The organism is Halomonas sp. TP35 (genome assembly GCF_052375975.1).
GTDB classification, from domain to species: Bacteria; Pseudomonadota; Gammaproteobacteria; order Pseudomonadales; family Halomonadaceae; genus Vreelandella; species Vreelandella citrativorans.
In genome coordinates this window covers 1-56,003 of the sequence record NZ_JBQSUZ010000012.1, presented here as the reverse complement: position 1 = coordinate 56,003, position 56,003 = coordinate 1, and the positions used below count along the sequence as shown (strand labels likewise).

Below are 56,003 nucleotides of genomic sequence, written 5' to 3'. Positions count from 1 at the left end.
AACTCATTAGAGCCCGCCAACTGAAAACGTCTCCCTACGGAGCCGGGGCTAAAATACAACGTTTATATGCCATCCGGCCTTCGAAACCCATTCAAGAAACGTCTGACGTGCACAGGGAACGCGTTCTTTAACCATTTACGAATAGATCACTATTATCTTTTAAGTGAACGTCCAGCCGCTGTCTATTGGAAAAAGCCTGGAACCACTCATTATGATGCTGGCGTTTGTGCGTCCAGAAGCCAGCGATTAAATGCCTCTTCGTTACCCATGCCATGGTTAGCGGCGTCGTTTTTAGTGGCGCCGTTTTTAATAACGTAATAGACCAGCCGCAGGTGGCGGTCTTCGTCAACCAACAACGAGGTATGCTCAAAATCGAGCGACCCTAACGGCGCGAAGTGAAAGTGTCGAACGCCATGGCAAGGTCCGTGGATATCCTGCCCTGCCCACCACGTTTTAAAATCCTTATCCACGTGGACCAGCATTTTGATCAACGCATTGATCGCCGGGTCTTCTGGCGCGCGGGCCGCATCGCGTTTAAAACTGGCGAGCATTTGGCGGGCCTGCACTTCCCAAGGGTCGAAAAGCCCGCGAGTGGCTGCATCGGTAAACAGTAGCCACAGAAGATTGCGCTGCTCCGGTGGATGTTTAGAGAAGCCAAACAGACGATCACCCGCGTGGTTCCAGGCCAGCACATCCCAGCGCAAATTCAACACGTAGGCAGGCCGAGTGGGTAAATCGTTCATCAGACGAAGTATCAAAGGCGGCACTATGCACCATGTTTTTCCCGGCTCAGCGGGGAGCCGTTGGTGCGCCAGCAAAAACAGATGGCGCCGCTCGGTGGCATCAAGCTTAAGCGTACGCGCAAGGCGGTCGAGGAAATCTGCCGAGGCGCGAATATCGCGCCCTTGCTCGAGCCACGTGTACCAGGTCAATCCAACCCCGGCGAGTGCCGCGACTTCCTCACGGCGTAAGCCAGGCGTGCGCCGCCGCTTACCCACGGGTAAACCAACCTCTTCAGGTGTTACCTGCTCGCGTCGGCTACGCAGGAATTCCCCAAGCTCGGTGCGGGTGCGGTTTAAAGAACGTACTGCCGCCATCTTGTTGCCTTTAGTAATAGTATAAACAGTTAAATTGTACCCCCTTTAAAGCCTCTCCAGAATAGCGCACTCACCGCTTGGCAGCCGTCAGCAATAGATGCCTACCAAGTAACGTATGAGCCTGACTGGAGAACCTAATGGCATTTTCTTCTCGACTATCGATTTATTTAATTGCCTTGGGCGCCTTTTCTTTGGGGATGGCGTCTTATGTCACCGCAGGCCTTATTCCCCTGATTACTCCCGCTTTTTTAGTATCAGATGCAATGGCGGCACAACTGGTAACGGCATTTACACTGGCGTATGGCCTGGTTTCTCCCATCGTGGTCGCGCTCCTGCCAGGTCATCAGCAGCGCACAGGGTTAATCCTCGCACTGGCGATCTTCGTTGTTGCAAATGTTGCAAGCGCGCTGGCTACAAGCTTTGTCACGCTAATGGCTTGGCGAGCACTGGCTGGCGTGGGAGCTGGGGTTTATCTGGCGCTAGGAATTGCAGCCTCGGCGGCACTCGCACCTGAAGCGCAGCGCGGCAACGCCATTGCGATGATTATGGGCGGAATGGCGAGTGGCACCGTGCTTGGCGTACCGCTTAGCCTATTACTCGCAGAGCAACTGGGCTGGGCCTCGGCCATGTGGCTGATTGCACTGCTTGGCGCGATTTCCCTGGCAGGCCTGTACTACAAGCTCCCCGATATTCCCGAAGCGCCTTATATATCGTTGCGGCGCAAATTGGTCATCTTGAAGCACCCCACAACCATGACCATTTTAGCTGTCTCGCTGTTAGCTGCCGTAGCAAGTCTTGGGATGTATACCTTTATTTCACCGCTTATAGCAGCATCAACTTCTGGCAGCCCTCCCACTATTGCACTTTATTTATGGGTTTGGGGCGTTGGCGGGATTTTGGGCAGCTTTTTAATTGGACCAGTTGTGGATAAAAGCCAAGGCTCCAGCGTTGTACTGACTATTATGCTGATCTTGGCCGTTTCACTGATAAGCCTGCCAATTGCTGCAGCTCTGCATCCATGGCTTGCGCTTGTGCCTATCGCCCTATGGGGAGCCGTCGGCTGGGCGTTACAGGTGCCGCAAAATAACGCGCTAATGCACGTTCGCAAACCGCATGGCGATGGCAATCTCGCCGTGGCCCTGAACGAATCAGCGCTTTACTTGGGTAGCGCGATTGGGGCGGCGGTAGGCGGGCTTATGCTTGCCAGTGCCTTTCCGCTTTGGACGCTTGCGTTAAGTGCCGGTGCGCTTGCTGCAAGCGGTGCGTTATTACAGCTCACCATGCACAAGCGCAGCCACTAAGTAATTAGTATTAAGTACTTAGCACTCGCGACATGGCCAGTGGTGCGCAAGAGTGAAATATTGCCTTGGGCTTAGAAAACAAATGCACAAACCCGTTGACGCGCGCCGCGAATCATGGCACTGTATCGTCAGTTGGTTAGCAAGCAGCATGGTTTCAGAAGCGTACGATTCTTTCGGCAGCCTGATATTGTATTCCTTGTTTCACCCGCTACTTCAATCTGGGTAATACCAGGAACTTTATTACGGCGCTTATGCGCGAAAGGATTTAATCATGGCAACTGGCACAGTTAAATGGTTCAACGACACTAAAGGCTTCGGTTTCATCGCTCCTTCTGACGGCAGCGACGACCTGTTTGCACACTTCTCCGAAATTCAGTCTGACGGCTTCAAAACCCTTCAAGAAGGCGCTAGCGTTTCTTTTGACGTTACCCAGGGTAAAAAAGGCCTTCAGGCTTCTAACATCAAGCAAACTTCTTAATATTTCTTATTAAGTGTTTGCTCAGACTTTAGGGTCTGACTGACAAGGCCCGCTTCGACGGGCCTTGTTGCGTTTGGGGCTGGTAAAGTTCTGACCAAACCAAACAAGCCGCCAATCACGGCTTGCCTACCCTTCTTCTATGCGTTTTTAATCCATTTAATCACTCGCACATCAACACTCACGATGAGTGTCTTCAGTGCTGCCGCTCTTTCTCGGCCCTCAGCACTTGCCCGGTAAAGATGCGGGGTCATGGCCAGCAAATCCGCAATAGCCTCTTTGCCATTCAGCGTGAGCGAATAACTGACCGTTTCCGCTGCTTGCGCAGCAAACCCTTCCGGCACTGCCTGCTCACCACTGCGTTCAGGCTTAAGCGCTGGATAGATGATTTCGCGCAACTCGCGCAAATGATTTGCGCCTGCTTCCACCTGTAATAGCGCTCCACCTGGCTTAAGCACTCGGGAAAACTCGCTCATCACGGGAAAGCCGAACATGCATAACAGCCTATCCAGCGAGGCAGCTTGCACGGGCAAGTTGGCGTTACTGCCGACCACCCAGGTGACTGACTGTTCCTGCTGACGGTTCGGCTCTTGCTGACGGCTTTGCTTGGCCGCTGCCATGACCGCCCACTTGGAAATATCCAAGCCGATTAACTCAAGCAGAGCCGTATCAGGCGCCGCTTGGGCCAGCTTGCGCAGGTAATAGCCTTCACCACAACCGGCATCCAGGCAGCTTAGCGGCATATTTTCCGGCACGCCGTTCAAGGCAGCGTGATTAAGAGCTTCAGCAATAGGCTGGTAATATCCTGCATTCAGAAAACGCTGCCGGGCAGCCACCATGATTTTACTATCGCCGGGATCGTTTGAACGTTTTTTCTGAACCGGTAAAAGGTTCACATAGCCTTGTTTGGCAATATCAAAACTATGCCCTGCCGGGCAGCGCCATGCGCCTTCTGCCTGAGTCAGCGGTTCGCCATCGAGTGGGCAGGCAAGCGCTTGAAACGCGTTCGATAACATAAAATGAGTTTTTTTCAGCGAAGGATGAGTCAGTAGTTAGCGCACTACCACCACGATACCGAGCATGATAGCCACACCACCGATTAAAAAGTTAAAGCTCAAAGGCTCGTTGAGCAGTAGGGTACCAAAAAGCAGACCAAAAAGCGGTGCTAAAAAAGAGAACACTCCTAACTGCGAGGCACGATAGCTCCGCAATAACGAAAACCACAGTAGTAAAGCGCCAAAGGAAACGATAATTGATTGAAAACCAAGGCTTAAAATGACCGTTGAGGTAAACTGAGCGCTCATTAGCTGCCCCGATATTAACGCAGCTGGCAATAGCAGCAGTGCCGTTACACTTAGTTGATAGCTCAATGTGAGTTCAGCGGGCTGCTCGGAAAGCGAGCTTCTGCGTATCACCACCGTCGTCGCTGCCCAAGATAACCCCGCCACTATTCCCATCATGTCACCGATCAGTATTTCCGTATCCATACTGCCCGCTTGACCGGGCGCTATCGCAATGGCCATTCCTGTAAAAGCCAAGCCAATACCCCACCACTGACGTTGAGCCAACTGCTCCCCCGGAACCATTAAATGCAGTCCTAACGCCGCAAAAATAGGCGCCGTATAGAGAAAAATAGACATGTGAGAAGCCAGCGTGTAATGAAGCCCCCAAGCCAAAAAGACAAACTCACTCGTGAAACCTAAGCCAACGAGTAACCCCGGCCGCCAATGCGCGCGCACATCTCGCCAACCAATGCCTTGCCAGAGCGCGCAAGGTATTACCAGCATAGCGGCAAGCAAAGAGCGTAAAGCAATTTGAGACAGTGGCGATATTTCCTCAGCCACCCCTTTTATAGCAACCTGCTGAAACCCTAATATCAGACAGAAGAGAAGCATTAACGATGCCGCTCTTCGCCCTAGAGGTTTTCGCTCAAAAACGACGTCCTTGTGGTAAACCTTTGTTGCTATATCTGGCTCAAGATTGCGCATGAAGACCTCGCTATGCAATAAGACGGCTATTGCATCAGCAGAGGAAACTCTCTACAAACGATTACTTATCCGACCTAGGCTTAGTAAAACTCACGCTATGAAAATTGAAAGACTACCGCTTAATGCACTGCGTGCTTTCTCTGAGGCTGCTCGTGAAAACAGCTTCAAAAAAGCCGCCACTCGGCTCAGCGTTACTCCTGGTGCCGTTAGTCGCCAAGTCAAACAGCTAGAGGCAAGGTTGGGCGTCACTCTTTTCGAGCGACACGCCAATGGCGTGTTAATCACCGAGGCGGGTAAAATGCTGCTCGACGATGTGCAGGCGGGGTTATCACTTATTGCAAGTGGGGTGGAACATATCACACAGCGCTCTAGCGAAGCTTTTGAGCTGATTATTAGCGCGCCACCTTCTTTTTTACAGCTTTGGCTACTACCGCGACTTCATCGATTCGAAGCACGTGAACGCGGTATCAATATATCGCTTGATGCCGATGCGAATTTAACTCCACCACTGTGGTTGCCTAACCGTGCCAAGCTATCACTGCGTTATGGCCAAGGTCCGTGGCAAGGCGTCAATAGCATTAGATTATTCGAAGACGTGCTATTTCCTGTGTGCTCGCCTGCGCTGCTTTTCAAAAATAAAATTAGGGTGCCAGAAGACTTGCTGGCACAACCGCTGCTTTCGGTTGAATGGCAGCGGCATACTCCGGCCTTCAGTCCTGTACCGAGCTGGAGCGAATGGTTTAATAGCGTCGGTGTAAAAAACCACCACTTACCCACCCCCATGCAATACTCGCTTTATAGTTTGGCGCTAGACCAAGCCATTGCTGGCCAAGGCGTAGTACTGGCAAGCTATCCCTTAATTGCCGACCGGCTGGCTAGTGGTGTGTTAGTACGTCCCTTTAAAGAGAAGTACGCGCTCGTATCACGCTTTGCTTACGATCTTATTCTACCGGCGAGCGGAGGCGCACCCGAAGCGGTCACACACTTTAGCGAATGGATAACCCAAGAGGCGGAGACATTTCAAAATACATCCCCACATCATTAAGAATGATCCAACTGTCGCGTATAGTCTTGAAACAACGCATATTTCCATTGGCGCACCGCTAATACCGACGTAGTACCAAAGCGCTTATGCAGAGGAAAACTACTTTCTCTTTCGCACAGGGCGTGAAACTCCTTGGCCAGGCGCTGCATTATCTGCTGCCACTCGTCATTGCCTGCTCGGGACAGCAGACCATTGAGGACCAGCAGTTGCTCGCTTTCGCCATCAAAGCGTGAGCGAAAAAATTCATTCGCAATATACGTTTGGAAGAACTGCTGAATGGGGCCGCCAGAGCGCCAGCGGAAATTGGCAGCTACGCGGCGGCGAATACGATTACCAGGTAGCAACTCAATAAGCTTTAGCCGCTCAAGCTTAAGCAGTTGACGTGTACACTCCGTCTCGCTTAACTGATACTGATGATGAATTTCGTCAAAGCTATAGCCATTAACAACACAGACAGCGACCAGAAATAACTCACGATCATCAACGATGCTCTGCTCCTGAGCCTGGGTCAATTGCTGGGGCCGTAGCTCTTCTGCCTGCATGGCTTGTACCAGCTCGGCAAATTCGATATTGAGTTGATCACAGATGCACTCAAGCCGCGCCAGGGTAAAGTGCTTTTCAGCAAACAGACGCTTAACGGACGCCTCGCTTAGGCCCAGCCACTGAGCCACATCGGCATAGGTTTTACCCTGAGCACGAAGCTGGCGCTTCAACGTATCAATTAAACACCCCACTTGGGACATAAGCGCCTCCAGACACCTCAACGTAGCAAATAATGATACTTTAAAGCACGTATAACACAACCTGGTCTAACAAGGTTGCACCCAAGGCCTGGTTTGGACAGATTGCTACCATCTAAAGGGGTTTATAAGGCTTAGTGAACATGCAAAGAGTGCTACAGATGAAGGGCGCATGGCCCTACTTCATCGCTATCTTTCTTAATGCTTTTCTCGACTTGGGGCATAAGATCGTTATTCAGAATTCGATCTTCAAAAGCTACGATGGCACCACCCAAATAGTGCTTACTGCGCTGGTAAACGGGTTAATCCTGCTCCCGTTCATTGCACTATTTAGCCCATCAGGTCATGCGGCTGATACCTATCCCAAAGTACGTATCCTACGCGTTTCGGCGTGGGCAGCGGTCGTGGTATCACTAGGCATTACGGCGGCTTATTATCAAGGCTGGTTTTGGCTGGCTTTTGCGATGACGCTACTGCTGGCGATACAGTCAGCCTTTTACTCACCTGCCAAATACGGCATGGTCAAAACGCTGTTTGGAAAACCCCGCTTGGCCGAAGCGAACGGTATCGTCCAGGCCGTTACCATTGGTGCCATTTTAGCGGGCACGGTGGTGTTTACTGCCTTCTTTGAAGCATGGACCCCCTTGGCCAACCAGCCCCCTGAGCAGTTGCTGCGCCAAATTGCTCCGCTAGGCTGGCTATTAGTGCTCAATAGCATCATTCAGGTGGTGGCGCTTTATCGTCTACCACTGGATACCCCACAGCCGCCCAGCACACCGCTGACCTGGAAGCGCTATATAAAAGGCAGCGCGCTTAAAGATAATCTGCGCATCGTTGCACGCCAGCCCGTGTTAAGACTGTCGATTATCGGCCTTGCCACCTTCTGGTCTGTTGGCCAAGTGCTGTTAGCCGCCTTTCCTGCCTACGCCAAATCCGCGCTCAGCATTGATAACACGCTGGTGCTGCAAGGCATTCTCGCCGCTAGCGGCATCGGTATTGCGCTGGGTTCGGTGCTGGCCAGTCGTCTTTCGCGCAACCGTATTGAAACCGGCTTAATTCCGGTGGGCGCTCTGGGCGTTGCCGTTGGTTTATGGTGCTTACCGCTACTCACAACGCCACTCAGCCAAGCGCTGAACTTTGTGTTTATCGGTTTAATGGGCGGGCTGTTTATTGTGCCGCTCAACGCCCTGATCCAGTTCCACGCTGCGGATAACGAGCTGGGCACGGTGTTGGCAGCCAATAACTGGATTCAAAATATCGCCATGCTGGGCTTTTTGGCGCTCACGGCGCTGTTTGCTTTGGCGGGCGTGGATAGCCACTATTTATTACTTGTGATCGCTAGCGTAGCGATGATAGGGGGTGGCTACACCATTATAAAACTGCCCCAAAGTCTGGTGCGTTTTTTACTGGGCTTTCTGCTGACCCGCCGCTATCGCGTTGATGTTTACGGTTTGGAAAACTTGCCTGCCCAAGGCGGCGTGCTGTTACTGGGCAACCATATCAGCTGGATTGATTGGGCCATGGTGCAGATCGCAAGCCCTCGGCCGGTGCATTTTGTGATGCTGAAAAGCATTTATCAGCGCTGGTATTTGCGCTGGTTTTTTAAAGCACTGGGCTGTATCCCCATTGAGCGCGGCGCTGCCGCCGAGCGGGCACTTAATAGCGTTGCCGAATTGCTCAACGCAGGTGAAGTGGTCTGCCTGTTTCCGGAAGGTGCTATCAGCCGCACCGGGCAGCTGGGCGAATTTCGCCGAGGCTATGAGCGGGCCTGCAAAATGGCCAATCCCGACGTAAAAATCGTTCCGTTTTATCTACGTGGGCTATGGGGCAGCCAGTTCTCGCACTCTTCCAGCAAGCTTAAAGAGCTACGCCATGCACCGCTACACCGCTCTATCGTTGTGGTCTTTGGCCAAGCGCTGCCAAAAGAGACCCCAGCCGATGTACTCAAGCGACGCATCTTTGAGCAGGCTACCCGCTCTTGGCAGCTCTCGATGGAGAACCTGCACACCCTGCCGGATGCCTGGATACGCAGCGTAAAACGCCGCCCAGGAAAGCTGGCGCTCACGGACACGATCAGCCGCCCATTGAGTGCCGCTAAAGCCCTCACGGCGAGTATTCTGATGGCCAAGCGCATCCGTAAACAGAGCAAAGCGCAGAACATCGGCTTGTTACTGCCTACCAGTAGCGCGGGTGTACTCGCCAATATGGCAACACTGCTGGCGGGAAAAACGGTGGTCAACCTTAACTACACCGCCAGCGGCGATGCGTTGGCTTCGGCCCTTTCGCAAGCGGGGATAGATACCGTTCTCACGTCTACGCGTTTCGTGGAAAAACTTAACGCCCGTGGGCTTGATGTATCGGCGTTACTTGCCAACCAAAACGTTGTTTACCTGGAAACACTACAAGCCTCCATGGGCCGGGCTGAACGCTTAGGCACATGGCTTAGCGTCCGCTTGCTGCCGACCTGGCTGCTGCGCCTCTGCTACTGCCGAGCACATGATGCCGAGGCCACCGCCGCCATCCTGTTTTCCAGCGGTAGCGAAGGACAGCCAAAAGGCGTGATGTTAAGCCACCGCAACCTAATGGCGAACGTTAAGCAAACATCCGACGCGCTGAATACCGAGCATAACGACGTCATGATGGGCTCGCTTCCGCTGTTTCATGCGTTCGGCCTCACGGTTACTCAGTTCTTACCGTTAATTGAGGGCCTGCCCCTGGTGTGCCACCCCGACCCGACCGATGCGGCGGGTATTGCGAAAGCGGTTGCCAAGCACCGGGCAACCATTATGTGTGGCACGTCGACGTTTCTGCGCTTGTTCACTCGCAGCTCCAATGTTCATCCGCTCATGCTGGATAGCATCAGAGTGGTAGTAGCCGGGGCGGAAAAGGTCGACGACAGCGTACGCAGCGCGTTCCAGCTTAAATTTCATAAGCTGATTTATGAAGGATACGGCGCAACCGAAACCTCGCCGGTAGCGGCGGTTAATCTTCCCGATACGCTGGATGTAAACTACCTGCAAGTGCAGCGGGGGGCCAATATAGGCACGGTTGGCATGCCGCTACCCGGCACGAGTTTCAAAATTGTTGACCCGGAGAGTTTTGAAGAGCTTTCCACTGACGAAGCAGGCATGATTTTGATTAGCGGGCCGCAGGTCATGCAAGGGTACCTGAACGATGCTGAACGTACCGCCAAGGTAGTGTGCAATCTCAACGACCAGCGCTGGTATATCACCGGAGACAAGGGTTATCTGGATGAAGATGGTTTTCTGACCATTGTTGATCGCTACTCACGCTTCGCTAAAATTGGCGGTGAGATGATTGGCCTCGGCGCGGTGGAGCAGGCTGTTAAAGCCACGCTTGCCGACCCCGATACCGCCATCATGGCGGTCAACATACCGGATGCTAATAAAGGCGAGCGTATTGTCTTGCTCTCGGAAACCCCGCTGGATGCACAGGCTGTCAGAACGGCCCTACGCGGCCAGGGTGTCTCATCGCTAATGATTCCCAGCCATTGGTTCACCGTTGATCAATTACCGCAACTGGGTTCCGGGAAGCCTGATATCGCCGGTGCCAAACGCTTGGCGCAGGAACAACTAACCGAAAGCGAGCAGCCCTCGCTACAGTAGCCCAACCGTGAATAACGGGCTCCCATTAGCGCTGTAGAAACCAGGCAGTGTCTAAAAGAACTGCCTGGTTTCAAAGGCTTAATTACGGGTGTGAAGAAGCGCTTTTTTATCCGAGCCGATAATTTTTACTTATAGCATCCAGAACAAATGTGTATTAAGTTAAGCTAATAGTCCTATGGAATTACTGCTTCGTAAAGGCTCCTACCCACTAAAAGAGGAATGCTTTATGTCCAACCCAGCCATCAATATTTACAAGCAACGTCGTAGTCAATACGCTATTGGTAAAAACATTTCCATCGGTCAAACCGACGCCACTTCCCTGATCAAGGAAGCGGTGAAACAGGCCCCCACTGCCTTCAATTCCCAAAGCTCGCGCGCAGTCATTCTGTTCAACGAGCAGAACGACAAGTTCTGGCAACTGGTGCTGGATACGCTGCGTGCCATCGTGCCTGCTGAATCCTTTGCGCCGACCGAGCAAAAGATCAATAGCTTTTCCGCTGGCGCGGGTACCGTACTGTTTTTTGAAGATCAGGACGTTGTCAAAGGATTGCAGGAGAAGTTTCCACTTTACGCCGACAACTTCCCTGCCTGGTCAGAACACGCCACGGGCATCGCCCAGTTTGCCGTTTGGACCGCCCTTGCCGAGGCCGATATCGGTGCCAGCTTGCAGCACTATAATCCGATTATCGACGACGCCGTATTTGAAACCTGGGACCTGCCAGCTTCCTGGAAACTGCGTGCGCAAATGCCCTTCGGCTCTCATGAGGCGCCGTTAGGCGAGAAGACATTTATGGATGACGAAGAACGTTTCCGCATCTTCGCTTAAGTAGCGACACCTTAACGTCTCACTGCATAGAAATATGCTAACGCCCGCCCGCTGGTTTACCCAAAACCGCGGGTGGTGGCGTTTTAAAAGCGGGCTTTTTCCGGCAACAAAGACGGTCGGAAAAGGCCCATTTCCTGGAGATCCATATCTAGTGCCCCATTTTCACAAGGTTACTCTTCCTTACGCGGCTCAGAGTCTGTGGCCGGCTTTTCACTGCTTGTCCCCATAATTGTTTTGTGGGGCTTGGTGCCTTCCGCGCGAGCGATGTCCTGATGGCTAATAACCATAACGTCTCTTGGCCACCAATCGGGATGATCTTCACGTATAAAGGTCAGCAGCTTTTCCCGGATATTCATTTCAGCGGTCCAGCCCGACATGGGATCAGAAGCCACAAAGTAGCAGGTAATCACCAGCGTTGTCGCCGTTTGCCCGGTCGCGTAACACAGGAGTTTATGGTGCTCAATGACGCTATCTTCTTCTTGGGCATACTCTAGAAACGTTTTGCGCAATAACGCAATATCGGTGCTTAGATGCAGAATCAGCTCCATACTACGGTACATTTTCGCACTCTTGACCGACAGATTCTGGAAAGGCTTGGAAACGAAGTAGGTCACTGGAACAATAATCCGCCGTTCATCCCATACCCGCAGCCGGATGAAGGTATAGAAAATACCTTCCACATAGCACCACTCGTCCTCAAATATCACCAGATCGCCGATACGAATAGGCTTGGCAAGCGAGAGCTGCAGCGACGAAAGAATATTGCCCAGCACGGTCTGCCCGGCGATACCGACCAAGACCGCCAACACACTGGCCGAGGCCAACAATGAAAGGCCCAGCGTCTCAAAGAGCTGGATCTGGCTTAGCACGTAGATGGTCACTGCCGACACCATCACCAGTATAACGGCCCGGCGTACCGCATAGAGCGTGGTGAGAAGCCTACGTTCATCCTTTGGTTTGGTGTCGTCGATTTCCCCCACTAGCCGTCGGGCCATGCGCAGCATGATTGTGTCCACCAAACGCAGGGCAATCGTGCCGACTCCCCACGCCATAACAGTAATCAGCAGAACACGGAATGTGGTCATTGCCACTGCAGAGAAAGAGACGACATACTCAAGCAGCATCTGCGTGACAAGCGACATGACAATGAGCGACATCGGCCCCTTGATACGCGCGGCAAAAATACTGGGCGCGCCAGAAGGTAGCCATCGGGCCATCAGTCCCACAAAGGTGTAGATGCTCCAGCCCAGCAGCACAATTAATACAAGAAAGACGGGAACGGCAATCCACTCCCATACCATTAGAAAGCCGAACGTGGTTTTAAATCGGTCGGGTATATACTCCTCAACCATGGAGGGGCCATACTCATCATAAAGTAAAGGAATCGAGGCAACGCTTCCCGGCATGATTAGCCAGATGGGGTCTTCGTCTTCTACTCGGTATCGCCCCAGGCGAATGTCGTAAGCTTCACCATCGGCTTGTAGTGAGGCCAACTCAATATCCCGTCGCGGATCACCAGCGAGCGGGTTTTCGCCCGTGGTGTCTTCGATAACAGCATCCTGGCGGCCTGAAAGGTTCGACGCACTCAGCCACTCGCCGCGCCGAAATACCTCAGCTAACTGCATGGCCAGCACATGTCCACGCTCCTGCTGCTCTTCTGGCGACAGTTCGGCAAGATTCAGTACGTGGGCGGCACCCTGATAGTCCTCCTCCTCAGTCAGCTCAAGAAAACTCCGAATCGCTTCCCTCGGCGACATACGGTTAATCTCGTCGGGCGCTTCACCCAGCCCTACATTCAGTTCATCCGTGGTAAACCACTGTGTAGCTTCTTCGCCTTCTTCGCCCTGAGTTTGCGCGGCACAGAGGTTAGAAAACGCGAATACAATTACCAGTACCATCCATGTAGGCCACGAGCTGTGTGCTTTCATAAGCCCCATATTCACTTGGGAGTCAAAAGATCTGCACTAACATCCAGCGTTACTGGACTATCCATGTCAGTGAAGGTGAAAAAATAAATTACAGCCTACCTTTAGGTATGACGCAAGGCGAAGTCCTAAACAGCAATATATCAATACTGCCACCGCCTCACGCATAAAGAGTCGGTCTGTTATGCCTATTCGTAAGGCCTTGCAACAAAGCTGCATAGCGTCGCTTAGGTTGGGTAAAAAAACAGTGTGACTAGGGTCATATTAGCGACTTGCAAAGCATCTAACCTCACTATAGCTTACTCTAACGAGGCCGATAAAACGTCTCCCCAAAACGGCGTTGGGATAAGCAGCGTGTTAATCAAAAAAAGAGCGGAAACCGAATAAAACACAGCAGGGGAACCTTTAGATGCGTCGATTACGGTCATTTTCAGCCATTATAGGTATCATCGCAGCAGGCCTTGCCTTGCCCATCAACGCTGATGACATTAATGAGGAAGCTTGGCGGTTTCAGCTTACCCCCTATGTCTGGATGGCCGGATTGGCAGGCGATGTGCGCCCGCTTGAAAATGCCCCTACAGTTAGTACTTCACGCTCTTTCAGCAGCATTTTGGATGACTTGGATGGCGCCTTCTTCATGACCGGCACCGCACGCCAGGATCGCTTAGTACTTTTTGGCGATATTTCATGGGCCTCCCTTAGCCAGGCAAGCACGCTGCCCTTCGGCATTGTCGCGAATAGTAAGCTACGTCAGCGCTTTATAACGGCCGCTGCGGGTTATCAAGTGATGACGACCCCGACACAGCAGCTTGATCTACTGGCAGGTGCACGTGCTTGGCAAATTGATACCGACATCAACATTCCTGCGCTGGGCATTGATGTCGCCAAAACCAAACAGTGGGTAGATCCTATTGTGGCGGCACGCCTGCGATCACTCTGGGCGCCCAACTGGTCCACACTGCTTCATGCGGATATTGGCGGCCTGGATATGTCGAAAAAAAACACCTGGCAAGTTGTCGCTACACTCAACTACCAGTTCAGCGATACGCTTTACCTTTCAGGCGGCTATCGCCATTTATCGGTTAAACGCGATGAAACAGACTCACTCATTGATATCGAAATGGGCGGACCTATCGCCGGCATTACGTGGCGCTTTTAGTTAACGCGAGGGCACGATGCTTATGAGGTTACTGGATAGAAAAACCATCTTATCTCCTCATTGACTGCTCATCCTGGTCGTTTGATGGACGCTATCGGCCGTCATGAAGGAGTATTATGGGTCTTCAGGAAATTGCATTCGGCGGCATTTATCTCAGCCCGCTGCTGGCCTATGCCCTGCTTGGCTTTGTTGCCACGCTGGTCATCCGCACACTGCTGCACTGGGTGCTGGGAAACCATACGCTGTGGTACGCGGCATGGTTCGATTTATCGCTATTTGTCATCCTGACGGCTGGCATCACCTACGTGTTTACCATTTTGCTTGAAAGCCCTTAAGAGAGTTTCTGATGCGCAACTCGCTCCGTATTCTACTTACTCTGGTTATTGTAGCGATTGCCATTGAGGCCGGTATTTGGCTATGGCACTACTACCTTTATACGCCCTGGACCCGTGATGCCCGCGTTCATGCGCAGGTGGTCACCATCACCCCCGATGTTTCCGGATGGGTGACAACACTTAATGTGATGGACACCGATCACGTCGACCAGGGCGAGCTTCTGTTTACGATTGATGATGCGCGTTACCAAGCAGCGGTCGATAGAGCACAGGCAACGGTTGCACATCGTGACGCGACGTTAGAGCTTAACCGTGCCGAAGAAAGTCGCCGCAACCAGCTACGTAATAGCCAAGCGATTAGCGCCGAAGACCAACAGGTCGCCCAGATCAACTCACGAATTGCCGCCGCCGATTTACAGCAGGCCCAAGCCGACTTGGCAAGCGCTGAGCTTGATTTAGAACGCACTCAAATAACCGCACCGGTAAGCGGCCACGTACTAAACATGCAGTTTTCAGCCGGTAACTACGTTAACCGCGGCAGCTCGGTGATGGCCATCATCAACGATAACTCTTACTACGTGGTGGGCTACTTTGAAGAGACCAAAATGGCGTCGATCAGCGTGGGTGACCCTGTCGATGTGATATTGATGAATGGTGATATTCATCTCAATGGCCATGTTGCCGGTATTGGTCGCGGCATTGCCGACAGTAACACCAACCTGAATCAGCAACTGCTGCCGCAGGTACAACCCACGTTTAACTGGGTGCGGCTGGCGCAGCGTATTCCGGTACGTATAACGCTGGATGAGGTTCCCGATGAAATGCTACTCAGCGTAGGCATGACAGCCACCGTACGTGTTCATCCCGCCCAACAGGCTGACTAAACCATGTCGCCGTTCATTCAAACCTACTTGATGCCTGACGCCACGGCGGTCAAGTTTGCCATCAAGACCACCCTGGCGATGATGCTCGCACTTTACATCGCGCTTTTTTTCGATCTGGAGCGCCCCTACTGGGCATTGATGTCAGCGGCGTTTCTTCAGATCCGCCCGATGAGCGGCATGGTGATCGAGAAAGGCATCTGCCAGCTGGGTGGTACGTTTATCGGTGCCGTTGCGGGCATCGTCATCATGGCCCTGTTTGCCCAGGCACGGGTCCCGGCGCTCCTTTTTTTAACTATTTGGATCATGCTGTGCACCTACGTGGGATCACTTTGGCGTAACAACTACACCTACGGCTGCCTGATGGCGGCGGTTACCGCCATGCTGATTGTGGTGATTTCCAGCAACAGTACGCCCGCTGGCATTTTTGATATTGCCGTAGCGCGCCTTTCCGAGCTGGGGCTGGGTGCCATTTGCGCCATGCTGGTCAGCTCGCTGTTATGGCCCTCGCATGTAGGTACTCACTTGGCAACCCAAGCCGACACGGTGATTAACCAGGCGTTCGAGCATGCCGCTCTGCGCCTTGAGGCCAGCGATGATATCGCGGCCATGCAAACTGCACTGCGCGGTAGCCTGGGGCCACTCACCCTGCTGGAAACTGATAGTCAAGCCGCACGCTTTGAAGGCCCGGAAGGCGCTGGCCGGGTTCGCGCCACCCATGTGCTTACACGGCGTACGCTGCGCTTTTTCGCTAACGTGCAGGCGCTTCATCAGCTTATGCACGACCATGCTGATCGGCTTGATCCGCAAAGCCTCACACTTGCCTGTCAGGTCGCGAAGGGGTTGCGTGAGGCGGAGCACGTAAAAGGCGTTCCCCAGGCTAGAAAAGAGCTCCAGGCGTTACGCCACCTGGTTCATGAAAGCAATGAAAGTAGCGCATTAGCGCCGCTTGATCGCCGCTTACGCCTAGGGCTACGCGAATCGATTGGCCATGCGATGATCATGCTCGACGCTCGCGAAGCGATAGCCTCCCCCACCCGCCACACGCTTCGCTCATCACCGCTGGCTTGGCACCGCGACCATCTGACCGCCGGCATTAACGCCTTACGCGCAGGGCTGGTATTCGCGCTGCTTGCTTTGTTTTGGATCGTAACAGCATGGCAAAGTGCGATGATCGCCATGATGCTGGGCACACTGTTCTCGGCCTTTTTTGCGAGCCGCGATAACCCAGTCATGATCACCATGATGTTCTACAAAGGCATGCTGGCCGCTATCCCCAGCGCCTTTTTATTCGGCCACGTACTGCTTTCCCAAGCACACGGCTTTCCCATGCTGGCGATGATTTTCGGTGCCCCGCTGTTTTTAGGGCTACTGGGCGCGACCAACCCAGCCATCATGGGTTACTGCCTCTCCTTCACCATTTTCAATATCATGCTCACCATGCCCGGTAACGGCATGGACTTCTCATTTGACAGTTTTGCCAACCGAACAGTGGCCGTCGTCATTGGGCTGACGTGTGTCATGATGGGCTTTCGTTTACTGCCAGGTTTGGGCACAAGGCTAAGACGGCGGCGTTTGATCAAGGCGATATCCCAGGATATTCATGGGCTGCGGCGGCGCTCCATTCGCGATGCCGAAACCCGGTTCAGTGGCCACATGGCCGACCGCCTTCTGCAGCTGGCCCAGCACGACGACATGCTTCCCGAAGAGCAGCGCCACCTGTTTATACTCGGCCTGACCGGGCTTGACCTGGGTACGGCCACGCTGCGTCTGCGCGACCGGCTTGATGATGCTCCGCATCCGCTAATTCGTGAAGCACACCAAAACCTGCTGCATGCGCTGGCCAACGGTTTTGAAGAGAGCGCAAATGGACGAGAGCCGCAGGGCATTCACGCCGCAGGTCAACAGCTGGAAGAGGCCATTAAACGTTACGGTGATGTACCCGCTGATCGCCGTGTACTTCTGGAAGGTTTGATTGAGCGACTGGAGCTATCCCTTGAGCGCTTGGCACACATTATGGCAGAACGCCCTCAGCGCCCATCGAAACCGCCGACCAAGCACTTTACTCAAGAAGTACAAGATCGCTAATCCCGTAATAGCATCAATTCACTTAGCCGAACAGGCGCGTCAGGTGCTGAGCATAAGCGGCCATATCACGTGCAACGTCTGGCGCCTTGATCACATCGTTGGCGATAAACGTAGGCAGCGCTTCCAGGCCAACAAATTCCTGAGACTTATGGAACGGGAAGTAAACGCCATCGACACCGCGCCCTTCAAAGAAGTTACCTGCCTCATCAAAGGCGGCCAGCGGCGCATTCCAGGTGAGCGACAGCATATAACGACGCCCTTGTAACAAGCCGCCACTGCCGTACTGCCTGGTGGGGTCTTGGCGCGAGCGGCCGTCGCTGGCATACAGCGAGCCATGCCCGGCGGTGAAGACTTCATCAATGTAGCGTTTAACGCTCCAGGGCGCACCCATCCACCAACCTGGCATCTGATAGACGATGGTGTCCGCCCAAAGGAATCTTCCCACCTCGGCCTCGACTTCGTAACCCTGTTCAATTACCGTCTCGCGAACTTCATGGCCCAGCTCGGCGAGCGTACGCCATGCGACATCATGCAGGGTATTATTGAGCTCACCGCCAGAATGTGCGAACGGCTTGCCGCCATTGATTAACAGAATCTTCATCGTTAAAAACCTCTTACCCAATAGATAGCTTTGCCTGCCGATGGGTGATAGTCCTATCAGCATGGCTTGAATGCCGCCTATTATGGGATGCTTAAAAACATGGAAAAACCCGCCCACTGGCAAGAGACTTTTGATATAAAATCAACAACCGTGTTTAACCTGAACAGGCAAGAACAACGCTCATGAAAACCACGCTTGAAGAGCAGCAAGCATTTATTACCGTGGTGGACAGCGGTTCGATCACCGGCGCCGCCGAACGGCTGGGCATTACGGTATCGGGCGTCAGCCGAGCGCTTAACCGCCTGGAACGCAAGCTTGGCGCCACCCTGCTACGACGAACCACCCGCCGCCTGGAGCTAACTGAAGAGGGAGGAACGTTTTTACAGCACTGCCGCCGTATTCTAACTGCGGTAGAAGCCGCGGAAGAGTCCGTTCAGCATCACCACGGCCAACCTCAAGGGCGGCTACGGGTGAACGCCGCGCCCAGCTTTATGCAGTTTGTCATTGTGCCGGTACTTGGTGAGTTTCGTGCCCGCTACCCCGGCATTACGCTACAGCTGGATACCCACGACCGTTTTGTTGACCTGCTGGAACAGCGTGTGGACCTCGCCATTCGTATCGGAGAGTTGGACGACTCTTCGTTACATGCCCGGCGCTTGGGCCATAGCCCGCTTCGCCTCTTGGCAAGCGCTGCTTACCTTGAGCGCGCGGGCACTCCTCAAAGTATTGAAGAGCTTGAGCACCATAGTTTGCTCGGTTTCAGCCAGCTTGAACACCTTAACCACTGGCCACTGCGCCGTGCCGATGGTGAGTGCTTACATATTACGCCCGCCCTCTCCGCCTCCAGCGGCAGCACGCTGATTGAGCTAGCGCTTAAAGGGGAAGGGATCGTCTGCCTTGCCGACTTCATGACCATCAAGCCCCGCAAGGCAGGTGCATTGGTCGATGTACTGCCCAATCATACCGAACTTCAAATGCAGGCCATCAATGCCGTCTACTACCGCCAAGCCACACTATCCCAACGCGCCCGGCTGTTTATGGACTTTCTGGCCGAACGCCTGCCGGAGGAGTATCTGCAGAGTTAAAGCGGTAAATAGTGAATCAAGCATTCTGGAATAAAATATCCATTATTCTGAACCTGACGCTCTACACTCTCTTTACGAATTACGTTTATTTTGAAACGCATCGCTAAACGCAGCGGCCAAAATGCCGGTGGGCATAGCAATAAGGCCGATACCGGCCACGGCAGTTAGGCCTGCGAACACTTTTCCCAGCGCTGTGACGGGTGTGACATCGCCATAACCTACCGTGGTGAGCGTTGCGATGCTCCACCACAAGGCGCGCGGCACACTGCCAAAGGCTTCAGGCTGGGCAGCAGCTTCCACCACATACAGGCAGCAGGATGAAAAAAGCAGCAATAAACCGGCGACGCCCGCACTAAGTAGCAGCTCGTGGGAACGGGATTTTAGTGCATCGGCTAAAGAGGCCCAGGCCTGGCTGAACCGCCCGAGCCGTGCCAAGCGCAACATACGTGCCAGCCGTAATAAACGCAGTAAAAAGGCATTGTTATAAACGATAAAGCCCATGAAATAGGGCAAAATCGCCATCAGATCTATCAGTGCCCAAAACGAGAAAATATAACGCAGCCGGCCGCCCAAGCCTCGATAACGAGGATCCTCACCAATGGCATACAAACGCAGCAGATACTCCACCATAAACAACCCGACAAAGATGGCTTCTAGAGCAGGAAAAAGCCCAGGAGCCATCAGGCGAAGCGTCGGTTCTGTCTCCAATATGGCAGTCATCGAGGCAAGTAGAATCAACAGGCAGATAAACTGATTGAGCCTTGAAAGCCCCTTTTCATGCCGAGCTTCAGGCGCCAGCTGTTGATAAAGCGTGGCTTTATTCATGCCTTCGCCTCAACGGTCGCGGGGTGAAGCAAGCCAATCGAGGTCTTGCCATAGTGGCATGAATATTCAGACGGTTATTCTCCTGGTCGCCTCAAGCGTAGTACGTCTAATAGCTAGACCACTTTTAATTAACTAAACCCAAGTAAACCCGAAGGAATAAGAGATTGTAAAGAAAAAGGCATGGCTCCTTGCGGGTCATTATTAATGCGACGCGGGCGCCTATAACGCGAAGCCCCGGCCTGGGCCGGGGCGTGACAAACACCTGCGCTTACAGCGTTACGCTTAGGACTCTACGTGGAATGCCATGGTAGCGTTGACGGCCTTTTTCCAGCCGGCATAAAGTTCGTCGCGCTTTTCATCTTTCATCTGCGGCTCAAAGCGACGCTCCAGCGCCCACTGTGCAACGATTTCATCCCGCGACTTCCAGAAGCCAACGGCGAGGCCAGCAAGATACGCCGCGCCAAGCGCAGTGGTTTCATTCACCTCACAACGCAGTACGTCGACCCCCAGTATGTCGGCTTGGAACTGAGCGAGAAAATCATTGGAGATCGCCCCACCGTCGGTGCGAAGCTCGGTTAACGCAATGTCGGCATCCGCCTGCATGGCTTTAAGAACATCGGCACTTTGGTAGGCAAGTGATTCGACCGCCGCACGCACAAAGTGCTCTTTTTGAGTGCCCCGAGAGAGCCCAAACATGGCGCCGCGTACGTTAGAGTTCCAGTAAGGTGCCCCCAGCCCGGTAAAGGCAGGCACCATATAAACGCCGTCATTATCCTTAGCGCGCGTGGCGTACGCTTCGGAATCAGACGCTTTGCCCAGCATTCTCAGGCCATCACGCAACCACTGGATCACCGAGCCCGCCACAAATACGCTACCTTCAAGGGCGTATTCCAGCGTGCCATCCACTTCCCACGCAACAGTAGTAAGCAGGCCATTTTTAGACGGCGTGGCTTGGGTGCCCGTGTTCATTAACGTAAAGCAGCCTGTGCCATAGGTGTTTTTCGCCATACCCGGCTCGAAACAGGCTTGGCCGAACAGCGCGGCGTTCTGGTCGCCAGCGATACCGGCAATCGGCACTTCCTGCCCCATCAGGAATTTAGGCAGCACGTTGCCGTAAACTTCACTGCTGGACTTAACTTCGGGCAGCAGTGACTCAGGTACGCCAAACAGTGCCAGCAGCTCCGGGTCCCACTTCCGGTCACGAATATTAAACAGCATCGTGCGCGATGCGTTGCTGACATCTGTCGCATGCACAGCACCGCCAGTCAGGTTCCACACCAGCCAGGAATCGATGGTGCCGAACAGCAAATCGCCCTTTTCCGCTTTTTCCTTAACGCCCGCTACGTTGTCGAAAATCCACTTCAATTTGGTGGCGGAGAAGTAAGCATCAATGACCAGCCCGGTTTTATCGCGAATCATATCGGCATGGCCCGCTTCGCGCAGCTCATCGCAGATTTCGGCGGAATGACGCGACTGCCAGACAATGGCGTTATGTACGGCCTGCCCGGTATTTTTATCCCATACCACGGTGGTTTCACGCTGGTTGGTAATACCGATAGAGGCAACTTCGGAGACATCAACGCCGCTGTTGTTAATCACCTCGGTCAAGGTGGTCAGCACGCTGGTCATGATTTCGCGAGGGCAGTGCTCGACCCAACCCGGGCGCGTAAAAATCTGCTCAAACTCATGCTGGGCTACGCTGACAACCCGGCCTTCATGGTCAAACAGCATCGCCCGCGTGCTGGTGGTGCCTTGGTCAATAGCGAGAACGTAGTTTTTCTGGCTCATGAAATGCCTCTCAAGCGTTAACGTTAAATGATTGTTTTAAAAGGGATCAAATCAGCAGGCTGACTTAATAAACATAAGCGGCAAGCCCGGCAAGGACACTGCCGATAAGGGGTCCTAAAATAGGGACCCAAGCGTAAGACCAGTTGTTCGTCCCCTTGTGCTTAATGGGAAGTAATGCGTGGGCAATGCGCGGCCCCAAGTCCCGAGCGGGGTTGATCGCATAGCCTGTAGGCCCACCCAGCGAAGCACCAATGGATACTACCAGCAATGCCACCGCCAACGGGCCAAGCCCAGAAGGTGTATGACCAAACATGATAATGACGAACACCAGCACAAAGGTACCGATGATCTCAGTGACCAGATTCCACCCGTAAGAAGGAATCGCCGGGCCTGTAGAGAACGTCGCCAGTATGCTTGACGCGTCTTCGGTCGCGTCGTAATGCTTTTTATAGGCCAGATAGCAAACGGTGGCACCCAACCAGGCACCGATGAGCTCAGCCGCAAAGTAGGCCGCAGTGGTCACAGCGTTAATAGGGATGCCGGGGGCGTATTCCGTCGCCGGGCCGACGAGCAATCCAAGCGTAACGGCGGGATTGATATGTGCCCCAGTCTCATAGGCAACATAAACCGCGCAAAAGACCGCTAGTCCCCAACCAAAGAAGATAACGATGCCATCGCTGCCATTCCCGTTGGTTTTGTTCAGCAGCACGTTAGCGACTACGCCACACCCCAAGAGCGTCAATATGGCTGTACCCACTATTTCGTATAGAAAAATTGTTTCAAGCATCGTACCCAGCTATTCCATGTGAATGGTTCGCTCTGTTTAGAGCGATCGAATGTTCTTTTTAGAAAATATCGCTTTCCTTTTTTCATCCTATAGGGGGTATTGAAAAAAACAATATAAAAAAACAACTCTCTTCCTAATATTCAACTATTCTTTTGATTAATATAATTTTTTTAAGTAAGTAGACATTAGTTTAACCCCCCTTTCCTTATAATAATTAATCATTCCCTGTTCACAAAAAACATTCTCACATCAACTAACGAACATATTTTTTTCGATAGTTACCGCAGCGCTCATCTTCTGCGCTTATTGTATTAACCGAAAAACATGGCAATTTTTGGGGTAGCAAAACGTGACCTATACTCACGTTGTCAGCTATCCAGCTGGCTATCGTAAGCCCGTATAGAGAGCGGGTTTGACCACGTTTTTTGGGGTCACTTATCAAGGAGGGCGTATCATGAGGAGGTCTACAACGACGACCTATCCAGGCGGCATCTATCCGCTTCATGCCGTATTACTGGTGAGCATTTTTCCACTTTTTCTTGGCGCAGCGTTAAGCGATTACGCCTACTCGAAAAGCTTTCATATTCAATGGGGCACATTTTCTTCCTGGTTAATTGCTGGCGGGCTTGTTTTCGCAGGCCTGGCGTTTTTATGCGCAATTATCGGTCTCTTTCGTGCCGAACATCGTCGCGGGCTTGTTCTGGTTTACCCAGCACTCTTGCTGGTCATCTGGATACTTGGCTTTATCAATGCCCTGGTGCATGCCCGCGATGCCTGGGCCATGATGCCCACTGGCTTTATTCTTTCGATCATCGTTACCGTATTGAGCGTCGCAGCGATTTGGATCGGTTTTTCTCGGCCCACTGTCGGAGCAACGTCATGAAACATTTCGCCCTTCGTTACACAACGCCGCTGGCATTTATGCTGGCTGCCAGCGGCGCGAATGCCTTTGATGTAGAACAGCCCTTTGGCCCCAACCCAACACTCCCCGAGCCACAGCGCGGGCTGCTGCCAGACATGACCGTCCCCGAGCCCGCCGAATGGGGCGACAGGCTACCGACGGTACCTGGGGGCTACACCATCGCCAGGATTGCTTCTGATCTTAAGGTGCCCCGGCAAACCATCATGCTGCCTAATGGCGATATTCTGGTGGCGGAAGGTAGCGGCGGTAATGCACCTGCATTAAAGCCCAAGGATGTGATCGCTGGGTACATCAAGGACCAAGGCAACACCGCTGTAGAGGGCGGCGACCGCTTAACCCTGCTACGCGATGACAATGGCGACGGCAGCTACGAACAGATGGTTTTCGCACAAGACCTTAACGCACCTTATGGGCTGGCCTTGGTAGACAACAACCTTTATGTGGCCAACCAGGATGCGCTGGTGCGCTTTGATTATGAAGAGGGCCAGACAGAGGCCAGCGGGCCGCCCGAGGTCATTGCGCAATTGCCCTCAGCGATCAACCACCACTGGACCAAAGCGATGACCGCCAGTGCCGATGGGCAGTTTGTTTATGTCGGTATCGGCTCGAACAGCAATATTACCGAGCGGGGCATGGAGGCGGAGGTTAATCGCGCCGAAGTGTGGGAGATCAATGTCGATACGGGCGCGCACCGCCCTTATGCCACCGGCCTGCGCAACCCCACGGCGCTCGCCATCCACCCAGAAACCGATCAGCTTTGGGCAGTGGTGAACGAGCGTGATGAATTAGGCCCGGATCTGGTACCTGATTATCTCACCTCGGTTCAGGAGGGCAGCTTTTATGGCTGGCCTTACAGCTACTGGGGGCAGCATGTTGACCCTCGCGTACGTCCGGAAGATCCTGAAAAAGTGGCGTCCGCGATTGCACCGGACTACAGCCTGGGCTCTCACGTAGCCCCGCTTGGCCTTGCTTTCTCTACTCCCGCCATGGGCGAAGAGTACGCCGAGGGCGTTTTTGTGGGTGAGCACGGCAGTTGGAACCGCGCGGACCCGGTTGGCTACAAGGTAAGCTTCATCCCTTTCAGTAACGGCCAGCTTGCTGACAGCGACCCGATTGATTTTGCCAGCGGATTTCTTACCGATGATGGCAGAGCACTTGGCCGCCCGGTCGGTGTCACTATTGACCCGGATGGCGCGCTTATTATTGCCGATGATCTGACCAATGCGATTTGGCGGGTTACGCCGGATAATCCACCTGCCCCACCGGTGCAGGAGCCTGAAGCAAACGCCTCTGAGTCAGAGGAGCCCGAGCCAACATCCACCGAGCCACCCGAGCAGCCATCAACGTCCCAAGAGGCTGACTAACCACCAAGCAACGGGTAGGTACTCCCTACCCGTTGCTGCTTCATCACGCTGTCTCAAACGGTGAATGTTTAAAACCCCAGCAAGCGCTTACGCACGGGGCGAACAGCCACCAGAGCCAGCACTGCCAGCGCCAACCACTCCAGCCAAACAGGCAGTAGCTCCTGAACCTCGCTTGCCTGATCGACCACGTTCCAGCCCGTCATTCCCAGCACGCCATCTACTGTCCAACCTACGAGCACAGTAACGACAAGCACGCTGGCAAGATAAACCGCCAACGCGGCATTGCCCAGTTCGCGACGCAATATCGCTAACGTCGCCAGGCTGGTGATCGGCCCTGCCAGCAGGAAAACCAGCGCCATACCCGGTGAAATCCCCGCTAACAGCAGCCCAGCGGCAACCGGCGTGGCCGCTGCCGCACAAATGTAGAGCGGGATGCCCACCACGGCCATCAGCGCAAGCGCCAGCAACCCACCTGAGTAATTGGCCAGTGTATCAGGCGGCACCAGCGTTACCAGCACGCCCGCCAGCAACAGCCCGGCAAACACCCACGCGCTGATATCATCCAATAGATCACTAAACGCATAACGTAGCCCGGCCTTCAAACCGCTGGGTTCGTCAGCTTTCGGGGTGGGCGTATGGCAGCCGGATGAAGCGCAGCAGCCGCCAGGCGTGGCAGGGGCGGGAGTTGCAGGTTCACGCGTTAATCCGACTAGCAGCCCGGTGACAATGGCCGTTACTAATGCACCGATGACACGCACGACGGCCATCAACGGGCCAAGCAGTACGCTGGTCAGTAGAATGGAATCAACGCCCACCCCCGGCGTGCTGATTAAAAAAGACGTCGTGGGCCCACGCCCCGCACCACCACGATGCAAAGCAATAGCGGTAGGAATCGCGCCACACGAACACAGCGGCAGGGGCATACCTATGACCGCCGCCCGCACAATGCTGCCCAAGCCACGCCCTCCCATCCAGCGCTGCAGCACGTGTTCCGGCAGCCATGCTTTAATCAGCCCAGCAATTACCAACCCCAACAGCAGCCACGGGGCCGCCGTTAACGCAATTTGCAATAGCTCTATAACCAGCGTCATGTCATCACCTGCTTGTCCACAGTGGGAATAGGGGCTAGCCTAAACCCTGTAATCGTTACAGGGTCAAGCCGATGAAAAACACATATCGCATTGGTGAAGTGGCTACCCGCACAGGCTGCTCACCGGAAAGCATTCGTCATTACGAAAAGCTCGGGTTACTGCCACCCGCCAAACGCAGCGAGCAAGGCTACCGGCATTACGATCAAGCAGCGCTTGCGCGTATCGGCTTTATTCGTCACGGCCGCAGCCTCGGTCTCGACCTACCTAGCATTCAAGAATTATTGGCACTTTCAGACCACCCGGACACCGACTGCGGCGCGGCTGACGACATCGCCACTCGGCACCTTCAGCATCTGGAAGCACGCATTGCCAAGTTGCAAGCGCTCGCTACTGAGCTACGCCAGGTAGTACAGCAATGCCGGGGTGGCAAAACCGCCGACTGCCAGATCATCCAAACGCTATACGACCACACGCTTGCCTGCAGCGAACACGGCTGTGGATAAATAGAGGCGACGATGCGTAGAAGCGTGGCGAGGCGCCCCTCTTCCTCAAGTAGCTATCGACTACAATGGTGTTAGCGCATCGTAAAAAGGACTTTTAAATGATCGAATCACGCGAAGAGCTAGAAGCCATCAGAAAAACATGCCACTCAATGGTGACCAGAAGCTCCAGCCTTTCTGCTGGCACAGCGATCATCCCCATTCCCGGCGTGGATATCGGGTCAGACGTTGCCATATTGCTAAGACTCATTCCCAAAATAAACGATAAATTCGGCCTAACGCCCGAGCAAATCGAAGACTTGGATACCGAATCAAAAGTGATGGTAATGACCGCTATTTCCAATGTCGGCAGCAAGATGGCCGGGAAGTACATCACCAAAAAACTGGTGGTATCGCTGCTTCAAAAGATGGGCGTCAAAGTAGCAGCCACCGGTGTGGCTAAATATGTACCCTTTGTCGGCAGCGCCGTGGCGGGTGGCATCAGTTTTACGGCGATGAAGTATATGGGCAATAGCCATATTGAGGATTGCTATAAAATTGCGCTGGCTGCGCTGGAGAATAAAGTTCCGACGACGGTAGACACTAACGAACCGGCACCAGACCGGGACACATAACGACACGCTTAAGAGACACTGACTCAGCCAGCGTTAACCAGTAACAATCAAATTATTAGCAAAAAAAACACCCCGATCCAAGCCAGGGTGTTCTAGGGCGTTAGCGAATTACCATGCAATCTGGTGGGATCACATCACCACTGGTAACTGACTTTTGCGGTAATTTCACGCCCCGGATTATAGTAGTTTGCTGTGGCTGACCCAACGACGTGTTGCTCATCAAACAGGTTACTAACGTTAACGGTGAGGTCAGTGTTTTCGACGATTTGATAACTTAAGGCCGCATCATAGAGTGTTGCGGCATCACTCTTGGATGTATTGCCGACATCATAGTAATAGGTACCTGTATAACGTGCACCCAGACCAATGCTCATGGGCGTCGCGGGAAGCGTATAATATCCCCAGAGTGAAGCCGAATGTTTAGGAGCAATGGCAAATTCATTTCCTTGCCTGGATGCGTTGTCGTCGCGCACCACTTCTGAATCCATGTAGGAATAGCCGCCGATTAAGCTCAAGTTATCAGATAACTCAACTTTAGCTTCCAGATCAAGGCCTTTTACACGGGATTCACCAACAGTTTCCCGTTCAATCACCCCATTATCCTGCGTTACCGAGATAGTGACGTCATTTCTGGTCAGGTCGTAGATCGCTGCAGAGAACAGCGCATTTGTGCCGAAGGGAGCGTATTTCGCACCAATTTCATACTGTTCGCCCCGTTCAGGCTTAACACCTATAGAAGGTGGTGCAACCGATTCCACCATACTGATATAGGTAGAAATTTCATCAGTGATTCGATAGGTCAGTGCTCCGCGAACGGAAGTTTCAGAAAAATCATCGGACGTGGTAACGCCATCCCTATCTTCACTAGAGATATCTAGGGAATCATTGCGCACGCCCCCAGTGACAATGAAGCGATCATAGAAAGACAAATTTTGCGTCAAGAAAACCGATTTGGTCGTGTAGTCCTGCTTGTTGCTACTGTAAACGTTCAGGCTGGTTGGACCGCCACTATATACAGGGTTTGCAATGTCGATAGGCGCTGAGTCTCCAAAAAAGGAACTGTCCTCAGTTGAAGCATCACGATACTCTACCCCCGCAATAGTGCTGCTATCGAACCAGTCAAAGCGAGCATCGTATTGCAGGAGAGCATTGCCGATCAATTCCCGTGCTTTGCTGTCGGAACCGAAATAATCGCGATCCAACACGCTGCCTACCCGCGCTGCAGAATCAGTGATATAGACGTAACCGAAGTCGTCCTTCAGATCGCTATAGCGCAGATTACTTTGTAGAATCAGCCCGTTATTGAAATCATGGATGAGTTGCCCAGTAACACTGGTACGCTCAACCTCATGATAGTTGAAATCAGGCTCGCCAAAAAAGACGCTACGATCATACTCTCGGTCGAGTGGGTAACCGCCACTATTAGGAGTGTCATCCCGCTTCAAATAGTCGAATATGACGCTCGCTGAGGTGTACTCTGTTGGCTCCCAAGCCAAGCCCCCCATCAAGAAGCCATGGTTATCTTTGGAATGATCATACTCACGATCACTGTCCTTGATAGTGCCGGTGAAGCGGTAGGCCAACGTCCCATCAGCATTCAATATGTCGCCAACATCAATACCGGCCTCTTTGTGATCAAATGACCCGTAAGATAGATATCCTTCACCAAAGCTTTCAAATTTGGGCCGTTTGCTCACGAAGTTGACCGAGCCACCCGGGTCGGCTGGGCCGAAAAGTGTGGAGTTGGCCCCACGCAGTACTTCAACGCGCTCATAGGCGAACGGCTCCTCACGCACACCGCGCATTGAGCCCAGCGTAAGCCCGTCACGATAGGTGGTGGCTTGGAAACCCCGGATCTTGAAATAGTCGTTACGGTCATCAGTGCCGTAGTAACCAGTGATAACCCCTGGCGTATATTGCAGGACTTCCTCGGTGGTAGAGGCGTTTCGCTGCTCAATCTCTTTTTCAGTAATGACCGATACGGAGGCGGGCGTATCGAGAAGACTGGTGGCAACCTTACCGCCCACCCATAGTTCTTGAGCCACTATCGAGTTGGCATCATCGTCAGCATAAGCTTGGGCATTAACGATAATCGGGGCGAGGCGATAGTCTCCGTTATTGCCATTACCGTCGCCTGCTTCCTGTGCATTCCCAATCATGGGAATCGTGATGAGCGTTGTGCTGCACAGTATGGCGGTAGTGGTCTGCTGCCACCGTAGTCGATTCGTGTTGGGCCAGACTGTGCTAGTGCTGTCAAACATGTTCAAGATCCCTGGAAGTGAATAAACCCGCCCCGCCGCCTGATGATTTTTGTGAAAAAGGCCGTGAGAGTATCCGGAGGTGGTCTGGAGTAGTCAATAGTGGTAATGTAAATCATAATTATTTAGAACCCGTTTTATACTAACCACATTTCGTAATGACCATCAATTCCAAGACTATCGATTATCAGAACTAAAGCTTTAGAGGAAGCTATGGCATTGTTGCGTAAGAGCATATCCGTTTGCGTATCGCTTCTGGCGGCGTGCAGCCTCGGTGCTACGTCCGTAAGCGCCCAAGAGTACCCGTTAGAAATCGAACACGCCCTTGGCACCACCATCCTTCAGGAAAAACCGGAACGAATCGCCACCGTGGCGTGGGCGAACCACGAGGTGCCGCTGGCGTTAGGCGTTGTACCGGTCGGCTTTGCTGCCGCTAATTTTGGCGATACCAACGGCAACGGCTTGCTGCCTTGGGTGGAAGCCAGGCTTGAAGAACTTGAAGTAACGCCCCCCGCCCTGTTCGATGAAGGTGATGGCATTGATTTTGAGGCCGTTGCGGCCAGTCAACCTGATGTAATCCTTGCGGCCTACTCAGGGCTTAGCCAAGCGGACTACACCACCTTGAGCCAAATTGCCCCGGTAGTCGGTTACTCCGAAGGCCCGTGGGCGACAGACTGGCGCGATATGATTCGTCTCAATAGCGCTGGCATGGGCATGGCCGACGAAGGCCAGGCACTGATTGAACGCCTTGAACGCCAAATTGCTGAAACTGCCCAGGCGCATGCCGAACTAGAGGGCAAAACAGCCATGTTCGTGACGCACCTCGACCCCACCAACCTGGGGCGCATCTCTTTCTACACCGATAACGATGCACGCGTGCGATTCTTCCATGACCTGGGGCTGGTCTCGCCAGAGATCGTTCAAGCCAACTCGGCACCGGGCACTTTTTCAGGCGAAATCAGCGCTGAGCTAATCGACCAACTGGCAGACGTGGATATTCTGGTCACCTACGGCGGACAAGCGCTGATTGAACAGCTCGAAGCCCATCCGTTGACCTCTCGGCTGCCAGTCGTTGAAAACGGCGCCATTGTGCTGCTCGACAATAGTCCGCTGGGTACTGCGGCCAATCCGACACCCATGTCGATTTCATGGTTATTAGACGATTATGCTGACCTGCTCTCAGAAGCCGCACGCCACGCAGAGTAGCGTTGTTACTGCGCCAACCGCTAGCGTTACCCGGCAGCGTAACAAGCGAGGCACGCGCCTTGCTGGAGGCCTACTGCTGCTGGCGCTGCTTGCGTTGGCGCTAACGCTTTCTGTAGCGTTTGGCGCTCGCACGGTGGGTTGGCCAGAGATAGCGGCAGCGCTAAGCGGGCAGGTAGAAACCATTGGCGATGCCGCCGTGGCGAGTCGCTTGCCGCGTACTCTACTGGCAGTGCTTGCGGGCGCGGCACTCGCCGTATCGGGAGGCGTTATGCAAGGGCTTACCCGTAATCCGCTTGCCGACCCCGGCCTGTTAGGCGTTAACGCCGGTGCAGCACTGGCCATTGTAATAGGGATCGCGTGGTTTGGGATTGATGAAACCACGACTTATATCTGGACGGCTATTCTGGGTGCCGGGCTTGCCGCCGTGGCGGTTTACACTATTGCCAGCCTGGCCCGCGGGGGCGCTACACCGCTCAGGTTGGCGTTGGCCGGGGCCGCGACAACGGCGGCGCTAAGCTCGCTGGCGACGGCCGTTATACTGCCACGCGGCGATATTGCGGGGCTGGTGCAGTCGTGGCTGGTGGGCGGCATTGGCGGCGCGACGTACGACCAGATCATGCCCGTACTGCCTTTTCTGCTCGCAGGTTTTATGATCACTTTACTCGCCGCGCGCAAGCTCAACCTGCTGGCACTGGGCGACGATGCCGCTGCGGGCCTGGGCGAAAAAGTCGCCGTCGCCAGAGCCATGTCGGCGGTGGGCGCAGTACTGCTATGCGGCCCGATTACGGCTATCTGTGGCCCCATCGGCTTTGTCGGGCTGGTGGTGCCGCATGCCTGCCGCCTGCTTGTCGGCGGTGACTACCGCTGGCTATTGCCGTTTTCCGCCCTGGGTGGCGCCGTGCTGTTAACGTTTTCAGATGTGGTGGGCCGGCTGGTAGCGCATCCTGCGGAGCTTGATGCGAGCATCGTTACCGCCTTTATCGGTGCTCCCGTGTTTATCTGGATTGTACGCAACCGCAAAGTAGGCGCGCTATGAACCCGCCCTCTTATAACGCCACTCCTTCCTCCCCCTCTCAACGCCATGGGCACCGTCCTTACGGGCAGATGCGTCGGGCACACGCCAAGCGCCAGGGGCGGATGCTTGCGGTATTGGCCGCCTGTTTACTGGCAGGCGTAGTGTTGACCTTGATGCTGGGGCAATCCTTTACGCCACTCACCACGGTGCTGCGCATTCTGGGTGGCGCCGAGGTGCCCGGGGCCAGTTTTACCGTGCGAGAATTACGCTTACCAAGGGCCGTGGTTGCGGTGCTGGCAGGCGCCTGTTTTGGACTGGGCGGTGTCGCTTTTCAAACCCTACTGCGTAATCCGCTGGCAAGCCCCGACATTATCGGCATTAGCACCGGCGCGAGCACCGGCGCAGTGTTTGCCATTGTGGTGCTATCGCTCAGTGGCACGGCAGTTTCAATCATTGCGATTGCGGCGGGGCTAGGCGTGGCGCTGTTAATCTACGGGCTCTCCTGGCAGCAAGGCGTAACCGGCGCTCGATTAATTCTCATCGGCATTGGCCTGGCCGCGATGCTACAAAGCGTTACGGCGTACCTTTTAATGCGCGCGCCCAGTTGGTCGCTACAGGAAGCATTACGCTGGATGGCAGGTAGCCTTAACGGTGTCCAGCTTGAGCAGGCACTACCGCTGTTTATCGCCCTGCTACTGTTTGGCGGGCTGTTGTTAAGCCGCCACCGAGACCTGGAAACCCTGCGCATGGGCGACGATATCGCGGTGGGATTAGGCGTTCGTCTAGCCCTCACGCGAATTACTGTGGTGATTACCGCAGTGGCACTTGTCGCCTTTGCCACTGCGGTAACCGGCCCGATTGCGTTTGTGGCGTTTCTTTCCGGTCCCATTGCGGCACGTTTAGTGGGGCGCAACGGCTCGCTATTGATTCCTTCTGCGCTGGTAGGCGCTCTGCTGGTGCTTTTGGCAGACTACGCGGGCCAGTTTCTGCTACCTGCCCGCTATCCGGTCGGCATTGTGACCGGCGTATTAGGCGCCCCCTATCTCGTTTACCTGATTACTCGCGACAATAAAAGCAGAGGCACCCTATGAGCGCTTCGTCGCTACTCGCCCAACACCTGACCGCAGGCTACGGCGAACGGACCATTCTTAATGACGTTAGCCTAACCGTTCAAGCGGGGAAAACAACCGCTATTGTGGGCGCTAACGCCTGTGGAAAATCTACGCTGTTACGCGTGCTTTCACGGCTCCTGACACCGGAGCAAGGCAACGTGTTGCTGGATGGAAATGCCATTCACAAGCTCCCCGCCCGCCGCTTGGCGCAACAGCTGGGGTTTCTGCCTCAGTCGCCTATCGCGCCAGAAGGCATTACCGTGCTTGAGCTGGTGAGCCGCGGCCGCCACCCGCATCAAGGGCTTTTCCAACGCTGGAGTGCTGCCGATGAAGCCGCCGTAGCCGATGCTTTAAGCGCGACTCACATGGCCAACCTGGCCGACAGCGCCGTAGAAGAACTTTCCGGCGGGCAGCGCCAGCGGGCGTGGATCGCCATGGCTCTTGCTCAGCAAACCGATGTACTGCTGCTGGATGAACCCACTACCTTTCTGGACATCAACCACCAGATCGAAGTGCTCGACCTGCTCACCGACTTAAACCAAACGCGCGGCACCACCATTGTGATGGTGCTTCACGAGCTGAACCTGGCCGCCCGTTACGCCGACAAGCTAGTCGCCATGGCGAACGGCAACATCTACGCCGTTGGCCCATCGGAAGACGTATTTACCGAACAGATGGTACGCGACGTATTTGGCCTGGAAAGCCGGGTCATCGACGACCCGGTCACGGGCAAGCCCATGATGATACCGCTGGGACGGCATGGGACGCGCAAGCGTAAGCACGCACCCACTGCCGATAGAGAGACACAGGCCGGTTAAATGGGGGAAAGAGGCTGCTCAATGGCACGCCCAACCTGTAGCACTTTGGCGTCATCAAATGCCTTGCCCATAATCTGGACGCCTACGGGCAGCCCTTGATGATCTTTACCAAATGGCACCGTCAGCGCGGGTAGTCCGGTCACATTGGCGGGTGCGCATAAGCGCACATACGCTTCGGAGACACTCTCTTGACTGCCGTCTTCCCAATCAAACGTCTCCTGCTCCAAGCGTGCTGCTGTCTGAGGAACGGTGGGTGCCAGTAAAACGTCGATGTCTGAAAACAGAGAACTCCAGCGCTTGGCGATGAGGTCTCGGGCACGCTGCGCCTTCAGATAATCGCCTGCTGGCAGCAGTTGTCCGGCTTCAAGCAAGGTGCGTACATCATTGCCGTATAGCGATGCTGATTGGCGTATGTCCTTGGCGTGCACGGTTGCTGCCTCGGCCACCATCAGGCCCCACTGAGTCGGGATGAGGTAGTCAGCCAGAGGAATATCCACCTCCACCAGCACGGCGCCCTGTTGTTCCAGATGCGCTGCCGCACGCCTAACAGCCGCAGCGACTGGCTCCGCAACGTGGTCAAAATAGTAGTTGCGTGGAATACCAACACGCAGCCCATGCACACTTGACTGTTCGTTGGTATCGAAAGAGGCAGGAGGAGTACGGCTAGCGGGGTCGCGCGCATCAAAGCCCATCACTGCCTGCAATAACAGGCCAACATCCTCTACCGTGCGTGCAATAGGGCCCGCATGATCGAGCGACCAGGCCAGGGGCATAGTACCGTGGCGAGAGACCAAACCATACGTGGGCTTGAACCCGACCAGCCCGCAAAGTGCTGCGGGCACCCGAATCGAGCCACCGGTATCGGTCCCCATGGCTGCCCAGACTCCGCCGTAAGCAACCGCTGCGGCAGAACCCCCACTGGAACCACCCGGCGTGCGCCGCGCATCAAGCGGATTGCGCGTTTGTGGTGTGGTCAGGCCGAAAGCGAACTCATGCGTATGGGTCTTGCCCAGGAGTATGGCGCCGGCACGCAGCAAGGCATCCGTTACTGCGCTGTTGGCCTCGGCCAGGTGTCCGTCCCGAACACGGGAGCTGGCAGTGGTGGGTTGGCCAGCAACATCGAACAAGTCTTTCAGCGCGATAGGAATGCCATGCAGCGGCCCACGGTAACGGCCATGTTGAATGTCTCGCTCGGCCTCAAGCGCCTGCACACGGGCGGCTTCTTCCCATACAGATACAAAAGCGTTGATCTCTGGCTCTCGCGCACCAATACGCGCCAAGGCCGCATCCAACAATTCTACTGGTGACAGTTCGCGTGCCGCGATGGCGGCACTGGCTTGGGCCAGTGTCAGGTTTAATGGGTTTAGCATGGTTTGTTCCCCTGGCTAGCATCAAAGGCAAATGAAGGAGTGTATGACTCATCAATAGGTAATTCGTCGAGCCGGGCAATGACCGTGTGTATGTGATGCAGTACGCCAGCAATCAGTGGCGCACGTTCAGAGTCCAGGGGCAGCCCCAGACTGGTAGCCAAAGCCAGGGTTTCCTCGGCGGACATAGGGGAGACATTTTGAACAGTCATGCTTGATTTCCTTTCTTCATTAAGGTGCGCGCTTGCATAAGCAGCAGGGTAATGGCGAGCAAGGCCAGTGCTGTGATCACCGCACCATAGACATTAACCGCGGCCAACAAGCCGACCTTCTGAGCCAAGTAGCCGACAGCCATCGTGGGCACGCTATGGGCCAGATAACTTTCGATATAGAACACGCCCATCAGCGCGGCACGTTCATGGGGCTCAGCCAACGGCAGGACACTGCGTACAGCCCCGAGAAAGCTCGCGCCAAACCCAAACCCCGCAATGACCGACCCGGCCAACAGCAAGACAGCGTTTCCCTGGTTAGCCCCGACCAAAATGACAACCAGCCCTGCGACCAAGGCAAGTTCGCCAGACAAGAGGGCTGTAAAAGAGCTCAGCTTGCGAGCCGCCAGAACCGCTGTGGCGCCGGTGAGCGTTAGCGCTGCGACGACAAGACCACCCAGCCATGGCGTGCTCACATGCGTAACGTCAACGATCAGCGATGGCATAAGCGATAGATAAAAACCACCTAGCATCCACACTGCCACGTTTGCAGGAGTGACAGATAACAGCGTTTTGCGCGCTTGCAGCGGCACGGTAATGCGTGGTTTCAGGCTTGCCCATGCACCCGGGCGATATGTCACCGTCTCTGGTGCCAGCCAAATCAAGCCCAGCATCACCAGAAAAATAGCCAGCAGCAACGCGTACACCATGTGCAGCGGATCGGGCGCCAACACGACCAATGAGGTACTGCCTAGCGCACCGGCTGCCATGCCAAGCAGTGGTGAGATGCTGTTAATCACAGCCCCCCTCTCCCGACTAACATCGAGTATCGCCGCGCCAACTGCTGCAGTGGCCACACCCGTGGCAAAGCCTTGCAGAGCGCGCGCACCAATCAGCCAACCCGGCCCGGCCGCACCCAAAAAAACCACCATAGCGATGATCTGTAGCGACAACGCCATGGCAATAACCGGACGTCGACCAATATGATCGGACAGCCTCCCCGTCACCAGCAGTGCCAAAAGCAAAGCCAGCGCGTAAGTGGCAAAAACCACCGTCAGCAGTGTTGCGCTAAAGCTCCACTGCTGCTGATAAAGTTGGTACAGCGGGGTAGGTGCACTCGATGCTGCTAAAAAGGCAATCATTATCGCTGTGTGCAGGAAAACGGTACGGGCGGGAGACAGACTCCAGCTAGAGGAACGGCGGACAGTATCAGAAACGTTGATGGACATGATCTCTCCCAAAAGGCAAAATATTAGCTTTAAAGAGCATAAACTCAACAACCCACTAACGCAAATATTTTGCTTTAGTGATTTATTGCACCGTACCGACGAAACCGTGCCGACGAATAGGTACTGAAGGAACACATGACCAACAAACCCACTCCTCGTCCAGGTGGCCGCAGCGCTCGTATTCAGGCTGCCGTTCATCAAGCCGTTCGAGATCTGCAACAAGAGCAAGGCCGGGCCGGGCTTACAGTGCCCGCCATCGCCACACGCGCTGACGTCACCCCCTCGACGATCTACCGTCGCTGGGGTGACCTTACCCAGTTACTGGCCGACGTTGCCGTCGAGCAACTACAGCCGGAGCAGCCGCCAGCCGATACGGGAAATTTGCGTAGCGACTTGCTAGCCTGGCTTGTTGAGTACTTTGAGGAGATGTCATCAGCCCCAGGGCGGGCGATGCTCCGCGATGTTCTAGGCACAGAAGGCCATACCAGCGCGGGTAAATGTGATGGTTTCTTGCGTCAGCAGATCGAAGTAATCAACGAACGCGGTCTTGCCAGAGGAGAGCAGCCGATAGATATAGGGCAGGTCACCCAAATAGTGGTGGCGCCTCTGATGTACCGCATCCTGTTTGCCAACGAAACACCGACTGCGCAGGCCATAGAAGCACTTTTCGAACAATTAGTAAGCTCAGCAGATGCTTAATAAAAAAGCCCCGTGCTCTGGATAACACGGGGCTTTTAGCAAGGGGCGCTGTTGGGCTCATTACGCCTCGACCGCGGCACGCCCTTTGATCATTGAGCGGGCAAGCAGCAGATACGCGACCGACCCACAGGCGGCCATGGCCAACACCACCGCTTCAAGCGTATGCGGCAGCATGGCAGACAAGGCGCTCAAAATCCCGGCGATACCGAACTGGGCGGCGCCCAAAAGCGCGGCGGCGGTACCACTGCTAGTGGGGAAAAACTCCAAAAAGCAGGCCTGAATATTGGGCGAGATCGCCCCTACTGTGCCGATGGTCAGCATCATGGCGAACAGGAAAGCGTACATTGGCCACTCCATAAAGGCAGCCATCACCAACAATACAATGCCGACCGCTTGGCAGCCCGTTGCCAACTGCAGAATACGCAGCGACGATATTCTGGAAAGCAGTACACGGTTGCAAATATTGAAGAAAAGCATCGCGACGATGTTAGCCGCAAACAGCATCGAAAAGCTTGAGGGCGACTGGCCAAAATGCCCCTGATAGATAAAGGAAGCGTAGGTAATGAACATCATCAGGGTGGAGAAGGAGGCGGCCTGCCAAGCGATAAACGGTAAAGCTGGTTTCGTCGACAGCACCAGCTTGTAACGCGCCAGCAGGCTCATTTTGGGGCTTTTCGATCGCGACACTTTACCCTTCCCGGAAAAAAGCACCCGCACCAGTAACGGCACCAGCAGCACCGCGTAAATCGCCAAGGCAAAGAAAATATTGTGCCAGGAACCCACCGCCAAAATCGCACTACCAACGCTCGGGGCGATACCCGGCGCCAGCACCATGATAAAACCCATCATCGAGAACAGCTTCGCGGCATCACGGCCCGCCACCCGGTCGCGCACCAGTGCCGGTACCGACACCAGCGTTAACCCCGCGCCAATGGCTTGAACGGCCCGCCCGCTAAGCAGAGTGTTCAAGGATTCCGCCATGCCGATGACAATGCTTGCGAGCGCAAAAATTGCCAGCCCGCTCATCAATACACGCTGGCGACCGAAGCGGTCCGAAAGCGCCCCGCCAATGAGCTGCCCCACAGCCATCGCGAACACATACACCGAAACGCTTAACGATACGGCCTGCTGAGATATCCCCAGCGACTCGCCAATGACCGGAAAGGCCGGCAAGTACGTATCCATGGAAAACGGACCCAGCATCATGGTCAATGCCAGGCTCAGTACCACAATGAAGGGCGTTTTAGATTGGGTCATAGAAGCTCGCGGTAAGATGGCTTAATGATAGCAGCATTCGTAATATGATACCGATTGACGCCATCATCAGCCAACATTCGCCTGGAAGTGGCTACCAAGCCACCACGTTGGGCCATCCAACAGTCCGCGTGTGCTACTCGCTCCTTTTCATCTCTTTAACCACAGCATCCAAGTGGCTTGAGTTGATCTCGGCGGGCGAGTTGGCGCCGATCAACGTCATGGTGACACGCATATCGGCGGCGATTAGATCCAACAGATGGGAAACGCCCTGCTCGCCCCGTGCGGCCAAGGCGTAAACGTAAGCACGGCCCAGTAGAACGCCCTGGGCGCCTAGCGCCAGCATACGCACCACATCAAGCCCAGAGCGCACGCCGGAATCCGCCAGTACCGTCAGTTCATCGCCCACGGCCTCGGCAATATGCGGTAGCGCTTGGGCGGTAGAAATAGCCCCATCTAATTGGCGCCCACCGTGGTTGGACACCACGATACCGTCGGCCCCCATGCGTACCGCATCTCGCGCATCCTCTTTATCCAACAACCCTTTGATGATCAGCTTGCCCTTCCAGCTCTCACGAATCCACTCAAGCTCGCTCCAGCTAATGGAGGGGTCAAAGTTTTTCGCCAGAAAGCCCATGTAGTCGTCCATGTTCATTTCGCGCCCGGTGTAGGCCTCGATGTTACCGAACGACAGTGGCTTGCCTTTAAGCCCTACATCAAACGCCCACTGCGGGTGGGTGATTGCCTGAGCGTACTGGCGCAGCTTGGCATTGGGGCCTGACATACCCGAGCGACGGTCACGGTAGCGCGACCCCGGCAGCGGCATATCCACGGTAAACACCAGCGTTTTCATGCCTGCTTCCCAGGCGCGCTCCAGGGCGTTTTTCATAAAGCCGCGATCTTTCAGCACGTAAAGCTGCGACCACTGCTCGCCGTAGGCATTTTTCGCCACTTCCTCGATCGAGCAAACCGAAACGGTGGAGAGTGTATAAGGAATCCCCGCCTTTTCTGCCGCGCGCGCAGCCTGCACTTCGCCGCGCCGAGCATACATGCCCGTGGCGCCCACCGGTGCCAGCGCAACCGGCATTTTCCACTGGCTGCCTAAAATTTCAGTTTCAAGCGACGGCGTACCGCCCCCCTGCAGCACGCGCTGACGTAAAGGAATAGCCTGCAACGCCTCCACATTGCTGCGCAGCGTGCTTTCCGTGACCGAGCCGCCATCAAGGTAATCAAACAAAAAACGAGGAACACGCCGCTTGGCGGCTTGCCGGTAATCAGAAGGGCTTGAAATGATCATGAATTCGCCTTAACTCGACACGGGAAACGGAGAAGTGACCGTATGTTAGAAACCTTGGTGCTAACTCCAACTAGCGTAACATGTTACGCCGCCTCTATAGCCATTCGCTGCGCTGAACTTTAGTCTATTAGCAGTTTGGTTTATACCCCATCTCACGCTCATTCATTAGCGCGACAACCCAATCAATGAACACACGTAGCTTAGCGCTTACATGCCGATTGGGCGGAAAGGCGATGAACATCGGCATAGGGTCCAGGTGCCACTCTTCGAATAAGGGCACTAACTCACCGCGTGTAACGTGATCCCGGACCATGTAATCAGGCAACAAAATCGTGCCTAGCCCCGCCAAACCTGCCGCAAGCGCTGCACTGCCATCATCGACCGTAATCCTATGGTGCCCTTGAACGCTAACGCTCTCTGTTTCGTGGTGAAGGGTATAGAGGGAAGCCAAACCAGCACGCCACTTGAAGCCGACGATGTAATGAGGCGGAGCAGATAACGCTGACGGATGCGAAGGTACCCCCGCTTTTGCAGATAACTGGGCGCGGCGTAAATGCCAACACTCAGCTTCCCTATCCGGCGCGCCACCAACGATAAATCGATAAGTTCTCCGCCGCGCACTACGCAATCCACGTTTTCGTCAATTAAATCCACCATGCGGTCGCTAACGCCCATATCAAGCTGAATATCAGGATACAGTGCGTAGAAGTCCGATAGCGCCGGTATCAAAATCATTCGCGCAAACGGGCTGGGCACATCAACTCTAAGCCGGCCGCGCGGCGACACCACCGCATTGGAGAGGCTGGTTTCAGCATCATCCATATCGGCTAACAGTTTTATAACGCGCTCGTAGTAGGCCGCGCCGTCTGCCGTCGCGTTAACCTTACGGGTGGTGCGGTTAAGCAGCTTTACCCGCAGCCGTGCCTCTAACTGCTGCACTAACTGGGTCACGCTGGTTTTACTGATATGCAGCGTTTCAGCGGCCTTGGTAAAGCTGCCCGTCTCCACGACCCGAGCAAATGCCTGCATCGCACTAAAACGGTCCATTACAACGACACCGCCCTGTGATTGTTTGGAAAATGCAAACAGTGTTAATCAGAATTCTCTGTTTATCCAGCCTGACAGCAGACCTAGAGTAAATCACCCAACGGCCAAGCTGATATTTGAATAACGGATGGAGAAAGAGATATGGCAACGCGTAACGCAGTTTACCCTCAACGCAGGCAGGCACTTTACGAGAAGAATGGCTATTCTGCGGCCATCCGCTCGGGCGACTTGCTATTTGTATCGGGCCAAGTGGGCAGCCGTGAAGATGGTTCACCCGAACCGGACTTCGCCGCACAGGTTCAGCTCGCCTTCGACAACTTGCAAAGCGTGCTGGAAGCTGCGGGCGCAAGCTTTGACGATATCGTCGATGTCACAACCTTTCATACGGACCCTGAAGCCCAATTCGCTACCGTACTGGAAGCCAAGACCCGCGCGTTCCCAGACAAGCCTTACCCCTATTGGACGGCGGTTGGCGTGAATTGGCTGGCAGGCTTCGATTTTGAAATCAAAGTAATTGCGAGACTCTCCAACTAACCAGGAAGATTCACTGCTTTTTGAAAAAGCGATGGTAGAAACCGACATTGCAGAAACGCCTAAAACGAACAATGCTTGAACAGTGTGTGTAGCGATGGAGTTTTGCAATGGCGGACTTCAAGCAACGCGAGTGGGTGAAATTGAAATGGGCTGATCACTGGGCCGAAGGCCAGGTGATCCACAAAGATAGCGAGAAGCCCCACCCTGCGTATCTGATCAAACAAGAGAACGGCAGCACAGTCTTGAAAGCACTGTTTTAAAAACAGAGCTTTGAAAACAGAATCTTGAAACTTCATCCCGAGCTCAAAAAGGCATAGGCAAGGAGGCCACGATGAGCATCCCACAGCCCGAAACACTCTCTTTTGATAGCGATGAAACGAGCGGCTATCCCAATTCCCCACTGCCCGTACTGATATACCGCAAGGTTCTCGACCTCAGTAGCGCAGAAGAGCGGGCCGATACCTTTGAAAACATGTTCAAACAGCACGGCTGGCCGCCCGCATGGCGTTACTACCTATATGATTTTGACCACTTTCACTCCACCGCCCACGAGGCGCTAGGCATTTTTCAGGGCCAAGCCAGAGCGCGGCTGGGCGGCCCCAATGGCCGAGAAGTGATGCTTTACGCGGGGGATGTACTGGTACTGCCCGCCGGAGTAGGTCATGCCTGCATAGAGGCGGACGACGATTTTTGCATGGTCGGCGCCTACCCGCCGGGGCAAAGCCCGGAGAACGAGCGCGGCGACCCGGCCGAGCTTTCGGCAGCACAAGCGCGGGTGGCTTCCGTAACCGTGCCGGAGACGGCCCCGGTGGGCGGGCCACTCCAGCCACAGTGGAAACCATCGTCATAGAAACGGCGAGACCCAGCTAGACGACTGGTCTAATCAGGCGTAAGCTAGCGGCTATGAACATGACACCCGTCACCGGCGATGTCCGGCAGCGCATTCTTAACACCGGCCAAGTCATCATCGGTGGCAAGGGGTTCTCGGCGGTAGGTCTTAACGAGATTCTCAAAGCCGCCGAGGTGCCTAAAGGCTCCTTTTATCACTACTTCAACTCCAAAGAAGCGTTTGGCGAAGCACTGCTAGAAGACTACTTCAGTGGTTATCTCGCGCAAATTGAAGAACGCCTTACCCAGCCGGGCGCTTCTCACGCTGAGCGTTTTCTCAGCTACTGGGCGCACTGGCGGGATACCCAACACCATTGCGACCCCAGCGGAAAATGCCTGGCGGTGAAGCTGGCCGCTGAAGTCAGCGATCTTTCCGAGCGCATGCGCCGCGTGCTGCAACACGGCACTGAGCGCATTATTACCAGGTTAGCCCAGTCAATCGAAGCCGCCGCTGCCGATGGCTCGCTGCCTCAATCCGTTAGCGCGCAAGGCAGTGCCCTGGAACTAGCCACCACCCTTTACCAGCTATGGCTGGGTGCCAGCCTGCGCGCCAAAATCACCCGCGACCGGGCGCCGCTGGATGCCGCCTTTAAAGCCACCTACGCTTTGTTAAACCTCGACCCCAGCCACCCTCTCAGCCTGCAAAGGACTCAATCATGAAAATTCTCGTAGTGGTTACCTCGCACGACAAGCTTGGCGGTACCGGCAATAAAACCGGCTTCTGGCTCGAAGAGCTGGCCGCGCCTTACTATGCGTTTAAAGATGCAGGTGCCGAGCTAACCCTGGCCTCGCCCGCTGGTGGCCAGCCGCCGCTCGACCCCAACAGCAACGTACCGGATGCTCAAACTGAGGCCACTAACCGCTTCCAAGTGGACCTCGACGCCCAAGCGGCGCTGGCTAACACCCATCAGCTTGCCGATATCGATATTGCTGAGTTCGACGCCATATTTTACCCCGGCGGCCACGGCCCGCTGTGGGACCTGGCCGAGAGCGCTACGTCTATGCGCCTGATTGAAGACGCCATTGCCGCCAACAAGCCTGTTGCTACGGTATGCCACGCCCCCGGTGTGCTGCGTCATGTGAAAGGCAGCGACGGCAAGCCGCTGGTCGCGGGCCGTAAAGTGACAGGCTTCAGCAACAGCGAAGAAGACGCCGTTGGCCTGACAAACGTGGTACCGTTTTTGGTCGAAGATATGCTCAAAGAGAGCGGCGGTGAGTACAGTAAAGGCGATGACTGGAGTTCTTACGTACTCGTCGACGGCCTGCTGATTACCGGACAAAACCCCGGCTCATCCGAAGCCACCGCTCAAGCGCTGTTAAAGAAGCTTTCCTGATAATTACCCAAGGAGAATGGAATGCCGGCTTATGTTGTACTGACGCGTGAACGCACCCACGACGCGAAAGAAATGGAGCAATACGCCACCAAGGCCAAAGCCGCCCGCGAAGGCCACGACCCGAAGCCACTCGCCTTCTACGGTGACTTTGAAGTAATGGAAGGCAGCGACATGGAAGGCGCGGTAATTCTGCGCTTCCCCGACATGGCCGCCGCCCGCGCCTGGTACCAAAGCGACGCCTACCAAGAAGCTCGCCAGCATCGTTTCCAGGGTGCCGACTACCGCGTATTTATTGTGGATGGGGTTGAAGAGACGTAAGCCTTTTTGCAATTACGCATAGACGCACAAAGGGCCGTTCGTGGTTTAACGAACGGCCCTTTTATCTTTTCAAAGACCAACATATCTGTGCCTAATGGCTGAATAGCAATATCACTCTTGGCTTATTCACCAATGAACTGCTCTAACGGCCAATAGCGGAGTTTTTCCTTTGAGGTGGTGCGACTAAGAGCGCCAGCGCCACTGTTACCATCGGCCTTTAATCACGAAGTAAAGCAGATGCGCTGTCCGAGTCACCACATTGGGATAAAACAGTTCATCGCCACAGCCTGACTCAATTCAATGCATAAAAACCATCACCACCAGCACCATGGTCAGCAATAACAGGTACACCTTGGCATGAATACGGTCAGGGATGCGCCCGATCCAGACTGACGCCAAGCGGATACCGAGCCATGAGCCCACCGCAAGTACCAGCAAGGCACGCAGGTCCACATAACCGGCATACCAGTTTCCTAACGCTGAATGATTTGCCGACAGCAATACATACGTCGCGGTGCCACTCACTGCCATGGGCAACGACAGCGGATTGGCCATGGCCGTGGCCGCCGTCATGCTCGCGCCTCTTCGCCGCATAAGCGGTACGGTCATCACGCTACCACCCACGCCCAGCAAAGCGGCCACCGCACCAATCAGTGTACCCACCACCGCCGTTACCCCACGCCCCATAGGCCGCACATCACTCCCTGACTGACGCAGAAAACCGGGCCGCAGAACGGCATCCGCAATCGTAATACCCAGATAGCCGATAAACGCCCAGCGTACCCACTCCCCGCTCAACGACACGGCAACCGCCGCGCCCAACACAGCGCCCATGGCGATATAACCAACCAGCGGACGCACTAGATGCCACTGCACGGTCTGTCGCCGATGATGACGCCATGTTGCCATTGAAGCCGCGAAGATCATCAGCGCCGTCGAGGTAGCCACCGCGATATGCATGGCTGCCATACCCGCCGCGCTATCTGGCCCATGGACGGCAATCAGTAAGGTATACAGCAAGGGAACCACTACAAACCCACCACCGAAGCCGAACAACACGGTGGTGACGCCCGCCAAACCGCCACAAAGAAGTAATACGCTATACACCGCCACTCTCCTGATGAAACTCAACAGCAGGGAGAATATGCCGACTAGAACTGGCTGACCTTCGATTTTTGGACAATAATCATCGCATTTCGGCCAGAATAACGATTATGCTCAATACTCTTTTATCCGACGTGGATCACGTGGCACGGCCCATGGTGGCCATCGGCACTGATTACAGCCCCGGTACGCTTCTTGACTTTCATGTCCATCGCCGCGCCCAGTTTCTCTATGGCATGACAGGCGTGATGGAAGTCAATACGGATGACGGCACCTGGATGGTGCCGCCCTATAGCGGAGTCTGGCTGCCTGCGGGCAAGCGCCACCAGGTACGTATGAACGGGGTGAGCACCCGAAGCCTGTATATCGAGCCCCGCGTCGCGCCACGCACGGCTTGCAGTTGTGAGGTGCTGGTCGTGACGCCTCTGTTGCATCACCTGCTGCTGGCTTCCGCCCATCTACCCGCGCTCTATGATGAAAATGCCCGCGATGGCGCCCTGGCGCAACTACTTCTATACGAGCTGCAACAGGCTCAGGCCCTGCCGCTATTTGCGCCCCTACCCCACGACCCTCAACTAGCCAGCCTGTGCCGAGCGTTTCTCGGCCAGCCACATATTCACAGCCCTCCCGAAGACTGGGCCCGGCAGATGCATCGCAGCCAGCGCACCTTCAATCGCCTATTCCGTCAGCAGACCGGCATGTCCTTTGCCGTATGGCGTCAACAGGCCTGCCTGATGGCCGCCCTTCCCAGGCTGCTATCCGGCAGTTCCGTTACTCGTACCGCGCTGGAACTCGGCTACGACAGCCCAGCCGCTTTCTCCAGCATGTTTCGTAAGGTGCTTGGCCAATCTCCCACCGCTTTTGTTAGGGCGGCGAATCGTCAGTTGGAAGAGTAGCTGGCACCGCTTGCTGTTGAACTTTCGCCGACTCAAACGGAGCAATGGTGATGGCTATTAGCCCAGTCCTGGACATTCGCGGCCCAGCCTATTATTACCAGCCCAACCACACTATCGGCCTATCAGTTGGAAGTGGTTGACGATCTAGTTTTTGTTATCCGTGTGGAGCACACTGGCACGCATGGGCACTGCAAAGGGGAACTGACGATGCGCTTGAGGATACTGTCGGACCTGCATCTGGAAGACTTCGACGAACCGCGCACGCTGCCGCAGTCCGATGCCGATATTGTCATTCTGGCCGGTGACATTCACGCAGGCGTCCAGGGCCTCAGTTGGGCAGCGGAACATTTTGCCGGTACGCCTATCCTCTACGTCCCCGGCAATCATGAGTTCTACGGCACTGCCATGCCGGCTCTGCGGCGGCAACTGGAGGATGAGGCCGCACGGCTCGGCATCCATCTGCTGGACAATCGCACGCTAACCCTGAACGGTATACGTTTTCATGGCACCACACTGTGGACTGGCTTTGCCCTCTATGCCGGGCAGCCCAACTACGATCCGTCACTCACCGAAGCCAAGGCGCTGGACCTGATGCCCGACTTCCAAATCATCGAGCAGCCGGACGGGGAAGTTTTCACCCCGGCGGAAAGTCGACGCTTGCATGTCAAGGCGTTGGCCTGGTTGGAAAGGGAGCTATCACAGCCATTCAGTGGTCCCAGAGTAGTGATAAGCCACCATGCGCCCCTGTCCTCCTGTATCCCATCACGCTACCGCGGTGATGCACTCTCCCCGGCTTTTGCTTCCCATCTTCCGCAGCTGATGGGCCGCATGGATCTTTGGATTCATGGACATGTGCACGAGCCCGTGGACCTCAATGTGAGCGGAACACGTATCATCGCCAACCCCGCTGGCTATCCCGGCGAGTTCGATCCGCCCTTGTTTTCACCAGACCTGATTGTCGAGGTCAACCACTCTTGATATGAGTGTATCCGCTGATGAGCTCCCTTAGCGCCAAGCACGGGATTCAAAGTTCTTTTCGAACGATCTCCGCTCCAGCACTCAAGGCACTGAGCTTGCCTCGCGCAACCGAGCGAGGCAGCGGCGCCATGCCACAGTTGGTGCACGGGTAGAGCTTGTCGGCATCAACGAATTGAAGCGCCTTTCTAAGCGTTGCGGCGACTTCTTCCGGTGTTTCGATGGTGTTGGTGGCGACGTCGATGGCACCCAGCATCACCTTCTTGCCGCGCAGAAGTTCGATCAGTTCGATGGGCACGTGGGAGTTCTGGCACTCCAGCGAAACAATATCGATGTTGGATTTTTGCAGCCGGGGAAAGACTTCTTCATATTGCCTCCACTCCGATCCTAGCGTCTTTTTCCAATCCGTATTGGCTTTAATGCCGTAGCCATAACAGATATGGACAGCCGTTTCGCATTTGAGCCCTTCAATGGCTCTTTCCAAGGCGGCGATTCCCCAGTCATTCACCTCATCGAAAAACACGTTGAACGCAGGTTCGTCGAACTGAATGATATCGACGCCTGCTGCCTCCAGTTCCCGAGCCTCCTGATTGAGCGCTTTCGCGAATTCCCACGCCAGCTTCTCACGACTTTTATAATGATCGTCATACAGCGTGTCGATCATGGTCATCGGGCCCGGCAGCGCCCATTTGATGGGCTTGTCGGTCTGGCGGCGCAGGAATTTGGCGTCCTCGACGAAAACTGGCTTATGACGACTGATCTCGCCCACAACCGTCGGCACGCTCGCATCGTAGCGATTGCGAATTCTCACGGTTTTGCGCTTTTCGAAATCGACGCCGCTAAGATGCTCAATAAAGGTCGTCACGAAATGTTGGCGCGTTTGTTCGCCATCGCTGACGATATCGATACCGGCTTGCTGCTGTTCCTGCAGCGACACGCGCAGCGCATCCTGTTTACCTTCAATCAACGCCTCGTCTTGCAATTTCCAGGGCGACCAAAGGGTTTCGGGCTCGGCAAGCCAGGAGGGTTTGGGCAGGCTGCCCGCCGTCGAGGTGGGTAAGCGTTTACTCATGAGTCATCATCCCGTGCATTTGATTAGGTTAAAGCGAGCCGTTGGAAGACCACTGCTCGAGCATCGCCTGATAGGGTTTGATGAAGTGCTCCTCAGCAAATTTCCCCTGCTCGGCGGCCAACTGGCTACGTTCGTCTCGGTCGTAAACGATTTGGGTTAGCGAATGATCCGGGTTCTTCAAGTTGGGCTGATAAACGTTTCCCGCGACCGCATTGGCGTTGTAGATCTCAGGCCGGTAGATCTTCTGAAAAGACTCCATGGTGCTAATGGTGCCGGCAAGCTCAAGATTGGTATAATCGTTGAGCAGATCCCCAGAAAAATAAAACGCAAGGGGGGCAGCACTATTGGCAGGCATAAAGTAGCGAACCTGAAGCCCCATCTTCTTGAAGTACTGCTCGGTAAGCGAAGACTCGTTCGGCTGATACTCAATGCCCAATACGGGATGCTGATTATCGGTTCGGTGATAGACCTTGTTATCCGACACGCTCAAGCATATGACGGGAGGCTTCCCGAAATGCTCTTTGTAAACGGGTGAATCCACGAAGCTTTTAAACAAGTTGCCGTGCAGAACACCAAAATCATCCGGAATACTGAAAGTCGACTGGTGCTTGTTATGCTCTAAAAGCCGCACGCTAAAGTCGTAATCTCGAACATAGGATGAAAAGTTGTTCCCTACGATACCGTCGATGCGCTTGCCGGTTTGCTTGTCCAGAAAACTGGTTTTGAGTATCTCGATGATTTGAAAAGGCGCTTCATGGCCCCCTGCGCCAACCTCCATACTCACGGAAATGATGTCGAGTTCGACGGAATAACGGCGTCCTTCGGGGTTATCCCAATGCACCAAGGCATTGAAACGGTTATTGATCATTTCCAGCGTATTGCGCAGGTTCTCGCGCCGCCTTTCGCCCCGGGCCAAATTGGCAAAGTTGGTCGTGATACGCGTATTGTCCGACGGGCGATAATTCTCATCGAAGCCGATACGCTTGATAGTAAATGCGACGTCGTTATTCATCATCTCGCCTCCAATAGTAAAAAACTGAACCGGTTCTTCGCTTCTGCGGAACGGCCCAATATTTATAAACCGGGCGGCTTTACAGCTTTTAAGCCTGACAGCCTTATTCATGAGAAGCTGACAGGCTCTATAACGAAGAGTGCTGGGGATTTTATACAGGAGTACAAAGATGAATAAAAATGTTCTTATTTCATGGGAAGTTTAGAAAAATTCATAGTGAAAGCCGACTCTTCAACTGAAAAAGATGCTGGCTGCGTTGGGCTTGATGAATTTAGGTAGTCATACGACGCGCTCGACATCCCCGCACTAAAAGTACGGGGTTTTCTGCGCAAATCTGATAAAGTTATTATCCCGCTAAATAGTTTTCTGCAGACTTCATGCACGTTTATATTCTTTCACTGGACACGCTATGCATAACCTATGGATTCCCGTCGTCGCCATTTTCGTCGTTGCGGGCCTGATATTCGGTGGCCAAGCCTATTCCGAGGCCCAGCGTGATGCCCACATCGCCGAGACGATTTCGGAGCGTCTTAATAGCCAAGCACCGGCCGAAATTTCCAACCTGGCGACTGTCAACAAGGGCTATGGGGTGTGCGGCGACTATGCGCTTTCAGGCGCCGAGTCCGGTCGCTTCTACTACAACAGCAACACCAAGCGACTGGCGTTGGGCACCGATGCCCCGCTATATCGCGACAACTGTGAAAGCGTTTATAACTAAACTCTTGGTTCTCTGGTACGCCCGTCGCGGCCCACCTATGCCGAGTGCGCCTTCTGGAAGGGAACGAGGTGCAGCACACCCACCACCACCGAACCCACCAAAAAGCCAATCACCGCTGAGCACAGCGTATTGAAGCTCCAGCCCAGCAGGCCGCCCAAGGCACCGGTTGCCCCGCTAATGCCATGCTCAATGTGGTGAACCCACGCATAGGGGGAATTGAACCAACCCGTTCCATCGGCACCTAGATTGACCATCAGGATATGTCCTCCCACCCAGAGCATGGCGATGGTACCCACCACGGCGATGGTCGCTAGCACCTTGGGCATGGCCGTTACCAGCCCACGGCCCAGTTTCTGCATACCCGAACTGTCCCGCTGGGCGAGCTTCAGCCCGAAATCATCCATCCTGACCAACATCGCCACCACGCCATACACCAGAACAGTGATGACAAACGCGACCACCACCAGGCTCGCCAGCTGAGACCAGAACCCTTGATGGGAAACAGTAGAAAGCGCAATCACCATGATTTCAGCGGAAAGAATCAGGTCGGTGCGAACGGCACCACTCACGATCTTTTTCTCAGCTTCCGGCCCCTTCTCTACCGCAGGCTTCTCGTCATCATGCTTGCCGGAAAGCTTGTGCCAGACCTTCTCAGCGCCCTCAAAGGCCAGGTAGGTGCCGCCCACCATCAGGATGATCGGCAATAGCGCGGGCAAAAAGTGATTCAACAGCAGCGCCACCGGCAGGATAAAAATCAACTTGTTGCGGATCGAACCCAGCGCGATCTTCTTCACAATTGCCAGTTCACGCTCCGCGGCCACTCCTTGCAAATACTGCGGCGTTACCGCCGTATCATCCACCACGACCCCGGCCGCCTTCGCCGTCGCCCGCCCAGCGGCGGCACTCACATCGTCCAATGATGCTGCGGACAACTTTGCCAATGCGGCAATGTCATCCAGTAATCCAATCAAGCCGCCTATGGCCATGGCTGATTCCTCCGTGAATAACAGGTGTAGATAGTAAAGCACATAGCGGGTTGGGCGGAGCGCGTCTCTTCACACATCAGATACTATCCGTGCCAGGGTCTGCTCAAGTTCATGGCGATCCGCCTGACGCTTGGCTTTCGAGCGACGGGTAAGGTTTTGCAGCTTTCGGACTACCCCTGGCAATGCTGCTGCTCCTTCTAAATGGATCAATTCAAAATCAGGCTGCTCATTTTCAACGGACCATAGAAAGTCACATGACGGCTTATCCAGCTTTTTGGATATCCATAGCAGTAACTGTGCTCTGTTCTCCAGCAGTTGCGCCGCCGTCACCGGCTTGGCGGTCATTCCCTTGAAATGGGCATCAAAGATCGTCTCAAAATCCACTGGTTCCCGGGGAGCCAAGAGTTCCCAAGCCGGTTTAGGGCTACACGTTAGATACACCAGAAAGGTTCGCCATAATGTCGCATCGGCCCGTTCATCTTCCAGTAACAAGCCAATGTCGAACAGATCCCTGGGATGTTGACGAGACAAGGCCGCCGCCAATTTTCCAGCGTAGAGATCGGCAAAATCGAGCACCTGTGTTGTTGCAAAGCCGAAGGCCTGTTCGACTGCCGGTTGGACCACCATCGTTCGCACCGAGTGTACTGTGCCACGCATCACTGGGGTTGTTTCAATCTGCACACGCGCCCGGCCACGGCTGCAAATTAATCGTGTGATTCCCCCTGTGTTCGCGCCACCCGATGTCTGTACCTGTAATTGCAAAGGGCGTGCACGCAAGGTCTCCGCCAACTGCTCTAGTGCCGCAGCAATGTCCGCCACGCCTGTCTCAAAATTCTGCACAGGCAGCCAGGTCAAGTCGATGTCCACTGACAGCCTGGGGAGATCATGCTCAAACAAGTTGATGGCGGTACCGCCCTTTAGTGCAAACCGAGTTTCCTTTGCCAGCACCGGCAGGATATCTACCAGCAATTGCACACGGTCGCTGTAGCGTTTATCCCAACTGCTCATCAAGGTCTCCCGGCAGGACGATGTGATACGTGGGATGCAGGCGGCCGCCAGGAACCAGCGAACGCTTACCACGACCAAGATCCACACCCTCAATCGATAGGTGCGAAAACCAGGCGTGCCCATGACGCTCGGCCAGCGCGAGAAACAGACGCTTGGCCTTGATGCTGTGACAATGGCGCAGCAGCATTTCAAGCCGCCGAGGGCGTAGGGTGGCCATGGCCTGCATTAAAGCGTCCACTTCGTAGACCCTCCCAGCATCAGACGCCTCATCACATAACTCCAGCATGGCGCGTTCCGGGGTCGAAAACATCAGCATCCCGCTGGGTAATGCTTCTCTTTGCTCCAACCCTTGGTCCAGCAATGCCTGACCCGTCGTTTCACCAGTGAATGGAATCTCAGGCAGATCGAAAGGCCCTTTGCCGCAGTATTCAATGCGCTCTACCAACGGCAGCTTGTGTACCCACCCTGGCATACGATCTGGCCCATAGAGCGTGACCACTTCAGCTTCGCCCAAGCGCAAGTAATGCTCATGCCCAAGCCAGGCCAAGGCAAAGCGCCCACCTATATGCAGCGACAGACCTTCCATCTGTTGTAACGCTCGTACTACCCCTTCCCAATGGAGGGAACCTCCTTTGCGCATGTACACACCACGCGCCGGGGAGACCAGCCAACCGCTGCCGACATAACGGGCCAACAAGCTACTGTAATAGCCATGCGCTCTTAACCACCGACTGGAAACCACGCCAGTATCGCTTAGCCCAGCCAGCAGGCGGTTTAACTTTCCATCATTTTGATCACTCATGGTGACTAAAATACACTTTCTATAAACCAGCACAATGACCAGGGTTTAATAAATACCAAAAAAAGTCACTCATAGTGACTTTATCAGGAGTTTTATAAACCTCAGCAACAAATACCTTATGCACATCCCATGGCATAGCGACCTGCGTACTTTCCACTTCAGTGGCAATCAAGTCTTAAATGGCAAAGATCGCCACTACAAGGAGCCGTCCACTGTTCGCTCAAGTAACACCGTATAGCGCGTGCTGCGACCGCCGCCGGGTAGTTTGAAAAGGCAGCCTTTTTCCAGCAGCTCTGCCAAATCCCGCGTTGCGGTGGCTTTACTTACCCTGGCCAACGATTGGTACTTACGAGCATTGATGCCCTGCTCAAACTCCTCCCCTGCTGTATCCAATAAGCGATTCAGCACCTTGATTTGCCGTTCGTTCAGCACGGTGGTCGCATGGTGCTGCCAGAAGGTGGCTTTCATTAACACACGGTCGATTCTTAACAGCGCCTGTTCAAGTGCCTCTTTCAGCGTATCCAGAAACCACAACAACCACGGCGTAATATCGAGACTGCCTTTCTGAGCGCTTTCAAGTTGCTCGTAGTAAGCATTGCGGCGCGCCATGATGGCTGCGCTCAAAGAATAGAAGCGAACGGATTGTTGCTCTGCTTGTGCCAGCGCACGATCTGTCACCGCGCGGGTAACGCGCCCATTACCATCATCAAAGGGGTGCAAGGTAATCAACCATAGATGGGTTATGCCAGCGCGAACCAGCCCATCAAGTCCCGGTGGTGGATGGTTGAACCAAGTAATAAATGCATCCAGCTCAGCCTCCAACTGCCCACGGGGCGGTGCTTCAAAATGAACGGTAGGCCGATTAAGCCGCCCCGACACCACTTGCATAGGGTGGTCGCCACGCAGCTCGCCTACACGTACATTGCCAAGCACGCCGGGACCTTGCACAAAAAGCATGGATTGCCAGAGGCACAACTCTTCGCGGGAAAGCGGCACATCCAACTGATGCGTGGATTGCAGCAATAGCTCGACCAGCGCCTCCGATTCTGGCGTTGTTCTGGCAGAGATACCGGCCTGCTCTAAACCCAACTGGCGAGCAACGGAAGACCTCACAGAGCCAACGTCCAGACACTCTCCTTCGATTTCGCTGGTACGAATAGCATTCTGGATCAGAGTATCCATCTCCACGTCCAGATCGGCCTGGCCGTGGGCCGCCTCGGTTTTACCCAACACCCGGCCCTGCAGTAGACGCACAGCATCCAACGAAGGCCGAAGAACGGATCCGTCCCACTCAAAATGCGGCCAATATTGCTGTTTCCAGATATACATGAGCCGATTGCCACACCTATTCAGATCATATTATGAGCCGATTATGATTCATATTCGGCTCATGGGATAGTCAGGGAGTTGATTCAGATAGGAAATAAAGTGCAGAGAGAGAAGGAAGAGAATATTCAGTCCGTACAAACAAGACCAAATAATCTGGAGGAGGTTGCCTGTAAAAAGTTGTATACGGATAAAAAACTAGTTGGCGTCCCTAGGAAAGAACTGCGGGAAATCATGTTGGAGTTTGGCAGTAAGCTCATGGTCTGGAAAACGCTCAATCGCCGTCCGCCAAACCTCCAAAGCTTCAATTATGTCCCCATTATTCCAGTAGGCACCACCTAGATTGAACATCGCCAAGTCGTAGTCGGAATCAAGATTGAGCGCTTTCTTATAGGATTCAATGACTTGCTCGGATTGTCCAAGATCACCATACGCCGCACCAAGCTGAAACCAGCTCATTGCATCGGGTTGGATATGTTCTGCCTGCTCGAGCAGGATCGGCAGACTCTCTTCAAATCGTCCAAGAAAGTTAAGAGCGGTTCCTAGACAGTAACCGTAGTGCCCGCCAGCCATATCGTAGGCCCTCCGAAAACAGCGCTCCGCTTGTAGCCAGTTGCCCTCATCCTGCGCCCAGTGTCCGAGGCGATCCCACAAAAACGCGGCTTCTTCCGTGTTATCAATGTGCTTAATATGCCTAACAAACTTATCCAGAAACTCCGTGTAGGTTTGGCCTATATCTTTTCCTTCTGCCCGCAAATATAAGGTCGCCAATAACATCTCGCGACGGCCTCCGGATGTATCGGGGTGAGCGTCTACATAGCGATACCAGAAACCCTGCGCCTGACGCGCATTCTCAGCCGTAGCCCTACCGAAACTAGATACCAGTCGTGCGAAAAATGGCCAAACCCATGGCTCGCGGTCAGCTTGTGCTAGAAGACTGTTGATTTCGCGGAACGCAGCACTCCCCTCTCCCATGTTGAAAAGCACGTTAGCTCGCCAACCCGCAACTCCAGCTGCTTTAGCGTATATAGGATCTGTGAAGACGGCCTGATCCAGATGCTCAAGAGCGCTCTTCCACTCGCCCTCACGCACGTAGAATTGGGCCAAGGCATAATGGGCTTCAGGAAGGAGAGGGTTCATCCGCAAAGCTTCGCGATAGTGCTTAACTGCTCGCACCTCATCTCCGAGCCGTTCAAAGCTCGTCCCGAGATTCTTATGGCCTTGGGATGCCAGTCTTGACGAATTTGCGAATGCAGGTTCAAGCAATGCTGCCTTATAGGCCACTGTGGCGTCATCCTCTCGGCCGAGCGCCGAGTAGGCATTCCCGATCGTGTAATGCAGGCCACCCCGCTCATAGCGTCCCGCACTAAGCTGTTTCTTAAAATGGATCACTGCTGCTTCGATCCGCTCAGGAAACTGGCTTCTCTCAGACATGCCCAAGTTAATTTCGGACATATAAGCGCATCCCATGGCATCGTCTTCTGATCCAAGCACGGCCATGAATCGGTCAAAGGCGGCACTAATTTCCTCATCAGCATCCTGGTCATATAGGTGTTCCAAGAGTTGTCGAGCTGAGTCTGGATCATCAGGAACATGAACCTCCGGTACAACTCGGCGAAGGAGACCAATCAAATCTCCTGGGGCCGCCCGTGCCTGTTCAACGCGACGATTACGTGCCGCTCGAGTTGCAGAACTGGACAATTCAGCAAGACGCGCTAATCGTTCTGTCGTCAGAGCTTCCGTAAAGCTGACTGTAAGTGATTGCTGCTGGATCCAGTTCTTTCCAGCATGCTCGTATTTACGGAGAACAGTCTCAGCAAGGCAGATGCGCAGCGTCGCCGTTGGGACGTGATAGGCAGCATAAAAGCTATGCGGATGCATCAGTAGGTAATTCAGGTTTGTGCGACTAACTTCAACGCTGAGAGAGCCGTCCGCATTCAGTGCACGCTCGGTGCCCTTAAGCTGAACGTGGATCCTAATGTTGGTGGCTCTCCCATCCTCGACAATTTCGATCTCGCAGTCTGTACCATAGTCCTTGCGGTCAGCACGCTGAAGGATAAAGCGACCACTCTCTGTTAGGCATTTCTGAAATGCCGTCTCTGCCTTCTCCTCCGTGACATGATTAGAGGCACGCTTTGGAAGGTCGTCAAAGCATTCCATATCGCCAGCCATTTCTTTTTTTATCCTCAATGATGTCAAAACCCAATACTGAAAATTGCCGATTATTTGCTTCAGCGTATTTTCCATATGAAATATAGAAGGTAGCCAACTTCACATCATGATAAGTGCATCGAATGTCGATGCCTCTTCCTTTCTTAAACCTTCGAGCCGTTATATCAGACGGCTGTTTAGGTTTCGTAGCTTGTGATTCATTACATGAGCATACCAACTTTGATACCACGCTCCAGCGGTGCTTCTCTTTGCCAAAAGTTGCTAGACAGTGGTGCTAAACATAA

Annotated in this window: 54 protein-coding genes; 28 read left to right on the top strand and 26 right to left on the bottom strand. The window is 54.4% G+C overall.

The features are described 5' to 3' along the window. Nucleotides 1-209: 209 nt before the first annotated feature. On the bottom strand, nucleotides 210-1,097 hold the full coding sequence (locus ACT3RU_RS13615; protein WP_192526635.1) for a helix-turn-helix transcriptional regulator: 888 nt from the start codon (nucleotides 1,095-1,097) through the stop codon (nucleotides 210-212). Between the two features lie 137 nt (nucleotides 1,098-1,234). On the opposite strand from ACT3RU_RS13615, the gene ACT3RU_RS13610 reads away from it, so the two are divergent. Together ACT3RU_RS13610 and ACT3RU_RS13605 are read left to right on the top strand one after the other, a co-directional pair. Continuing rightward, nucleotides 1,235-2,398 (top strand): MFS transporter, encoded by a 1,164-nt coding sequence (locus tag ACT3RU_RS13610; RefSeq protein WP_192526634.1) that lies wholly within the window; start codon nucleotides 1,235-1,237, stop codon nucleotides 2,396-2,398. Between the two features lie 271 nt (nucleotides 2,399-2,669). Continuing rightward, nucleotides 2,670-2,876, top strand: coding sequence for a cold-shock protein (locus ACT3RU_RS13605; RefSeq protein ID WP_018917934.1), 207 nt, complete (start codon nucleotides 2,670-2,672; stop codon nucleotides 2,874-2,876). 137 nt (nucleotides 2,877-3,013) lie between these two features. Here ACT3RU_RS13605 and ACT3RU_RS13600 read toward each other — a convergent pair whose 3' ends face one another. Both ACT3RU_RS13600 and ACT3RU_RS13595 read right to left on the bottom strand, forming a co-directional pair. Further along, nucleotides 3,014-3,889: a putative RNA methyltransferase gene (locus tag ACT3RU_RS13600; RefSeq protein WP_192526633.1), complete on the bottom strand. Its 876-nt coding sequence runs from the start codon at nucleotides 3,887-3,889 to the stop codon at nucleotides 3,014-3,016. 36 nt (nucleotides 3,890-3,925) lie between these two features. Next, nucleotides 3,926-4,768, bottom strand: coding sequence for a DMT family transporter (locus ACT3RU_RS13595; protein ID WP_225733687.1), 843 nt, complete (start codon nucleotides 4,766-4,768; stop codon nucleotides 3,926-3,928). Nucleotides 4,769-4,958: 190 nt separating this feature from the next. On the opposite strand from ACT3RU_RS13595, the gene ACT3RU_RS13590 reads away from it, so the two are divergent. Next, nucleotides 4,959-5,906 (top strand): LysR substrate-binding domain-containing protein, encoded by a 948-nt coding sequence (locus ACT3RU_RS13590; protein WP_192526631.1) that lies wholly within the window; start codon nucleotides 4,959-4,961, stop codon nucleotides 5,904-5,906. Here ACT3RU_RS13590 and ACT3RU_RS13585 read toward each other — a convergent pair. Then, nucleotides 5,903-6,649: a helix-turn-helix domain-containing protein gene (locus ACT3RU_RS13585; protein ID WP_192526630.1), complete on the bottom strand. Its 747-nt coding sequence runs from the start codon at nucleotides 6,647-6,649 to the stop codon at nucleotides 5,903-5,905. The genes ACT3RU_RS13590 and ACT3RU_RS13585 overlap by 4 nt on opposite strands. 140 nt (nucleotides 6,650-6,789) lie before the next feature. Between ACT3RU_RS13585 and ACT3RU_RS13580 the strand changes: the two genes are divergently transcribed. Continuing rightward, nucleotides 6,790-10,272 carry an acyl-[ACP]--phospholipid O-acyltransferase gene (locus ACT3RU_RS13580; RefSeq protein WP_192526629.1) on the top strand — a complete coding sequence of 1,161 codons (3,483 nt, stop codon included), beginning with the start codon at nucleotides 6,790-6,792 and terminating at the stop codon, nucleotides 10,270-10,272. A gap of 226 nt (nucleotides 10,273-10,498) precedes the next feature. Next, a complete protein-coding gene (locus ACT3RU_RS13575; protein WP_192526628.1) occupies nucleotides 10,499-11,098 on the top strand; it encodes a nitroreductase family protein in 600 nt (199 codons plus the stop codon). 170 nt (nucleotides 11,099-11,268) lie between these two features. On the opposite strand, the gene ACT3RU_RS13570 is transcribed toward ACT3RU_RS13575, so the two are convergent. After that, nucleotides 11,269-13,026 carry a mechanosensitive ion channel family protein gene (locus ACT3RU_RS13570; protein ID WP_192526627.1) on the bottom strand — a complete coding sequence of 586 codons (1,758 nt, stop codon included), beginning with the start codon at nucleotides 13,024-13,026 and terminating at the stop codon, nucleotides 11,269-11,271. A gap of 406 nt (nucleotides 13,027-13,432) precedes the next feature. Between ACT3RU_RS13570 and ACT3RU_RS13565 the strand changes: the two genes are divergently transcribed. From ACT3RU_RS13565 to ACT3RU_RS13550, 4 genes are all read left to right on the top strand, one after another. Next, entirely contained in the window at nucleotides 13,433-14,182 is a 750-nt protein-coding gene (locus tag ACT3RU_RS13565; RefSeq protein ID WP_192526626.1) for a hypothetical protein, read from the top strand. Between the two features lie 116 nt (nucleotides 14,183-14,298). Then, complete coding sequence (locus ACT3RU_RS13560; protein ID WP_192526625.1) at nucleotides 14,299-14,517, top strand: DUF1656 domain-containing protein; 219 nt, start codon at nucleotides 14,299-14,301, stop codon at nucleotides 14,515-14,517. An 11-nt stretch (nucleotides 14,518-14,528) separates the two neighbouring features. Further along, the gene (locus ACT3RU_RS13555; RefSeq protein ID WP_192526624.1) at nucleotides 14,529-15,401 is read left to right on the top strand and encodes an efflux RND transporter periplasmic adaptor subunit; all 873 of its coding nucleotides are present in this window, start codon (nucleotides 14,529-14,531) and stop codon (nucleotides 15,399-15,401) included. 3 nt (nucleotides 15,402-15,404) lie between these two features. Then, nucleotides 15,405-17,486 (top strand): FUSC family protein, encoded by a 2,082-nt coding sequence (locus ACT3RU_RS13550; protein ID WP_192526623.1) that lies wholly within the window; start codon nucleotides 15,405-15,407, stop codon nucleotides 17,484-17,486. 22 nt (nucleotides 17,487-17,508) lie between these two features. On the opposite strand, the gene ACT3RU_RS13545 is transcribed toward ACT3RU_RS13550, so the two are convergent. Continuing rightward, the gene (locus ACT3RU_RS13545) at nucleotides 17,509-18,087 is read right to left on the bottom strand and encodes an NAD(P)H-dependent oxidoreductase (protein ID WP_192526622.1); all 579 of its coding nucleotides are present in this window, start codon (nucleotides 18,085-18,087) and stop codon (nucleotides 17,509-17,511) included. Between the two features lie 182 nt (nucleotides 18,088-18,269). On the opposite strand from ACT3RU_RS13545, the gene ACT3RU_RS13540 reads away from it, so the two are divergent. Beyond that, a complete protein-coding gene (locus ACT3RU_RS13540; protein WP_192526621.1) occupies nucleotides 18,270-19,172 on the top strand; it encodes a LysR substrate-binding domain-containing protein in 903 nt (300 codons plus the stop codon). Between the two features lie 72 nt (nucleotides 19,173-19,244). Here ACT3RU_RS13540 and ACT3RU_RS13535 read toward each other — a convergent pair whose 3' ends face one another. The 3 genes from ACT3RU_RS13535 to ACT3RU_RS13525 form a co-directional block, all read right to left on the bottom strand. Next, entirely contained in the window at nucleotides 19,245-19,997 is a 753-nt protein-coding gene (locus tag ACT3RU_RS13535; protein ID WP_087108132.1) for a potassium channel family protein, read from the bottom strand. A gap of 282 nt (nucleotides 19,998-20,279) precedes the next feature. Continuing rightward, nucleotides 20,280-21,785, bottom strand: coding sequence for a glycerol kinase GlpK (gene glpK / locus ACT3RU_RS13530; protein ID WP_483392754.1), 1,506 nt, complete (start codon nucleotides 21,783-21,785; stop codon nucleotides 20,280-20,282). Nucleotides 21,786-21,849: 64 nt separating this feature from the next. Next, entirely contained in the window at nucleotides 21,850-22,572 is a 723-nt protein-coding gene (locus ACT3RU_RS13525) for an MIP/aquaporin family protein (RefSeq protein WP_192526620.1), read from the bottom strand. Between the two features lie 454 nt (nucleotides 22,573-23,026). Between ACT3RU_RS13525 and ACT3RU_RS13520 the strand changes: the two genes are divergently transcribed. After that, nucleotides 23,027-23,455, top strand: coding sequence for a DUF2231 domain-containing protein (locus ACT3RU_RS13520; RefSeq protein ID WP_087108126.1), 429 nt, complete (start codon nucleotides 23,027-23,029; stop codon nucleotides 23,453-23,455). Then, nucleotides 23,452-24,858: a PQQ-dependent sugar dehydrogenase gene (locus tag ACT3RU_RS13515; RefSeq protein WP_483392753.1), complete on the top strand. Its 1,407-nt coding sequence runs from the start codon at nucleotides 23,452-23,454 to the stop codon at nucleotides 24,856-24,858. The genes ACT3RU_RS13520 and ACT3RU_RS13515 overlap by 4 nt, the downstream gene beginning before the upstream one ends. Before the next feature lie 68 nt (nucleotides 24,859-24,926). On the opposite strand, the gene ACT3RU_RS13510 is transcribed toward ACT3RU_RS13515, so the two are convergent. After that, the gene (locus ACT3RU_RS13510) at nucleotides 24,927-25,949 is read right to left on the bottom strand and encodes an SO_0444 family Cu/Zn efflux transporter (protein WP_483392752.1); all 1,023 of its coding nucleotides are present in this window, start codon (nucleotides 25,947-25,949) and stop codon (nucleotides 24,927-24,929) included. A 71-nt stretch (nucleotides 25,950-26,020) separates the two neighbouring features. On the opposite strand from ACT3RU_RS13510, the gene ACT3RU_RS13505 reads away from it, so the two are divergent. Continuing rightward, nucleotides 26,021-26,452, top strand: a complete 432-nt coding sequence (locus tag ACT3RU_RS13505; RefSeq protein ID WP_193055396.1) for a MerR family transcriptional regulator — start codon at nucleotides 26,021-26,023, stop codon at nucleotides 26,450-26,452. Nucleotides 26,453-26,550: 98 nt separating this feature from the next. Beyond that, the gene (locus ACT3RU_RS13500; RefSeq protein WP_444622393.1) at nucleotides 26,551-27,063 is read left to right on the top strand and encodes a hypothetical protein; all 513 of its coding nucleotides are present in this window, start codon (nucleotides 26,551-26,553) and stop codon (nucleotides 27,061-27,063) included. A gap of 134 nt (nucleotides 27,064-27,197) precedes the next feature. On the opposite strand, the gene ACT3RU_RS13495 is transcribed toward ACT3RU_RS13500, so the two are convergent. After that, nucleotides 27,198-29,324, bottom strand: a complete 2,127-nt coding sequence (locus ACT3RU_RS13495; protein WP_444622394.1) for a TonB-dependent siderophore receptor — start codon at nucleotides 29,322-29,324, stop codon at nucleotides 27,198-27,200. 210 nt (nucleotides 29,325-29,534) lie between these two features. Between ACT3RU_RS13495 and ACT3RU_RS13490 the strand changes: the two genes are divergently transcribed. The 4 genes from ACT3RU_RS13490 to ACT3RU_RS13475 are packed head-to-tail and all read left to right on the top strand — an operon-like array spanning nucleotide 29,535 to nucleotide 33,472. Further along, complete coding sequence (locus tag ACT3RU_RS13490; protein WP_444622395.1) at nucleotides 29,535-30,527, top strand: iron-siderophore ABC transporter substrate-binding protein; 993 nt, start codon at nucleotides 29,535-29,537, stop codon at nucleotides 30,525-30,527. After that, nucleotides 30,487-31,563, top strand: a complete 1,077-nt coding sequence (locus ACT3RU_RS13485; protein WP_483392751.1) for a FecCD family ABC transporter permease — start codon at nucleotides 30,487-30,489, stop codon at nucleotides 31,561-31,563. Before ACT3RU_RS13490 ends, ACT3RU_RS13485 begins: the two co-directional genes overlap by 41 nt. Further along, on the top strand, nucleotides 31,560-32,633 hold the full coding sequence (locus tag ACT3RU_RS13480) for a FecCD family ABC transporter permease (protein ID WP_483392750.1): 1,074 nt from the start codon (nucleotides 31,560-31,562) through the stop codon (nucleotides 32,631-32,633). Before ACT3RU_RS13485 ends, ACT3RU_RS13480 begins: the two co-directional genes overlap by 4 nt. Beyond that, nucleotides 32,630-33,472 carry an ABC transporter ATP-binding protein gene (locus tag ACT3RU_RS13475; protein WP_483392749.1) on the top strand — a complete coding sequence of 281 codons (843 nt, stop codon included), beginning with the start codon at nucleotides 32,630-32,632 and terminating at the stop codon, nucleotides 33,470-33,472. The genes ACT3RU_RS13480 and ACT3RU_RS13475 overlap by 4 nt, the downstream gene beginning before the upstream one ends. On the opposite strand, the gene ACT3RU_RS13470 is transcribed toward ACT3RU_RS13475, so the two are convergent. From ACT3RU_RS13470 to ACT3RU_RS13460, 3 genes are read right to left on the bottom strand one after another with little or no spacing between them, the layout of a single operon-like run. After that, complete coding sequence (locus ACT3RU_RS13470; protein ID WP_483392748.1) at nucleotides 33,469-34,842, bottom strand: amidase; 1,374 nt, start codon at nucleotides 34,840-34,842, stop codon at nucleotides 33,469-33,471. The two genes, ACT3RU_RS13475 and ACT3RU_RS13470, sit on opposite strands and share 4 nt — an antisense overlap. Then, entirely contained in the window at nucleotides 34,836-35,051 is a 216-nt protein-coding gene (locus ACT3RU_RS13465; protein ID WP_483392747.1) for a hypothetical protein, read from the bottom strand. The genes ACT3RU_RS13470 and ACT3RU_RS13465 overlap by 7 nt, the downstream gene beginning before the upstream one ends. Beyond that, nucleotides 35,048-36,277, bottom strand: coding sequence for an MFS transporter (locus tag ACT3RU_RS13460; RefSeq protein WP_483392746.1), 1,230 nt, complete (start codon nucleotides 36,275-36,277; stop codon nucleotides 35,048-35,050). The genes ACT3RU_RS13465 and ACT3RU_RS13460 overlap by 4 nt, the downstream gene beginning before the upstream one ends. Nucleotides 36,278-36,412: 135 nt before the next feature. Between ACT3RU_RS13460 and ACT3RU_RS13455 the strand changes: the two genes are divergently transcribed. Further along, nucleotides 36,413-36,976, top strand: coding sequence for a TetR/AcrR family transcriptional regulator (locus tag ACT3RU_RS13455; protein WP_483392745.1), 564 nt, complete (start codon nucleotides 36,413-36,415; stop codon nucleotides 36,974-36,976). Between the two features lie 60 nt (nucleotides 36,977-37,036). Here the strand turns inward: ACT3RU_RS13455 and ACT3RU_RS13450 are convergent, their stop codons facing one another. From ACT3RU_RS13450 to ACT3RU_RS13435, 4 genes are all read right to left on the bottom strand, one after another. Continuing rightward, nucleotides 37,037-38,233: a Bcr/CflA family efflux MFS transporter gene (locus ACT3RU_RS13450; RefSeq protein ID WP_193055386.1), complete on the bottom strand. Its 1,197-nt coding sequence runs from the start codon at nucleotides 38,231-38,233 to the stop codon at nucleotides 37,037-37,039. Between the two features lie 133 nt (nucleotides 38,234-38,366). Beyond that, complete coding sequence (lldD, locus tag ACT3RU_RS13445) at nucleotides 38,367-39,527, bottom strand: FMN-dependent L-lactate dehydrogenase LldD (protein WP_193055385.1); 1,161 nt, start codon at nucleotides 39,525-39,527, stop codon at nucleotides 38,367-38,369. A gap of 127 nt (nucleotides 39,528-39,654) precedes the next feature. Then, nucleotides 39,655-39,978 carry a LysR substrate-binding domain-containing protein gene (locus ACT3RU_RS13440; protein ID WP_483392744.1) on the bottom strand — a complete coding sequence of 108 codons (324 nt, stop codon included), beginning with the start codon at nucleotides 39,976-39,978 and terminating at the stop codon, nucleotides 39,655-39,657. Further along, nucleotides 39,864-40,574: a LysR family transcriptional regulator gene (locus tag ACT3RU_RS13435; protein WP_483392743.1), complete on the bottom strand. Its 711-nt coding sequence runs from the start codon at nucleotides 40,572-40,574 to the stop codon at nucleotides 39,864-39,866. The genes ACT3RU_RS13440 and ACT3RU_RS13435 overlap by 115 nt, the downstream gene beginning before the upstream one ends. A 141-nt stretch (nucleotides 40,575-40,715) precedes the next feature. Between ACT3RU_RS13435 and ACT3RU_RS13430 the strand changes: the two genes are divergently transcribed. The 6 genes from ACT3RU_RS13430 (at nucleotide 40,716) to ACT3RU_RS13405 (ending at nucleotide 43,648) form a co-directional block, all read left to right on the top strand. Then, on the top strand, nucleotides 40,716-41,108 hold the full coding sequence (locus tag ACT3RU_RS13430) for a RidA family protein (protein ID WP_483392742.1): 393 nt from the start codon (nucleotides 40,716-40,718) through the stop codon (nucleotides 41,106-41,108). A 107-nt stretch (nucleotides 41,109-41,215) separates the two neighbouring features. Then, complete coding sequence (locus ACT3RU_RS13425; RefSeq protein ID WP_483392741.1) at nucleotides 41,216-41,368, top strand: hypothetical protein; 153 nt, start codon at nucleotides 41,216-41,218, stop codon at nucleotides 41,366-41,368. A gap of 71 nt (nucleotides 41,369-41,439) precedes the next feature. Next, the gene (locus ACT3RU_RS13420) at nucleotides 41,440-41,958 is read left to right on the top strand and encodes a cupin domain-containing protein (RefSeq protein WP_483392740.1); all 519 of its coding nucleotides are present in this window, start codon (nucleotides 41,440-41,442) and stop codon (nucleotides 41,956-41,958) included. Nucleotides 41,959-42,011: 53 nt separating this feature from the next. Then, on the top strand, nucleotides 42,012-42,656 hold the full coding sequence (locus tag ACT3RU_RS13415) for a TetR/AcrR family transcriptional regulator (protein WP_483392739.1): 645 nt from the start codon (nucleotides 42,012-42,014) through the stop codon (nucleotides 42,654-42,656). Continuing rightward, nucleotides 42,653-43,330 (top strand): type 1 glutamine amidotransferase domain-containing protein, encoded by a 678-nt coding sequence (locus ACT3RU_RS13410; RefSeq protein ID WP_483392738.1) that lies wholly within the window; start codon nucleotides 42,653-42,655, stop codon nucleotides 43,328-43,330. Before ACT3RU_RS13415 ends, ACT3RU_RS13410 begins: the two co-directional genes overlap by 4 nt. A 21-nt stretch (nucleotides 43,331-43,351) precedes the next feature. After that, entirely contained in the window at nucleotides 43,352-43,648 is a 297-nt protein-coding gene (locus ACT3RU_RS13405; RefSeq protein WP_172118158.1) for a DUF1330 domain-containing protein, read from the top strand. Between the two features lie 297 nt (nucleotides 43,649-43,945). On the opposite strand, the gene ACT3RU_RS13400 is transcribed toward ACT3RU_RS13405, so the two are convergent. Further along, a complete protein-coding gene (locus ACT3RU_RS13400; protein WP_483392737.1) occupies nucleotides 43,946-44,755 on the bottom strand; it encodes a sulfite exporter TauE/SafE family protein in 810 nt (269 codons plus the stop codon). A 107-nt stretch (nucleotides 44,756-44,862) separates the two neighbouring features. On the opposite strand from ACT3RU_RS13400, the gene ACT3RU_RS13395 reads away from it, so the two are divergent. Beyond that, nucleotides 44,863-45,648, top strand: a complete 786-nt coding sequence (locus ACT3RU_RS13395; RefSeq protein WP_483392736.1) for an AraC family transcriptional regulator — start codon at nucleotides 44,863-44,865, stop codon at nucleotides 45,646-45,648. A gap of 207 nt (nucleotides 45,649-45,855) precedes the next feature. Beyond that, nucleotides 45,856-46,626 (top strand): metallophosphoesterase, encoded by a 771-nt coding sequence (locus ACT3RU_RS13390; protein ID WP_483392735.1) that lies wholly within the window; start codon nucleotides 45,856-45,858, stop codon nucleotides 46,624-46,626. Nucleotides 46,627-46,672: 46 nt separating this feature from the next. On the opposite strand, the gene ACT3RU_RS13385 is transcribed toward ACT3RU_RS13390, so the two are convergent. Both ACT3RU_RS13385 and ACT3RU_RS13380 read right to left on the bottom strand, forming a co-directional pair. Next, nucleotides 46,673-47,695: a methionine synthase gene (locus ACT3RU_RS13385; protein WP_483392734.1), complete on the bottom strand. Its 1,023-nt coding sequence runs from the start codon at nucleotides 47,693-47,695 to the stop codon at nucleotides 46,673-46,675. 28 nt (nucleotides 47,696-47,723) lie between these two features. Further along, nucleotides 47,724-48,707, bottom strand: coding sequence for a DUF1852 domain-containing protein (locus ACT3RU_RS13380; RefSeq protein WP_483392756.1), 984 nt, complete (start codon nucleotides 48,705-48,707; stop codon nucleotides 47,724-47,726). A gap of 409 nt (nucleotides 48,708-49,116) precedes the next feature. Between ACT3RU_RS13380 and ACT3RU_RS13375 the strand changes: the two genes are divergently transcribed. After that, a complete protein-coding gene (locus ACT3RU_RS13375; protein ID WP_149573861.1) occupies nucleotides 49,117-49,425 on the top strand; it encodes a hypothetical protein in 309 nt (102 codons plus the stop codon). A 35-nt stretch (nucleotides 49,426-49,460) separates the two neighbouring features. Here the strand turns inward: ACT3RU_RS13375 and ACT3RU_RS13370 are convergent, their stop codons facing one another. The 5 genes from ACT3RU_RS13370 to ACT3RU_RS13350 all read right to left on the bottom strand — a co-directional run bounded on the left by ACT3RU_RS13370 (nucleotide 49,461) and on the right by ACT3RU_RS13350 (nucleotide 55,794). Continuing rightward, nucleotides 49,461-50,411: a DUF808 domain-containing protein gene (locus tag ACT3RU_RS13370; RefSeq protein WP_483392733.1), complete on the bottom strand. Its 951-nt coding sequence runs from the start codon at nucleotides 50,409-50,411 to the stop codon at nucleotides 49,461-49,463. Between the two features lie 69 nt (nucleotides 50,412-50,480). Further along, nucleotides 50,481-51,419, bottom strand: coding sequence for a nucleotidyl transferase AbiEii/AbiGii toxin family protein (locus ACT3RU_RS13365; RefSeq protein WP_444622413.1), 939 nt, complete (start codon nucleotides 51,417-51,419; stop codon nucleotides 50,481-50,483). Further along, the gene (locus tag ACT3RU_RS13360; protein ID WP_444622414.1) at nucleotides 51,403-52,221 is read right to left on the bottom strand and encodes a type IV toxin-antitoxin system AbiEi family antitoxin domain-containing protein; all 819 of its coding nucleotides are present in this window, start codon (nucleotides 52,219-52,221) and stop codon (nucleotides 51,403-51,405) included. The genes ACT3RU_RS13365 and ACT3RU_RS13360 overlap by 17 nt, the downstream gene beginning before the upstream one ends. Nucleotides 52,222-52,416: 195 nt before the next feature. Continuing rightward, complete coding sequence (locus ACT3RU_RS13355) at nucleotides 52,417-53,550, bottom strand: Fic family protein (RefSeq protein WP_483392732.1); 1,134 nt, start codon at nucleotides 53,548-53,550, stop codon at nucleotides 52,417-52,419. Between the two features lie 195 nt (nucleotides 53,551-53,745). Next, entirely contained in the window at nucleotides 53,746-55,794 is a 2,049-nt protein-coding gene (locus ACT3RU_RS13350) for a tetratricopeptide repeat protein (RefSeq protein ID WP_483392731.1), read from the bottom strand. Nucleotides 55,795-56,003: the final 209 nt, after the last annotated feature.

Excerpts from the sequence above, each read along its gene's own strand:
- ACT3RU_RS13470 (WP_483392748.1), bottom strand. The coding sequence starts at position 34,842 with ATGCTAAACCCATTAAACCTGACACTGGCCCAAGCCAGTGCCGCCATC.
- ACT3RU_RS13430 (WP_483392742.1), top strand. The coding sequence starts at position 40,716 with ATGGCAACGCGTAACGCAGTTTACCCTCAACGCAGGCAGGCACTTTAC.
- ACT3RU_RS13555 (WP_192526624.1), top strand. The coding sequence starts at position 14,529 with ATGCGCAACTCGCTCCGTATTCTACTTACTCTGGTTATTGTAGCGATT.
- ACT3RU_RS13535 (WP_087108132.1), bottom strand. The coding sequence starts at position 19,997 with ATGAATAAAGCCACGCTTTATCAACAGCTGGCGCCTGAAGCTCGGCAT.
- ACT3RU_RS13500 (WP_444622393.1), top strand. The coding sequence starts at position 26,551 with ATGATCGAATCACGCGAAGAGCTAGAAGCCATCAGAAAAACATGCCAC.
- ACT3RU_RS13580 (WP_192526629.1), top strand. The coding sequence starts at position 6,790 with ATGCAAAGAGTGCTACAGATGAAGGGCGCATGGCCCTACTTCATCGCT.
- ACT3RU_RS13385 (WP_483392734.1), bottom strand. The coding sequence starts at position 47,695 with ATGAGTAAACGCTTACCCACCTCGACGGCGGGCAGCCTGCCCAAACCC.
- ACT3RU_RS13600 (WP_192526633.1), bottom strand. The coding sequence starts at position 3,889 with ATGTTATCGAACGCGTTTCAAGCGCTTGCCTGCCCACTCGATGGCGAA.
- ACT3RU_RS13380 (WP_483392756.1), bottom strand. The coding sequence starts at position 48,707 with ATGAATAACGACGTCGCATTTACTATCAAGCGTATCGGCTTCGATGAG.
- ACT3RU_RS13435 (WP_483392743.1), bottom strand. The coding sequence starts at position 40,574 with ATGGACCGTTTTAGTGCGATGCAGGCATTTGCTCGGGTCGTGGAGACG.
- ACT3RU_RS13570 (WP_192526627.1), bottom strand. The coding sequence starts at position 13,026 with ATGAAAGCACACAGCTCGTGGCCTACATGGATGGTACTGGTAATTGTA.
- ACT3RU_RS13510 (WP_483392752.1), bottom strand. The coding sequence starts at position 25,949 with ATGACGCTGGTTATAGAGCTATTGCAAATTGCGTTAACGGCGGCCCCG.
- ACT3RU_RS13465 (WP_483392747.1), bottom strand. The coding sequence starts at position 35,051 with ATGACTGTTCAAAATGTCTCCCCTATGTCCGCCGAGGAAACCCTGGCT.
- ACT3RU_RS13460 (WP_483392746.1), bottom strand. The coding sequence starts at position 36,277 with ATGTCCATCAACGTTTCTGATACTGTCCGCCGTTCCTCTAGCTGGAGT.
- ACT3RU_RS13425 (WP_483392741.1), top strand. The coding sequence starts at position 41,216 with ATGGCGGACTTCAAGCAACGCGAGTGGGTGAAATTGAAATGGGCTGAT.
- ACT3RU_RS13615 (WP_192526635.1), bottom strand. The coding sequence starts at position 1,097 with ATGGCGGCAGTACGTTCTTTAAACCGCACCCGCACCGAGCTTGGGGAA.
- ACT3RU_RS13490 (WP_444622395.1), top strand. The coding sequence starts at position 29,535 with ATGGCATTGTTGCGTAAGAGCATATCCGTTTGCGTATCGCTTCTGGCG.
- ACT3RU_RS13350 (WP_483392731.1), bottom strand. The coding sequence starts at position 55,794 with ATGGAAAATACGCTGAAGCAAATAATCGGCAATTTTCAGTATTGGGTT.
- ACT3RU_RS13450 (WP_193055386.1), bottom strand. The coding sequence starts at position 38,233 with ATGACCCAATCTAAAACGCCCTTCATTGTGGTACTGAGCCTGGCATTG.
- ACT3RU_RS13475 (WP_483392749.1), top strand. The coding sequence starts at position 32,630 with ATGAGCGCTTCGTCGCTACTCGCCCAACACCTGACCGCAGGCTACGGC.
- ACT3RU_RS13505 (WP_193055396.1), top strand. The coding sequence starts at position 26,021 with ATGAAAAACACATATCGCATTGGTGAAGTGGCTACCCGCACAGGCTGC.
- ACT3RU_RS13605 (WP_018917934.1), top strand. The coding sequence starts at position 2,670 with ATGGCAACTGGCACAGTTAAATGGTTCAACGACACTAAAGGCTTCGGT.
- ACT3RU_RS13525 (WP_192526620.1), bottom strand. The coding sequence starts at position 22,572 with ATGCTTGAAACAATTTTTCTATACGAAATAGTGGGTACAGCCATATTG.
- ACT3RU_RS13540 (WP_192526621.1), top strand. The coding sequence starts at position 18,270 with ATGAAAACCACGCTTGAAGAGCAGCAAGCATTTATTACCGTGGTGGAC.
- ACT3RU_RS13390 (WP_483392735.1), top strand. The coding sequence starts at position 45,856 with ATGCGCTTGAGGATACTGTCGGACCTGCATCTGGAAGACTTCGACGAA.
- ACT3RU_RS13595 (WP_225733687.1), bottom strand. The coding sequence starts at position 4,768 with ATGCTTCTCTTCTGTCTGATATTAGGGTTTCAGCAGGTTGCTATAAAA.
- ACT3RU_RS13590 (WP_192526631.1), top strand. The coding sequence starts at position 4,959 with ATGAAAATTGAAAGACTACCGCTTAATGCACTGCGTGCTTTCTCTGAG.
- ACT3RU_RS13550 (WP_192526623.1), top strand. The coding sequence starts at position 15,405 with ATGTCGCCGTTCATTCAAACCTACTTGATGCCTGACGCCACGGCGGTC.
- ACT3RU_RS13360 (WP_444622414.1), bottom strand. The coding sequence starts at position 52,221 with ATGAGTGATCAAAATGATGGAAAGTTAAACCGCCTGCTGGCTGGGCTA.
- ACT3RU_RS13420 (WP_483392740.1), top strand. The coding sequence starts at position 41,440 with ATGAGCATCCCACAGCCCGAAACACTCTCTTTTGATAGCGATGAAACG.
- ACT3RU_RS13575 (WP_192526628.1), top strand. The coding sequence starts at position 10,499 with ATGTCCAACCCAGCCATCAATATTTACAAGCAACGTCGTAGTCAATAC.
- ACT3RU_RS13375 (WP_149573861.1), top strand. The coding sequence starts at position 49,117 with ATGCATAACCTATGGATTCCCGTCGTCGCCATTTTCGTCGTTGCGGGC.
- ACT3RU_RS13355 (WP_483392732.1), bottom strand. The coding sequence starts at position 53,550 with ATGTATATCTGGAAACAGCAATATTGGCCGCATTTTGAGTGGGACGGA.
- ACT3RU_RS13520 (WP_087108126.1), top strand. The coding sequence starts at position 23,027 with ATGAGGAGGTCTACAACGACGACCTATCCAGGCGGCATCTATCCGCTT.
- ACT3RU_RS13565 (WP_192526626.1), top strand. The coding sequence starts at position 13,433 with ATGCGTCGATTACGGTCATTTTCAGCCATTATAGGTATCATCGCAGCA.
- ACT3RU_RS13480 (WP_483392750.1), top strand. The coding sequence starts at position 31,560 with ATGAACCCGCCCTCTTATAACGCCACTCCTTCCTCCCCCTCTCAACGC.
- ACT3RU_RS13515 (WP_483392753.1), top strand. The coding sequence starts at position 23,452 with ATGAAACATTTCGCCCTTCGTTACACAACGCCGCTGGCATTTATGCTG.
- ACT3RU_RS13545 (WP_192526622.1), bottom strand. The coding sequence starts at position 18,087 with ATGAAGATTCTGTTAATCAATGGCGGCAAGCCGTTCGCACATTCTGGC.
- ACT3RU_RS13455 (WP_483392745.1), top strand. The coding sequence starts at position 36,413 with ATGACCAACAAACCCACTCCTCGTCCAGGTGGCCGCAGCGCTCGTATT.
- ACT3RU_RS13585 (WP_192526630.1), bottom strand. The coding sequence starts at position 6,649 with ATGTCCCAAGTGGGGTGTTTAATTGATACGTTGAAGCGCCAGCTTCGT.
- ACT3RU_RS13415 (WP_483392739.1), top strand. The coding sequence starts at position 42,012 with ATGAACATGACACCCGTCACCGGCGATGTCCGGCAGCGCATTCTTAAC.
- ACT3RU_RS13410 (WP_483392738.1), top strand. The coding sequence starts at position 42,653 with ATGAAAATTCTCGTAGTGGTTACCTCGCACGACAAGCTTGGCGGTACC.
- ACT3RU_RS13485 (WP_483392751.1), top strand. The coding sequence starts at position 30,487 with ATGCTGACCTGCTCTCAGAAGCCGCACGCCACGCAGAGTAGCGTTGTT.
- ACT3RU_RS13365 (WP_444622413.1), bottom strand. The coding sequence starts at position 51,419 with ATGAGCAGTTGGGATAAACGCTACAGCGACCGTGTGCAATTGCTGGTA.
- ACT3RU_RS13495 (WP_444622394.1), bottom strand. The coding sequence starts at position 29,324 with ATGTTTGACAGCACTAGCACAGTCTGGCCCAACACGAATCGACTACGG.
- ACT3RU_RS13560 (WP_192526625.1), top strand. The coding sequence starts at position 14,299 with ATGGGTCTTCAGGAAATTGCATTCGGCGGCATTTATCTCAGCCCGCTG.
- ACT3RU_RS13370 (WP_483392733.1), bottom strand. The coding sequence starts at position 50,411 with ATGGCCATAGGCGGCTTGATTGGATTACTGGATGACATTGCCGCATTG.
- glpK (WP_483392754.1), bottom strand. The coding sequence starts at position 21,785 with ATGAGCCAGAAAAACTACGTTCTCGCTATTGACCAAGGCACCACCAGC.
- ACT3RU_RS13610 (WP_192526634.1), top strand. The coding sequence starts at position 1,235 with ATGGCATTTTCTTCTCGACTATCGATTTATTTAATTGCCTTGGGCGCC.
- lldD (WP_193055385.1), bottom strand. The coding sequence starts at position 39,527 with ATGATCATTTCAAGCCCTTCTGATTACCGGCAAGCCGCCAAGCGGCGT.
- ACT3RU_RS13395 (WP_483392736.1), top strand. The coding sequence starts at position 44,863 with ATGCTCAATACTCTTTTATCCGACGTGGATCACGTGGCACGGCCCATG.
- ACT3RU_RS13405 (WP_172118158.1), top strand. The coding sequence starts at position 43,352 with ATGCCGGCTTATGTTGTACTGACGCGTGAACGCACCCACGACGCGAAA.